The sequence below is a fragment of the Desulforamulus profundi genome (genome assembly GCF_002607855.1).
The window spans coordinates 1-57,671 of record NZ_AWQQ01000007.1 but is presented as its reverse complement, the minus strand read 5'-3'; the positions used below and the strand labels follow the sequence as shown (position 1 = coordinate 57,671).

The window sequence follows — 57,671 nt, the reverse complement described above, 5'->3', positions numbered from 1 at the left end:
CCCGGAGGCCGTTTAAAGACTTGATTTTTTTCTTTGCCTGGGTAAACAGCCTCTCAAAACAAGGCTGTTGCAAATAATCAAGCATTTTCTTCCACCATACCTTCGTCAACAAGCATACGCCGGAACCCGTTCCAGTAATACTGGATCAGGGTCACATACTTGGCATCTTTCGGGCGGTAGATTTCATAAACGGACAGTTTTGGTACCGTATCGTAGCAACCCCACAGCACCTGGCTGGTCATCATGTAGTCAAAATCCAGTTGGGTTAACAGCCCGAACATATCCCGCATGTTTTCATCATCGACGCCGGCGAAGGCTTCGTCCAAAGAAATGATTTTCGGGGCTTCCGGCCGGCAGTCATTATAGCGTGAATAGGTGGCGGCAAACAACGGGATGTACATGGACAGGGCCTTTTCGCCGCCGCTTAAGGCATTAAAACGGCTGTCAGTTAATTCCCGGCGGGGCTGCTCTCCCTTTTCATAATAGAGAGTAAACCGGAACCACTCTCTATAATCCAGCAACCGGTAAATCCACTGCCGCAGGGTATCATGCTGGTCCGCCTCCTGTTTGGCCCAGGTGATGCGGGAGCGGAAGTGTTCAATCATCTGCTCGATTTCCTGATTTCTCAACATTTGAGGGTCTTTCTTCAAAAGATTGACCAGCTGAAGAGTGTCCAGTTCCTTCTCATTCGAGGCTGCCCTGGGTTCCCACTTGAGGTGCAGGCGCAGGCCGCTGGAAGTATCCCGCTGCTCCATCAGCCGGTTCATTTGCTGCACCCATTGCTCTGCCCGCAGGATTTTATAGCGGATGGCTTTCCCCACACTGTGAATGATAATCTGCTCGTACAGTTCCCGGTCCTTCTGGCTTAAAAGCAGGCGCTGCTCTTCCTCTGTGGTTTTCAGTTCGTGCACCAGGGCATGGGGCGGCAGGGGATTATGCCGGTCCCGCATAAACAGCACCAGGTTCCGCTGGTGCTCCTCGTCCAGCACCAACTCGGGTCCGTAGGAGTGCAGGTTGCCGCGGCATTCCTGGAAGGCCAGGAACAGGTCATTGGTAATGCCGTCTTTGCTTTTTTGAATGTACTTCTCATCTCGGTATTTTTGCAGGACCTGCTGGACCACACGGTATAATCCGGGCAGCTGCTCTTCGGAAACTTCGGTTTCCGACCACTCCGCCACCAATCGCCGGTTCCATTCCGCAAGCCAGGCCTCCCTGGCTTGCTTTATGGTAGTTTCTTTTTCTGCCAACAGTTCCTGGGCGCCGGACAGTTTGCTTTCCTCAATGCCCTGCTCTCTCTCCAGCTTACGAATTTCTTTGTCAAGGGAATCCATCCCTTTTTTTAATAAATCCCTTTCATGCTCCAGTTCCCGCAGTTGCCGGTCGATGTCCTCAATACCCAGGTCTTTGAGGGCTTTTTCAAAGGCCGCAATTTGTGCGTTGATGTGCCGGAGGGTTTCCTGCAGGGACTCCAGCTCAACAGTTTCCTCCTCGATCTTTCCTGCCGCCTCCAGCAAGCCCGCCGCAGTTCGGTCTAAGGTTTCCAGGCTTATCCGGTAGCTGGACCAGTGGGAACGCAGTTCGCCCAGAAGCTGGCGGTAGGATTGAAGTTGTTCCCGGGCGAAGGTGAGGCCCCCGGTATGTTTGGGGATTGTCCAACCCTGCATGAACCTGTGCAGTTCCGCTGTGGTCTCCTGGTAAGCCTGGGATGCCTGGCGGAAATGATCCACCTTTTGTCTTTCTTCTTCCAGGGCGGACTCCATTTCCCTCCTGGCCTGGGCCAGTCTGGAGAAGGCTTCTTGCAATTCGTCACCGCCGGGGAAGAGGGATTTTTCCGACGCCAGTCTGTTCAGTGAACCTTCAATCCGGTCTATTTGAAGGGTGCAGCCATCGATGCTTTGCTGCTCTTGTTCCATCAGCGTTTCCAGCCGGGCCATTTCGGCCAGCCGGGTGCGGTGCCTGGTTTCTTTGCCGATAAATTCGGCCCGTTTCTTGGGAGCCGCCTTGCCGCAAAGGGCTCCCAGGCGGAAATAGCCCTGCTCGCTAACAGAGGCACCCGGGTTGTCCGCACCGGAGTCCCCGAGGCTAATGGTACGGAGAATTTCATCAATGCTTTCCGCTTGCAGAGAACTGTCCTCCGGTGGCGTAGGGTACAGGTAATCCGCCAGGGTATAGCCAAAGAATTGAGGGTTGGGGGCGATCCATACCTCTTCTGCCTCAGCACTCAGAATCCCCAGCCCCTGTTGGCTGACCCAGGCGTCCAGCAGTCCGCTTTGCTGCAGGGCCGCTTCCAAGGACGCCTTCAGTTCTTCGGAAACCCCTTCCCGGAACTCGCAGACCGCATAAAGGGGGSCCCACCACCTCGATGACGGCGGGAAAGCTCCCGGGCTTCGGTACGGGGCGGCTCCGGGTCTTTATGGTTTTTCCATTCCTGCCATGCCGCCTGCAATCTTTCCTTTTCTTCCCGGTGGTTGTTTCTTTGCTGCTCCCATTCAACCTTTTGTCTTTGCAAATCCAAATAGCGTCGGTTGGAGGCCTCCAGCAAGGGTTCTTTAACGGATTCGTAGGGGACTTCCGGGAACAGGGAGAGGCGGTGCAGAATTTTTTGCAGTTCATCATCACTGAGATGAAGTTCCTGCAGGCCTTTGCGCCAGGCAAAGATTTGCTCTTGGTAGGATTTTTGCACTAACTCGCAGTTTTCTTCCTCAAAGCGATAAGACTCTTCGGCGGCGTCCCGCCGCTGGCGGGCATTGCCCACTTCCCGCTCCGCCCGGTCTCTCTCATATTTTTTCTGATCCACATGACGGGCTATCTCCAGTGCCCGGCCGATTTGCTTATCCTGTTCTTCCAGATCCTTTTGCCAGGCAGGCCACTGGCTAAATTCCCGGGGAATGTCCCGGTCCCACTGGCGGTGATAGACATCGTGCCGGCTGAAATCAAATTCCCTGGCGGTGTCCTCCATATCACGGAGAGCATCCCGCTGTCTGGCGGCATAATCCTCCACTTCGGCAGCGTACCTCTCTTGATCCCGCAGGTGGTCCTTTTGCTTGCCTTGCCAGTACTGCAAGCTTTTGCCGACCCGGTCTGCCTGACGGTCTGTTCTCTCTTTTTCAGCACGCAGCCGGTTTAGTTCGTGCCGCTTTTCCAACGCTTCGGAGGCCGCAAGCACCTCGTGCCGTGCGTTAACTTCCAGGAGTTTGGCGGATTGTTCTGTGAACCGCTCGTTTCGGTCCTGCAAAGAGAGGGAGAGCTCCTGCAATTTGGCTGCCAGTTCCCGGGTGGCAGTCTGCTGGTTGTCCCACTGCCTTTTGGCCTGCAGAAGTTGGGCGGAGTGGCTGTAAAGCAGGTATTTATTATAACGGTTGTAGACCTGCTGGAGTTTTTCCGCTTCCCGTCGGTGCAGGCTAACTTCCTCCAGGCGGTCATTGATCTGGTCCATATCCTCCATTACTTCCGATAGCGGGCGCAGCTCATCATCCTGCAGGGGAGGCAGGGCGTTACTGAGGATTTCGTAAATGGTGGTTGGTTTAAAATCCTTGGACAACTTGGGGCTGCGTAGTTGAATCAGTAAATCTAGCAGTTCCTGGAAGGACTGTAAATCGCCGTAGCCAAAGAGCAGTTTATTGACCATTTCCATATATTTTCCCTGCTCGGTAACCACCTGCCCGCCTTCACCGATTACATCCTCCAGCTGGGAGCGGGTGAGGGGAATTTTTTGCTCCTGCCCCTGGCTGTAATCTTTTTCATAGAGCAGAATATCTTTACCGATCCGGCGGTTATCTGTGATTGCAAAGCCCCAGAAGCCGGTGGCGGCATTCCGGCGTGCCCGCAGCCCGATGCCAATGGTAAGGTAGCGGTGTTGTTCCGGGTGATAAAATTCCAGATAAAGATAACCGATCCGGTCTTGGATACCGCTGTCCGGCTCCAGCAGCAGGTAATAGTCGATCTTCCGGTCCTTTGAACCAAAGGGGTCCAGGCGGGAGGGGCGCTTGTTACCATCCAGCACCAGCGGCAAAAAACTTTGCATGGTTACGGACTTGCCGGAACCGTTCGCCCCCCGGAGGACCAGGCGGCCGTCACTTAACTGAAACTGCACTTCATCGGTGTAATACCAGAAATTAAAGATACCGGCCAGGTTCATCTGCCAGCGGTTTCGCATTATTCTTCATCCTCACCTGTGAAATAATTTCCGTTCCAGCGGCCCAGGGCCGGGTGGAGTGAAACCATTTGCTCTGAATTTACGGTTGCCAGGCCCCAGCCCGTTAAATGATCAAGCAATTCCCGGGCCAGTTCATTGCTCTTCGCCTGGCGAAGCTGCTGGCTCCAAAGGGATTTGTGTCTTTCCCGCAGGCGCAGCAGGAGCCCTTCCAGCTCCGCCAGTGTCAGCGGGATACAACCGCGTTCATCGGTATAAAGGCCGGTACCCGGCTGGTCCAGCAGGCGACGGATCTCTCCCGCCAGCAGCAAAACCAGATCGGAGATATTTTTGGCTGTAGGAAAGAGGTCCATTTCTGCTGAGTGGTCCGGGTAAAAAAGGATCAGTCCCTCCCGGTAACGCTGGCCTTCCAGGCCGAAACGGGCAGACAGGTGCTCCAGAATGGTGTGCCGCTGGGTCAGCACGTAGTAGCGCTCATCCTGGCTCCAGTCCCAGTCGTGCACCACCGGCTCCTGCAACAGCCTGCGGTAAATTCTGTGACGGCGCCGGCGGAGTTGCCCTTCCTGGTCGTCCGGGTAGGTCAGTTCCCCCAGGGATTCGGGGGTCTGATAGGTGGTTAAATCTTTCGGGAAGTGCCGGAGCACATAGCGGGACAAAACAGAACATTCGTAGAGGACGTTTTTGTCATTGCCCACCCGTGCCCACTCCGCTTCATCCCCGTCCACCGCCACCAGCACCCGCAGTTCCTTTAGTTGTTTGAGTGCGCGGTACATGGACTGCCGGTGGTGGTAGAGGGTAAAGTCCAGCGATGCCCGGGAACCGGCCAGATGATTTTTAATTTCCTCAATCATTTCCGTGAGCAGGAATTGGTCTGTTTCATTCTTGCTTTCCAGGTACCAGAGACAATAGGTAAAAAGGGCATAGTCCAGGGGTTCGCTTAATAACTCCAGCCCCATCCAATCATGGGCCTGGCCGGGGAACTTCTCCAGCCTGGCCAGTTGCCGGGTCAACAGCAGGCTGAAACCGCAATATTCTTGAAACCAATCCCTCAGTTCCTGGTAATGACTGCGAATGCTCTGGTATAGTTCGGGGTCATCCGCCTTGGTTACCCAGGGGCGGTTCAGCAGTGCGATAAAACAATCCTTTTTTTCTTCCCGGTTGTTCCGGATCGTACGGGACATGTGCTTTCCTCGCTTTATAGTTCGTTGCTGTTCGCCAATTGACGGAAGTTTAAGGTATAGTCGGGCATGTCCAGTTCCCCGTCTTCACAATGTAAAACGGTGCGCTGCCGGTTTTCCGGCAGCAGGAGACTGATTTCGATGCCGTCCGGTGTCCGAATTTGCCTGGATTTATTGGCCAGACAGAGGCCAATCCATTTAAGAAGTACTTGCCTGGTTGAGGCAGGAACGGTGTCTAAAGAGGAAATGGTGATCGACCCCTGTTCCAGGAATTTCCCCAGCAACTCTGCCTGCTGCCGCTGGTGGGCCAGGTACTCGGCTTTGGCCTTCTGCTGCCTGGTTTGCTGATTTTTAACCGGGTCGGGGCCGGAACTGCGGCCTTTCTTCCGGCTGCGGGAACGCAGGCCGCGGATGTTGGGGCCCGCCTGCCACATAGACACATCCGGAGACTCGGTATCTTTGTCGTCCTCTCCCTGGAAGTGGCGGCAGCGGTACAGGCCGAAGGCGTAGGCTGCCAGCCGGTGAGCTTCCTCGGCGGAAGCAAGGGAGAAAAACCACTGACCCAGGTAATCCAATTCCCGCCGCCGGCTGATGCCGGAGCGGCGTTTTTCCTGAATGCGCAGGGCCGCCCGCACAATGCGGGCAATGGTGTCTTTGGTGGTCTGCTCCAAATAATATACATCGCTTTTCTCCCCGGATTCACCCAGAAACCAGCGGTTCAGGCTGTGCCACTGGGTCTGCAGCCGGTGCATGTATTCTTCCGGGGTTACCGGCTCATCCAATTGGGGGCGGGCCAGTAAAGCATTTTGTACTTTTTCGAAAAATAAATTGATGAACTCCGGGTTGAATAGGGGGAGGATCCCTTCAATGCGATAGGCATGACGCTGCAAGCCATGTACAAAGCCCTGCAAGTATCCGGCAACAGAATTTTTGTAGGCTAAAAAGGCTTCCGTTTGCATCAGTTCTTCGGTTTTGCTGCTCTGCAGGCTGGCAATATAGTCGGCAGCGTTTTCAGTAAGCTTGGTAAAGGTTTCGTAGAGTTCTTCCCACAGGGCCAGGGCCTCCTGAGGAGTAATGGCCGGAGAGGATTCTTTCATTCTCTGGAGTGACAACGCGATGCTCTCGAAAAGGGAAGGCTCCAGTGAGCCGCCGTAGCCCCGGATGTTCTCCAGGCTGACCACCAAACGTTCAATCTCTACGGAATAGGGAGTCATCATGTAGCGAAATTTTTTGCGCAGGTATTCTTCCACCGTGGTGGAGCGTCCGCCGTCGTGCTGGGGGACAAGGTTTTTCCACTCCACTAACTGGTTAAGGTCCTGCTGGCATTGTTCTATCGTATAGTTTTCCAACAGGCCATAAGTCATGACGCCCCTGTATACTTCTTCGGGCCGCAGCCAGTATTGCAGTCGCCGGTGGTGCTCGTAGAAGCACCTCATAATGCAGCGGTAACGGTCGACATTTTGAGCGTTTAGATAACTTAATTCAACAATTGGCTTTAATAAATTGTTATTCATTGTAATTTAACCTCTAAAATTACACCTGTTTTAACTAGAATTCTATTTAAGTCATAAAAAACCTTTTGTAATGTATTGCTAAGATTATAAAAAACCAAAGCGGTGATACATAGAAATTTTTTAGAATAAAGTGGTATCAGTGCCTTAGTACCTGAAAATCATCTACTGCGAGCCGGTCTTTTTACTAAACACTAATTTCTTATAATCCAGCATTTTGACAATAACTTTACAAAAAATAGTCTTAATCTGGACATAAGTATTGTCACTATTTTGCTATTATCATCGTTAATAATTTACTTTCCGAATCATCTGCCTTTTGAAAATAATTTTTCTTGGAAGGAGAAACAGCCCCCATGAAGCATGAATACAGCATATGCCTTATGTGCACGGTTCGGTGTCCTATTAAGGTGATGGTACAGCATGATGATGTAAAGCTCATTGAAGGCAATCCCTATGTGACAGGCATCGAAGGAAGCATTTGCCCCAAGGGTGCCGCCGGTGTAAGTCTGTTAAATGATAACGAAAGGCTGAAAAAACCCCTGATCAGAACAGGTCCCCGGGGATCCGGCCAGTGGCGGGAAGCTACCTGGGAAGAAGCACTGGACTATGTGGCAGGGAAAATCAGGGAGATCAAAAATAACTACGGCAGCCGGAGCATTGCTCTTACAGAGAGAGCACACCTAAATTCCCACATCAGCAAAACTTTCATGAAAGCCATTGGATCACCTAACTATTTCACCCATGACTCTTGTTGTAAAGGTTCCCTTAATACGGCCTTTCGTTCCCTGCTGGGATATGCCGACGGCAGTATAGGTGTTGATTTAGAAAACGCCAAGCATGTAATACTTTATGGTCGAAACTACTTTGAATCTTTGGAACTTAAGCAAGTGAAACAACTAACCAGGGCGATGGAAAAGGGAACCAGGCTGACTTATATTGACCCCCGGGTAACCGTAACCGCCACAAAGGCGGATCAATATCTCATGATCAGGCCCGGTACCGACCTGGCTCTCAACTATGCCCTGATGAACGTTATCATCAAGGAAGAACTCTACGACAAAGAGTTTGTGGACCGCTGGGTCGAGGGGTTTGCAGCGTTGAAGAAATTCGTTGAACCCTATACACCTCAATGGGCGGAACAGGAAACAGGCATTCCTGCCCGGGAAATTATCAACCTTGCCCGGGAAGCAAATGATGCCAGGCCCGCAGTGATCTTTCACTACGGCTACCGTTCATCCCACTATACCAATGAAATCTACATTCGCAGGTCCCTTATCATCTTAAATGCCTTAATGGGAAGCATTGAAGCCCCTGGCGGAATCTTTATCAAGAAGGGAGCCGGGGATGTGGGCAGAAAGCCCCTGAATAAGCTAACCGGTCAGAACCTGCCGCCGGTAACCGATGAAAGGTGTGACGGAGTGGGTACCCCAAAATTCCCCACCGCCGACCCCAACCACGGTGTGGTGCAGCTTTTGCCCCAGGCCATTTTGTCCGAGGACCCGTATCCCATCAAGGGATTAATTGTTTGGCGCCATGACCCGATGCTTTCCATCCCTGACTATGAAACCAACAGGCGGGCCATGGAAAAATTAGACCTGCTGGTGGCCATTGACATTCAGTTTAGCGAGACTGCATGGCTGGCAGATGTTATCCTGCCGGAAAGCATTTACCTGGAAAGGGGCGACTCCATCCAGGAGTTGGCTGGCTTAAAGCCTGCACTGTTTATCCGCAAGCCGGCGGTGACACCCAGGTATGATACCAGGCCCGGCTGGGAAATTATGAAACACCTGGCGGAACGGCTGGGCATCGGTCAGTACTTTCCTTATAACTCATTGGAGGAGTTATGGTCCTACCAACTGGCGGACACGGGTATTTCCCTGGAAGATTTCAATGCCAAAGGATTTGTATCATTAAGCAAAGAGCCCTTGCGCTGGGATAGGAAGAATGGCATAAAGTTTAAAACTCCTTCGGGCAAGATTGAATTCGTTTCAAGTCTGTTGGAGAAGCACGGGTATTCGTCCTTCCCTCCATATGAGCCGGTCAATCCCCCGGCAGAAGGGACATTCCGACTGATGATCGGTCGCAACGCCGTACACACCCATGTTTCTACCCAGAACAACCCCCTCTTGAACGAGTTAGTGCATGAAAACCTGCTCTGGATCAACACCGGAGAGGCAGAGAAGCTGGGTATTAGAAACGGGCAAATGGTGGAAGTTTGCTCCAGCAGAGGCAAAGAGACCATCCGGGCCTTTACCACCGACCACATCCACCCTGAGGCAGTGTTTATGCTGCACGGCTTTGGTCGCCGGGTACCGGCACAGAGCAGATGTTTTAACCGGGGCGCCAGTGACACGTTGCTGCAGGAGAACATCACCGACCGCATAGGCGGCAGTCCTGCCCTGCAACACGTCTGTGTATCGGTGAGGCCGGTTTCTGAATAATTAATGGGAGGGTCTTTCTAATGAGCAAATACTACCTGTTTCAGGATGAGAAGAAGTGTATTTCCTGCCGCAGCTGCCAGGTTCAGTGCAAGATAAACAAAGGTCTGGGAGTAGGACCTAAGCCCAACCAAGTTATTGAAGTAGGGCCCGTTGAAGAAAACGGACGATATAAAGCGAACTATGTCTTTTTATCCTGTTTCCACTGTGACAACCCCTGGTGTATACCCGCCTGCCCCAACGGAGCCATGCAAAAGCGGGAAAGCGACGGTGTGATTTATATTGAACAGGAACGCTGCGCCGGTTGCAAAAGCTGCATTATGGCCTGCCCCTGGAGCGCTCCCCAGTGGGACAGTAAAAAGGGGAAAGCAGTCAAATGTGACTTCTGTAAGGACCGTCTGGACGCCGGACTGAAACCGGCCTGTGTAACTGCTTGCCCAACGGACTGCCTGGACCTTGTACCAACCGAAAACCTGCCCGATACCAAGCGGGTCAGATTTATCAAGGAGCTAATCTCCGGGGAAGCCTGTTCATAAGGATGTGTTGACAATGGCCAAATGCAAGGTTAAACAAACAATCCAATTGATAAATGATTTTCTCCAGGTAGGGGAATATTGCAGCGTTTGCCGGCGGCATTTTAACCAGATTTTAGAGAAACTTCACAGGGTAGAAAACGGTACAGCAGAACAGGGGGACCTGGACTTCATTGACCGGTTGGCTGGCCAGGTAGGCGTTTTCTGCCAGTGCCGGCAAGGGCAGGCGGTTGCCGGGGATGTTATAAAACATCTGCAGGAAAACCGCGATGAATTCCTGGTGCACATAAAAAATCATGTCTGTCCTGCCGGTGAATGTGCCAGGTTGATACTGGCCCCCTGCCAGGCTGCCTGCCCTGCGGGACTGGATATACCTAATTACGTTGCACTGGTGGGTATGGAGAAATATCGTGACGCCCTGGCACTGATCAGGGAAGACGTGCCCCTGCCCGGCTCCCTGGGGCGCATTTGCGAGCACCCCTGCGAACGGGCCTGCCGGCGTGCCAAGGTGGATAAGGCCATTTCCATTTGCGCCTTAAAAAGGGTGGCCTATGATGAAGCGAAAGAACAGTCCAAAGATTTTACAACCCTGCCTGTCAGAAGGTACCGCCAAAGAGTGGCTGTGGTTGGCGCCGGTCCGGCGGGTTTGTCAGCCGCCTATTTTCTGTCCAAACGAGGCTACGGGGTGACTGTATTTGAAGCCATGCCCGAGCCGGGCGGCATGCTGGCCTATGGCATTCCCCCTACCGGCTGCCCAGGCAGGTTTTGCGGGATGAAATTGCCAGAATTAAGTCTATGGGAGTGGAGATTCGGGTCAACAGTCCGGTGAAAGGCGAACAGGGTATCCGGCAATTACTCAAGGAAGGGTACAGCGCAGTCTTCCTGGGCACCGGCGCGTGGCAGGGCTCCGTTCCCATTGCAGGCGCTGAACAATACCGGGGCGTTTATGACGGTATCACCTTTTTAAAGGAGATTAACCAGGTACTCTTAGACAAAGAAACACCCCCGGACCTGAGCGGCAAGAAAGTGGTGGTGGTGGGTGGCGGTAATGTAGCCATTGACGCTGCCCGGGTTTCCCTACGGCTTGGGGCTGCAGAGGTAAGGATTGTCTACCGGCGCACCAGGGAAGAGATGCCGGCCCTGGTGGAAGAAATTGTGGACGCCGAGCATGAAGGAATCATTTTTGACTTCCTGGTGTCCCCTGTCAGTGTAGCTGGTGAAAATGAACAGGTATCCCACCTGACCTGCTTAAAAAATAAACTTAGTGAACCGGATGCCAGCGGTCGTCGCAAACCGGTTTCTGTTGAGGGCTCGGAATATAACCTGGCGGCAGACCTGGTGGTCTTTGCCACCGGCCAGCAGCCCGACCTTTCCTACCTGGAATTCGAAGGAGTAGAGGTGACCAAAAACCGCATAACTGTAGACCCCCTGACTCTGGAGACCTCTCTGCCGGGTGTCTTTGCGGGCGGGGATGCGGTTACCGGTCCGGCCAGCGCCGTTAAGGCTATGGCCGCAGGCAAGCAAGCTGCTGCCGCTATTGATGCTTACCTGCGGGGAGAGCAGCCGTCGGCATCTATTCAATACCCGTTAAAACGAAAAAGCATCAACCCCATGCCTGTAACGGCGGAACAGAAGTCCCTGACCGGCCAGGTGAAATTACACGACCTGTATATGGAAGACAAACAACATAGCTTTGAGGAAATTATGCAAGCGGTAAGTAAGGAAGCGGCCGCTGCCGAGGCAGCCAGATGCCTGCGCTGCGACATGTGCATCGCCTGCGGCCGGTGTGTAGAGGTCTGCCAACAGCAGGTTGGCGCCGGGGCCCTGCAGTTGGGCTATGTTAGGGAAGAGGAGCCGCTCACCGACTTTTTACGCCCTGGTGAAAAGTGTATCGGTTGCGGCACCTGTTCTATTAATTGTCCCACCGGTGCCATCACCGCGGAAGATAGAAACGGGTTTAGGGAAATGCGCATGTGCGGGGGTCTTATGAGCCGTCTGGAGCTTATAAAATGCCAGGAGTGCGATCAACCAATTACAACCCAAAAACACATTAACTTTATTTTGAATAAAAATGAGAATGATTATAGTGAAGAACATCCCACAAAAAGGGTATGTCCCGAATGTTCCCGGCTTATTTGGTCGAAAAATATTTATGGAATGAGAATTGTATAGCGGTTCTTGGAAACTTGAAGAAAGCCCCGGTTTGAAAGGGGCTTTCTTCAATTCACCAATAAACAATGACCTATCAATCTTCAAATACTGTCATTAATTATAACCGAATATTTTTCTTTATTTTTTATTATTTTTTATTGACATTGGTTCATAATAGCTATAATATGATTTTGAACGGATGTCAATAACTCTTTATAGGCGAGCTGTAAAGCTGTTCTGGTAGTTTTAAAACAGGGGTTTTTGGTTTCTGCCAGTACATAACAAATACTATTCCATTTAAAGGAGGATGGACCATGAGTAACCAAAGTAACCAGTGTTCAAGTTGTGGAGAAATGAAAGAGGGTACCTGCGGCGGAGAGAAATGCAGTCCCCCGCCAAAACTCTATCCCGGTGGGCAGAGCAAGATCGGTCGAGTCATTGCCGTGATGAGTGGTAAAGGCGGTGTGGGCAAATCTTCTGTAACAGCGCTAATGGCCGTTAATTTAAGGAGAATGGGCTATAAAGTTGGCATTCTGGATGCGGACATTACGGGCCCCAGTATTCCGAAGATGTTCGGGGTGAAAAGGATACCCCCCAACCAGGGTCTTTTGCTTCCTGCCACCAGTGGCAGCGGTATTAAAATCATGTCCTTAAACCTGCTGCTGGAAAAGGAGGATGAACCGTTATCTGGCGGGGACCTATTCTTGCCGGTGCTGTTAAGCAGTTCTGGACCGATGTGAACTGGGGTGAACTGGACTATCTCCTGCTTGATATGCCGCCCGGCACCGGAGATGTTCCCCTGACTGTAATGCAGCAAATCCCGGTGGACGGCATTGTGGTGGTCACATCCCCACAGGACCTGGCTGCGATGATCGTTAAGAAAGCCGTTCGGATGGCCGGAATTATGGAGACCCCCTTGCTGGGATATGTACAGAACATGGCTTATGCTACCTGCCCCAGGTGCGGGGAAAGGTTTGAACTTTTTGGCAAGGCCCTGCAAAAGGGGGACACTCTGGATGAATTACCCGTCTTGGAAGTTCTTCCCATTGATCCGGAGTTTACACGTCTGTGCGACAACGGTCTGGTAGAAGAGGCTAAAACACAAGCCTTTGAAGAAATACCGAAACTGCTGAAAGTTAAGAGCCAGGTAAGCTAGTAAGTGAGGGGTTACCGGTGAGGCGGAATAGAAGCTTTTTTGGTAAGCAGCCGATTACCGGTTACAGGAGGGGACGCTGCAGGCAGGTTCTCAAAAGAAAAGGAGAACCGGGAATCGTAGGGCGATGCCTGGGGCTTTTGGGTGGACGGTTGAAAAAACTTTGCCCGGCAAGAGGAACAAGAGGAATAAGGAGTGAGTGAGCAATATGCTAATAGCCGTTTCTGCTTTTGGCAAAAACCCGGACAGTGAGGTTAATCCACGCCTGGGAAGGTGCGAGTACTTTGTTCTTTATGACAGCGGTACAGGTGAATATTCAGCCATTGAAAATACCGGCCGTTTTTCTCCGGGAGCGGCTGGGATTGCTACTGCCAGCTTATTGAACGAACACCGGGTACAGGCGGTGATCACCGGTAATGTTGGCCCTAACGCCTTTACTGCCCTGAAGGCAGCAGGTATAAAGGTATACACAGGAGCTTCCGGCAAGGTAAAAGACATGACGGAGCGCTACAAAAAGGGTCTCCTGACCGAGGCTGCATCAGCCAATGTCGGCCCACACGGTAGTTAGGGAGTGAGCACATGAACATCTCTGTAGCCAGCGGCAAAGGAGGAACCGGCAAAACCCTGGTTGCCACCAGCCTGGCCTTATCTATCCTGAATAAGCACAGGCCTGTTCAACTGCTGGATTGCGACGTGGAAGAACCCAACGTCCACCTTTTCATCGAACAAGAACCTGTTAGTAAACATAATGTCAGCTTACCTATTCCTAAGATCGATTATGATAAATGCCGGTACTGTGGGAGATGTGCGGAGGTTTGTCGTTTTAACGCTATTGCCTTGTTGAAAAATACCCTCGTTATTTTCCCGGATGTCTGTCATAGCTGCAGTGCTTGCTGGCACCTCTGCCCAACCGGAGCCCTGGTGCCTGCCCCCAGAGAAGTGGGAACGGTTCACGTAAGCCAGTCTGGTGATTTGAAATTAGTTACCGGCCGATTAAATCTTGGCGTACACGCCAGTCCCCCGGTTATTAAGGCAGTAAGAAATACGGCGGAGAAGGGTGTTGTTACTGTTATCGACGGTCCGCCCGGCAGTTCCTGCCCGGTGATGGCTGCTGTTGAGGGGACGGACTACTGTATTCTGGTAACTGAGCCCACTCCCTTTGGATTAAATGATCTGTCGCTGGCAGTAGATATGCTTGAGGTTCTTAAAGTCCCCTGCGGTGTAATCATTAATAGAGATGTGCCTGGTAACGATTTGATTGATCATTACTGCCAGGAGAAGGGATTAAACATTTTAATGCGTATCCCTCTGCACACAGAAATTGCCCGGGCGTACGCCAGAGGTATACCCCTTGTCAAAAGTAACCCTGTCTGGGCTGAAAAATTCATTGGTCTGTACCAGCAGGTAGCCAGGGAGGTGTCCGGATGAAAGAGCTAACGGTTATCAGCGGCAAAGGAGGAACTGGCAAGACCAGCATCCTGGGTTCTTTTGCCACCCTCTCAGGCAAAGCTGTCATCTGCGACTGCGACGTGGACGCCGCAAACCTGCACCTGATATTAAAGCCGGATATAAAAGAAACCCATCCTTTTATAGGCGGAATAAAGGCCCACATATCCTCTGACCTGTGCTCGAAGTGCGGTACCTGTGAGGAATTATGCAGGTTTTCTGCCATCAATGACAACCAGGTGAATCCCTATGCCTGTGAAGGCTGCGGCCTGTGCTACCAGGTTTGTCCCTCGGGAGCGGTGCAGCTTAAAGAACATTTATCCGGCCACTGGCATGTGTCGGAAACTCAGTGGGGACCAATGGTGCACGCCAAGCTGGGCATTGCTGAAGGAAATTCCGGACTTCTCGTGAATGTAGTTCGCAAAAAGGCCAGGGAGATTGCTGCTGATAGAAATATGCCTCTCATTATCAGCGACGGACCACCGGGTATTGGCTGCCCCGTTATCTCTTGCCTGGCGGGTACTGATATGGCCCTAATAGTTACGGAGCCTACCCGGTCCGGACTGCATGATATGGAAAGGATTCTCCGGGTGGCTGCCACATTTGGCTGTGTTACTGCCGTTTGTATTAATAAGTATGATTTAGATGAAGAGAACTGCAGGGAGATAGAAACCTCCGCCTGCAAACTCGGGGTTCCGGTGATAGGCAAAATTCCTTATAACCAGGCTCTGTCGCAGTCTCTGTTACGGGGGAGGCCGGTTACCCAAATAGAAGAAAACGAGGCGGCTTCTGTAATTAGGGATCTCTGGCACCAGGTTACCCTTTTGTTAGGAGTATAGTATGAGTATAGTAAGGTTCCGATGCAGCCAGTGTGGAAAAATTGTGGAATACCTGCGCATGTATCATAAAGGTTTAAAACCACTCAGGTGCAGTTGCGGGGGAAACTTACAACCTGCCAATGAAAACAGCAACGATACAAATAAAGGAGGAGTATCAGATGAAAATCGCCATGCCGGCAAAAAGCGGGTGGGTCAATGAACATTTCGGTACTACACAGGAGTTTGCCATTCCCCATGTCGCATTGGTTTAAACCAACTTCTGAAAAAAGAAGAAGACCAAGGTGATCCCCATAAAACGAAAAAAATTTGGTATACCAAAATAAGAGCCGTATTCCCTGAGTTACAGGGACTGCGGCTTATCTGTTTGAAGTACATACCGCCCTGGCAGCCGTTTCAAACGAAAACCTTTAAAACAGAGAAAGAACGATATTTTGCATGATATTTAAGCCATCATGCCAAAAAAGCAGGGGTTTCTCCCGTATAGAGAGGTTGCGGTTATTTTTCATAATTTTTAGTATAAAACCAAATATGGTATACCTGTATACCATGAGGGGGATGGACAATGACAGGAAAATTTGGTCTGATGCCGGTGGAAACCGTTCCTCAACCCCAGGTAAGAGACAAGGTTTATGAACAATTGAGGCAGGCTATCCTGGGGGGCCGTTTAACGCCGGGAGAGCGGTTAATTGAGCGAAAACTTGCGGACTTTCTGGGGGTCAGCCGGACCCCTGTGCGGGAAGCCATTCGAATGCTGGAATTGGAGGGATTGGTGGCCCATCTGCCCGGGGCGGTACGGTGGTAGCGCAGGTTACCGATCTGGAGGTACTGGAGATCTACCGCATCAGAGCTGTGCTGGAGGGTTTGGCAGCCCGGATGGCGGCGGAGAAAATTAAGCCGGAGCAGCTGCAGCAGCTGGTCAGTCTGCTGAAAGATATCGAAGAATACGCCTCCGAGGGGGACCTGGAAAACCTGGAAAAGGCGCATCAGCAGTTTAACGACCTGATTTATAAGGCGGCGGACAGTCAAAGGCTGTATGCCATGATTACCACCCTGGTTGATCATATCAGCAGGTATACCAGGGTTGGCTACTGCCACCCGGGGCGTATTGAGGAAGCCACCCGGGAACACAGGCTTCTGGTGGAGGCCATTAAAATTCGGGACGGCAGCCTGGCGGAACGGGTTGCCAGGGAGCACATCGATAATTCCCGCCGGGCCTATTTCAATGAAGTGGCCCAGAGCCGGGGACTCACCACAGCGACCTGATTTTGAATCATGGGATTTTCCTTTGAGAGGAGAGGGTTTCTTTGACAATATCGGAGATTCTGATTATTTTAGTGGCCGGCATCGCGGCCGGGTTTGTCAATGTGGTAGGGGGCGGCGGTTCCTTAATTGCCATGCCGGTATTAATATTCCTGGGTTTGCCTTCAGCGGTGGCCAATGGAACAAACCGTGTGGCGTTGATGGTGCAAAGCCTGGTGGCCATCGGTTATTTTCGCAATAAAGGATATTTTTACCCCAAATTAAGCATACTGCTGGGGATTCCTGCGGTGATCGGTTCGATTATCGGCGCTCAATTTGCCATCTCCCTTTCAGACGAAATGTTTAACAGGGTTCTGGCTGTTGTCATGCTGGTGGTTTTAGTTTTAATCATCTGGCGGCCGGAGAAAAAGTTTATAAAATCAGAAGAGGCCATGGAGAATCTGAGCAAACCGCGCCTGGCCGTAGCAGCTCTGGTTTTCTTGGGTGTAGGTTTCTACGGAGGGTTTATCCAGGCGGGCGTCGGTTTTGTCATCATTGTCGCCCTGGCGCTGATCACCGGGATGTCCCTGGTTAAGATCAACAGTCTAAAGGTCTGTGTCACCATTATCTACATGCTTTCCTCCCTGATCGTGTTTGTCTGCAGCGGAAAGGTGGATTGGATGCTCGGTCTGGTGCTGGCTGTGGGGAATGCCGTGGGGGCTTACCTGGGAAGCGTCTTTACAGTCTCCAAAGGAGACAAATGGATACGCATCTTCTTAATTGTATCGGTGCTGATTATGGCGGCAAAATTGTTGGAAGTTCATAAATGGCTGGGATTCTAAAATATTAACGTAACACGAGCTTGTGTGGCTTGTGTTTTTTTGTATTAAAAACGTACAGCGGCGAACAATACATTTACAAATGTTTCAGGGAGGTTTGGTGATGGACCTGAGAATCGGACTGTGCGGAGCCCAGGGTACCGGTAAGACAACTTTATCCAGGTTATTGGCCAGGGAACTTGATTTGCCGCTGATTGAGGAACAGGCCCGGGTGGTCGTGAGGGAACTTGGTATAGAAAGACCCGGCAACATCAGAAACAACCCCAGGATGGGGATGCGGTTTCAAGTTCTCTGCCTGCAGAAACAAATTGCTGCGGAAGAGGAACTGGCCGGGGGTTTTGTAAGTGACAGGACTGTAATGGACAGTGCCATTTACTGGATGAAGTGGCACAGTCACAGGGTAGACAGCAGGAGAAACATGGAGATCTACGATAAAATCCAAAAACATTTGGACCGTCGTGGATATGATCTGATCCTTTACCTGCCCGTTGAAATTCCTCTGAAAAACGACGAGTTTCGCTCCACCAATCCGTACTACCAAAGGGAGGTTGACCTGCTGACCCGGTGTTTCCTTGGGTTGGTCAATCGGGACCGCTGCCGGGTGGCTGCTTTGTCCGGGACCGTGGAGGAACGATTAAAAACAGCTGTTTCCCTGGCAAAGTCACTCTGGCGGGAGAAAACGGTGAAGACCCCTCGGGAAATGCCCCGGCCCGGCCAGGTGCCCCGGAGTGAGGGTCGGGCATTCCTATCGTAAACTTTATTGTTAAAATAGGGCCACCTGCCTACCGACAGAGCCCTTTTTATAGGTCCAAAGGCCTGTTGACAACAAAAAGTGCCGTGGATAAAATGTGGATAAATCTGTGGAAAAGCACCCTTTTATGTGGATAAGTCGAATAGTGTAAAACTATGTAGTAAAGATATTTTTGCCGGAATCAAGAAAAAATGGTACTATGAAAGTAATTTGACTTCTTAAAAAAGATTATCTTTGGAGCAGCAAATAATGAGCATGAATCGGGAGTTGAGCGAATGGACAAAGAAAAACGTGAATAAAGGATATTCTTAATTTAATTGATACTGGCGTTCTGCAATTTTAAGCCGGTAAAGCTGCGGGTAAATTTGGTTATACTAAAAATAAAGGAGGTATGCCTTCATGTTTTGCCCCAAGTGTAAAGTAGAAATGCGCCAGGCTGTTAAAGAAGAGGTCGTAATCGATGTATGTCCCCGGTGCCGGGGGATCTGGCTCGACCATGGAGAGTTGGAAAAGATTATGCACGAGGCCAAACATGCCATGATTGAGTATGATGAGCTGCACAAATATTATGATAAATATAAGCACCATGACCATCACCATGGATACAAGCACTACAAGAAAAAACACAGCCTGTTTAGAATCTTGGAAGATATTTTTGATTAACTTTGTTCAGTTATTTAACCACACTTCTAACATAAAAGCCGGATTCCGGCTTTTTTGTTGGTTTATGGCAAAAGTTTAATTAGCCAACCGGGGAGTTGCAACTATCTTCCAATATACCGCAGTATGGACGGATGTCATAAAAAGTTCTTGGGAATAAAGCCAAAAAATTAATCGTTCTACTTATGAAAAAACTGTCTTTTTGACATTGAATAGTACCGGGGGTTTTTGCTTATGCTGTTAAAGAAAAAATGTTGTCGCATATGGAGGGCACGGTGTCTTACAGAGATTTATCCTTGGATCAGTTAAAACAGAGGCTGAAGAAGCCGGGGAAATGCTAAAACAATGTAATGTATGTGCCAGAAACTGTTTAGCCAACCGCCTGGAAGGTGAAAGAAGGGCCTGCCGTGCGGGCCGGTTAGCCGTGGTGGCCAGCTATGGACCCATTACGGAGAGGAGGAGGTGCTGGTAGGGACCCGAGGTTCGGGAACCATCTTCTTCTCTTACTGCAACCTGTCTTGTAAATTCTGTCAGAACTACGATATCAGTCAATGCGGCGAAGGAAGGCAGGTGACCGCAAAGGAACTGGCAGACATCATGCTGGAACTGCAGGACTCCGGCTGTCACAATGTAAACCTTGTTTCCCCCAGCCACTTTGTTCCCCAAATTTTAGAAGCTCTGGTGTCAGCCGTGGAAGACGGGCTTACAGTCCCCCTGGTTTATAATACGGGAGGCTACGATTCACAGGAAACCCTAAGCCTTTTGGACGGGGTTGTGGACATTTACATGCCGGACATTAAATTCGGCAGTGATGAAGCAGGTAAAAAATACACCGGCGTACCGGATTATTTTTCCGTGGTCCGGCGTGCTGTCAAGGAGATGTACCGGCAGGTGGGGGATTTGCAGGTGGACAAGAACGGCATTGCCGTCCGGGGGCTGTTGGTGCGCCACCTGGTCATGCCCCATAACCTGGCGGAAACCGGGGAGATCATGAAATTCCTGGCAAAGGAGATTTCCCCCCGTACATTTGTCAATATCATGGACCAGTACTACCCCGCCCACGAGGCCCGGCGTTATCCGGAGATTGCCAGGCGAACCACAGCGGAGGAATATCGCCGGGCCCTGGAAGAGGCGCGCCGGGCAGGGCTGACACGGATTTATTCCTGATGAAAAACAGGACCCGACCGGTACCGGTTAGATCCTGTTTTTCATTGCGGTGGCGATCATTTTCAGGCAGTCGTCCCCTGCCAGGTGACCGTACGTGTCGTAAGGAGCACACAGGCTCCAGAGTTGATAAATTGTTACTTTGTTAATTCAAGCAGAAAATTATCAGACTGCCCTGAAACTTTTACCTTCCAACTAAGGTTTTCCGCTGCCCGGGTAACATTTTCTACAGCAACTTTATTATCTAACATTACTTTAATTTCCTTTACACCTTGTTCTTGAAGTGCCTGCCTGGTCAGGATCACAGGTTCAGGACACGACAGCCCTCTGGCATCCACAATTTTTTTCATATTTTACTTCACCTCCAACCTGAATCTACAAACGGCAAAGCCTAAGCCAATAGTAAATAGCAGCCCAAGTATAACGGCTAACTGGCCAGCTGCAGGAACTCCTTTAGGACTGGCTGCAAGGCCAAAATTGTGTGCAAAAGCTGCACCGGCGATTAACCCAAGAACGGTTATAACTGCATCTGTGTTTCCCTCAGAGGCTGCAACCAGTTGTCGTAAGGGGCAACCACCTAAAAGTACGGCAGTTAAACCTGCTAATAACATACCAAGGAAGTTCCACAAGCCGTCTGTATGTGCCAAAGGCTGACCTGCAAAACCCAGCTTAAAGGACCCCACCAGCAAATTTCCTACTAAAGCAGCAATAAAAACGGCAATAAACCCGTACATCAAGTGAAAATCTTTAAAAAAGATTATATCGCGGATACCACCGGCCATACATATTCTAGAACGTTGGGCGAAAATACCAACAATTAAACCTGCAACTAGAGATATAAATAAAGGTGCGTGCATTGAACCAGGACCCGTTTTACTTGCAAAAATAAATGAAGGCATCATAATTGCTGCAATTAACAAACCAATAACAAAGGTAGGAAATATATACCCATTTGGGGGGACATTTTATTTGCCCGGCCTAGAGAGAAACCTCTTATTAAGAACATCGTACCAATAATTATACCGACAATAAGTCCAATTAATCCGATACCGGCGTTCAAGTCCCCGCTGGCCAAACGTAAAACGGTACGAACAGGACAACCAAGAAACACTAGCATACCAATCATGCCAACAAATCCAAGGGAAAATCTCAAGAGGGGACTGGAACCTCCCGTGGCCCTAAATTCCTTGGTAGCTAAAGCAGCCGTGGTAGCACCTAAACCTATACCGATGATTTCCGGGCGTATGTATTGTACAACTGCCACATTATGTAGTCCTAAAGCACCAGTGATGTCTCTGAGCATACAGGCGATACAAACACCGTAATTCCCTGGATTACCCATTAACACAAGAAAAACTGCAACCCCCCCCAGAGTAAGTCCGCCAAGTATTACTAAAGCATGTTTTTTCAAAGATTAGTTCCCTCCCTAAAAAACAAATTACCAAAATTTATCTGAGTTTATCTGTTATTTTGTGAATTAACCACCTCCACTTATCAATGTATCGTATCACTTTATGGAGGGGAGAAATCTGAATCGAACCGGACTCCCACTTGTTCTGCAAGTCACTCATGGGTTTGCAGGCCATAGGGGGGACCACCCCCGTTCTCCCCACTGCATAAAATTATCCATGATAATACATTATCCATACACAATAAATCTCCTTTATATATTGTATAACTTTATGTTATAGTTTTCTTGATATTAATAACTTCTTTTATACATATATGACCTTAATACAAATTTGTAACTGTACTGGTTAATGACACAATTAGACACGATACAGGAGATAAACTGGTTAAATGTCAACGGGTAGAGGTATAGTTCTGGAAAAACTTCCATAATGTCATATGGACAATATTATCCAAGAATGTTATCGTAATATAAAATTAAATCAATACATTCTCATAAGGCTAATAGAAGGCCGATTTATTGATTTCAACCGAAAAATAAAAACTTGTATTGAAACGGGTGCTTTACCGAAGCGGTAAAGCTTAAAAGGGAAGCCGGTGAAAGTCCGGCGCGGTCCCGCCACTGTAATGGTTAGGGSCCCACATGATGTCCACTGGGAAACACTCCTGGGAAGGCGTGGGGTTCTGATGATCCAAAGCCAGGAGACCTGCCCGTTCTATGTTACCACAATGCCTACGGCGTATAGGAGGTGGTTTTTTGTGTTTTTGCCGTCTTTACCGGCATCACCATGATACCCCGGTCTATTTGTGGGCCGGGTTTTTTCATTAGTTGCAATTCGTTTTTTAAAAGTGTAAAAGAAAGGTGAGCTTTAAGATAATGAGGAAGAAAAAAGTAAAATTACAATTTCTGTCCCTGTTGATGACAGTTTGTTTTATCCTGAACATTGTAACGTTCGTTAGCTTGCCAGGCCAGGCGGCGGCAAACGAGCAAGCGGCGATCACTGCTGGCGAGATGGTCGGTAAGGGCATAAAATTTATTAATGACAAGTATAAGGCCGGAGAAAAAATTGACGGGTACACCGCCTATGTACTGACTCTGGCCGGTGAGGACCTGTCGACTGAAAAATGGACCAGTAATGGTAAAACCTTAAAGAGTCAAATTGAAAACCTATCCGACCTACTGGGGAACAGTAACAGTTTAATAAACTATATATCTTCTACCCAGAACAATGATGGCAGTTTCGGCCCTTACGCCAATGAGTACGGAACAAAAGTACCCTTACAGGCCCTGGCAGCGGTTAAAGATGACCTTACGGTCGGCACCGATGTTTATAATCAGGTGCAGAATTCCATTAATAACGCTATCAACTACTTTAAGACCAAATACCAAAACGGTAGTATGACCTATGACGTAAACGGTTGGAATTTTGACTACCGGTGTGTGGAAGCACTGGCTAAAGCCGGTGAAGACCTTTCCGTGGGCGGGTGGGTTTATAACGGTACATCCCTTAAAGATACAGTAATAGCTTCCGCCGGTGCCACTGCGGCTAATCCCACAGTAAAAGATGCTGTGTATTTGGCCAAAGAACTAACGGCTCTTTATGCTGTTGACCCAACTTCAACTAATATTAATATCCTGGCTGATGCATAGTATCTAAACAGGCTGTGGATGGCAGTTTTGGAACAAGTATCTATGACCATATTATGGTTTTGACCGCCCTGGGGAAAACGGGCAAGCTTAGCGGTATTGACCAGATAAAGGCTTTTAATTATATTAACAGTTTAAAACAAACCCATAAAAACAGTTGGGGTCAAGATGCCGGGGTGGCCTGGGGATCTCGGTGGACAACCGGCTTTGAGGAATCCGATACCACTGCCCAGGTTATTACTGCGCTAAGTTATTTTTCCGGGGCCAATACTGAAGGTAGTGATGTTTATAAGGTTATCCAGGACGGCCTGACCTATCTTAAAGACGTACAGGATGCCGACACGGCGGCTATTGTACGTACAGAAGGGGACAGCACCTTTGCCACAGCTGAAACACTGATTGCCCTTAAATCAGTGGGAAAAACGTTCAGCCAATATGCCGGGTCCGATTCGGAGTGGGTAAAAAAATCCCGGACCAAAACCATCGCCCAGTGTTTACTGGCACTGAACAATTGGAACGATACAACCCGCCGGGACCGGCTGGCAAATCTGCTCATCGATCGGCAAAAGACTGCAGATCCGGGCAAGGGATCCTTTGAAAACAGTGTTTACAGCGATATGTGGGCTTACATAGCCCTGGGTGAAGCCGGAAAGATTGGTAATCTTAACGTAGATGATGTCAAGACATACATTTTATCCAAGCAGAGTGCAGACGGTTCCTGGGGAGAGAAGTTTGGAGATACCTATTATCCGGACGTTATGTCCACCGCCCAGGCCATCCGGGCGATCACTTACCTGCCGGGCGCTGCTTCCGACCAGCAGGTCCAGGCGGCCATCACCCGTGGGCTGGCTTATCTAAAAGGCCTGCAGCAGGCAGACGGCGGTGTTTACTCCACCTGGGACGACCCGGCAGTGGATAATTCCGAGCTCATCGTCACCCTGCACAGGCTGGGTAAAGACCCGGCCGGTACCGATTGGAAGAGTGCTGGGGGCTTAACTCCGGTAGATTATCTGCTGAACAAGACCATGAACAATGACGGTAGTTTTGGTACATCCAAAAACGTTTTTGGCGCCACAGAGGCATTGGCTGCTTACCGCCTGGTAACCGGTCAGGGCACACCTGGTGGAAATAGCCCGGATCCCCCGGCGCAGGACGAGTATAGCGTCGGCATCGCCGTGGTAGGCAGGAACGGTGAACTGCTCTATGGTCCCGGTAGCGTTACGGTGAGCAAAAACGGCAAGTGGGGTCTTACAGCCCTGGGTGCGCTCCATGCCACCGGGCTGAGCTACACGGACGACGGTGGTTTTGTCAAAAGCATTGCCGGGCAGGCTAACAGCGGGATGAACGGGTGGATGTACAAGGTTAACGGTACTGTACCCATGATGTTAGCCTCCGATAAAGCGGTCAACAAGGAGGACAAAGTGATCTGGTGGTACAGCAAGGACATGAATTCCCCCGGTCCGACATGGGACAGCCTCTTTGAGAATCCCACTGTTACCCAGCCGGGAGCAGTCATTCCGGCGAACCTCCAAGAGCAAAATAAAAACCTTCCTGTTGCTCTGCAGGCTTCAGAGAATGCCCTGACAGCGCTGGAAAAAATCGAGCAGTTACTAGGCCTGAAGGAAAAGACAGTTGAACTGGGTACCCCGGGTGAAGCGGTCAGTACCGTAGCCGTGGTGGGTAACGAGCAACCCCTGGACCTGGTTGCTCTAGCGGCAATGAAAAAGGAACTGGCTCAAAACGTGGTAGAATTAACTCAAAAGGTAACGGCCGATAAGGGAGCAATCATAACTGACGCCAATGCTGAGGTAGCTTTGAGCGTTCCGATCCGGGCGCTCAATAATGACGTGGAAATAACCGTTAAAAAATAGCCGCTGGCAACATCCAGGGCAACGGGACACAACCTACTGCACCCGCGGGGTTCTGCCAGGTATCTGCGACTTACGACTTCGGCCCGGATGGAACTACCTTTGACATACCGGCAACATTAACCCTTAAATTGGCCATTCCGCCCCTGATTAAACCGGATAATCTGACCCTGGCCTGGTACAATAAATCTACCGGTAAGTGGGTAGCTATCCCGGCAGTAGTGGATGTAAACAAGGGATTAATCCTGGCCAAGGTACAACACTTCTCCAATTATGCCGTGTTTGCCAGAGAACCGGCGAAATCCTTTGCAGACATCACCCCTAATTCTTTCGGCTGGGCGAGAAATACCATTGAGACGCTGGCCGGGGCGGGTATTGTCGCCGGTGTAAACGGGACGCACTTCGAACCGGCACGGGCGGTGACCAGGGCGGAATTTACCAGTCTGTTAGTTAAAGCGTTAAGGTTACAGACAAAGACATACACCGGCAATCCACTTAAAGACGTGCGTGCCGATGACTGGTACGCCGGGGCGGTAACTGCGGCTTATGATGCCGGGCTGGTCAAGGGATACGAGGACGGTACTTTCCGCCCGGACAGCACCATCACCCGGGAAGAAGTGGCGGCTATACTGGTAAGGGCCATGAAACTGCAAACCACGGAACAGAAGCTGCCTTTCACCGATCGCTACAAGATTAACTCATGGGCCAGGGCCAGCGTGGCAACTGCATCGACGTACGGCCTGATTAAAGGCTTGCCGGACGGTACCTTCCGACCGGATGTTACCGCCGGTCGGGCCGAATGCGCGGTGATGGTTTACCGGATGCTGACAAACTATTAGCTTTATTTCCTTTCTGTCTTCGTTACCTTGGGCAGGCTACGACCTGCCCAAGGTGAGATATTTGATAAAAGGATACTGATATGCAGGAAAGTTGGGCCTTACTAACCACTTTAATTGCTGTTTTGGCTATTTCTTTATTATTCCTCGGTATGGAGAGAAGTAGACTTTCGGCGCGGGAAGTAGCCGCTATCGCTGTTCTGGCTACTTTGTCGGCGGTAGGCAGGGTAACTACCGGGATCGTGCTTTGCCTGCAACCTACAATGTTCCTGGTTATCATTACGGGGTTTGTTATGGGTACGCGGGCTGGTTTTCTGGTTGGGGCCATAACTCCCCTGGTCTCTAATTTTTTGATCGGCCAGGGCCCCTGGACTCCCTGGCAAATGCTGGCCTGGGGGCTGACCGGAGCTTCTGCGGCCTGGTTGAAATATTTATACCCGCGAGCGGGTGAGAGGGTATTGATTGTCTTTTGCCTTTTCTGGGGGTATTTGTACGGCTGGCTGATGAACATCTGGTTCTGGAGTGTTTTCGTGCATCCCTTAACATGGCAGTCCTTTCTGGTCACCTGTGTGGCCAGCCTGGGTTTTGACTCCGTACGGGCCCTGGGCAACGGTTTGTTCTGTGCTGTCCTGGGGCCAGGAGTTATGAAAATTTTGCTTCGTTATCGAAGGAAGGTACATGTTTCCTGGTTACCACACAAGGAGTGAGCTTATTGAAAAGGAAATTAATCTATATTGTTTTGTTTTTGGCAATATTAGCCGGCATCATGGGGCCGGCCATTTATACGGATAAGATAAGCAGCCACAACCAGGCAGCGGAGCGTTCCGCGAGCGGTGAATCAGTCGGCTCTACGACAGGCGGGCAAACATCCCCGGCTAGCACATCTGCCCAATCAACCGGCCCGCAGGTGGATAACGACCTTGCCGCCAAGGACAAGACTGTCCCGAAAAGTAACCCCTCCTGTACTGCCGGCCAGGATAGCACCATGCCGGAGCAGAAGCCAACCGGCATGTCGTCTGCAAATGTGCAGGAAAACGGGTGTGTGGTGGGTATTGCCGTAGTAGGCATGAATGGTGAACTGCTTTACAGTCCTGGGAACGTTACGGTAACCCACAAGAACGTGTGGGATGTCACGGCGCTGGGCGCATTGGACGCCACCGGATTGCCTTATACCATGTCCACCCGCTGGTCCGGTTTTGTCGAGGCTATTGCCGGGCAGCGCAACAAGGGGCAGTCGGGCTGGATGTACATGGTAAACAATGAAATTCCGATGGTTGCCGCCGATCAAAAACCGGTAAAAAAGGAGATAAAGTGATCTGGTGGTATAGTAAAAGCATGGATGTCCCTTCTCCTAACTGGGACGAGTTGGTCAGACGCAATTAGCTGTAAACTAACAATATTTTATGGCATAAAAATACGGAATCATTTTTACCTAAATCACATATTCAAAAAACTGGTTTACTAAAATATTTGAAAAGGAGAAAAACCGGTGTTGAAAAAAACGTCTATTTGGGGTCTTATCATAATCATGGCTTTTTTGCTTATTTTCCCGGTTCAGGCACCGGCACTGCCGGCATTTGACGTGAAGCCGGCAATGGATCGGGCAGTAAATTATTTACTGGCCTGTGAAAAAGAGCAGGGTAAGCCGCTGACGCCGTGGAGCTACGTGGCCCTGGCGGCTGCCGGGGAAAACCTTGCAGGTACCCGAGCCGGGCAGTCGTGCGGGAAACAACTGGCTACGGCCCGGTCTACTGCCGACTATTGTCTTTTGGTCTTTACCTTACTGGCTGCCGGAGACAATCCGTCCGATTACCGGGGGCAAAACCTGGTGCAAAAAATCCAGGCCGCCCAGCTTTCCGACGGCAAGTTCGCCGATAACATAGACGGCAGCGGGCAGGGGGACAACGGGGAACAAATACTGGTCAACGCGCATATTTGGGCGGTACTGGCCCTGCATGCTGCCGGGGCAGGGATACCGGACGCAGTAAAGGCCAGGCAGTGGCTCATTGATCAGCAGCATGCAGACGGCAGTTTTAACTGGTGCGTTACGGAGAAAACAGCGGATGTCGATTCCACCGGCATGGCATTGATGGCCCTGGGTGCCCTGGGCGAAAGAAAAAACAGCCCGGTGGTACAAAAGGCTGTGGCCTACCTGAAAAGGGTTCAGGAAAGTGACGGTGGGTTTACTTCCTGGGGGGCGGCCAATACGGAGTCATGCAACATGGTTATCGAGGGCCTGACCGGGGTAGGGATCGATCCGGCCGGGGCAGAAATGAGCAAACCCGGCGGCAACCCGGTTACGGCCTTGCTTGGTTTTCAGTTAGCCAACGGTTCCTTTGCACACATCAAGGGTGCCGGGGCCAATGAAATGTCCACCCAGCAGGCGTTGATGGCCTTATCTGATGTATATTACGGAAAGACTCTGTACGATCGGTTAAGGGAAAAAAGTAAGACAATGGTTGGGGGAGCGGCACCTCAGGGCCGGAAGATTCTGTTTAAGGTAGGAGCAAAAGACTATGAAGTGCTGGTTGTTGGACAAAAGCGAATAGAGAAGGCAGATGCCGCACCATTTGTGGAAAGCGGTCGTACATATGTGCCGGTACGTTACCTCGCTTTAGCTTTAGGTATTCCTGAAACAGGTATTTTATGGTCACCTTCCGCTCAAACGGTAACCCTGCTCAATAACGGTATAACCGTAACACTGGCTATCGGTGGGAATATCATGTACGTCAACGATACTGCCCGGCCGCCAATGGACGTTGTTCCGGTGATCAGGGATGGCCGTACCTATCTGCCCGCCCGCTATGTGGCTGAGTCCTTTAACTACCGGGTAGCCTGGGATGAAAAGACGAAAACGGTGAGTATTACCAAGTAGCATTTGTTCCCGTAAGGAGTGTCAAGCGTTGCTGGATAAGTTGTTTTATCAAGAAAAGGGATTGTTCTTGCAGAGCCTGCACCCGCTGGCGGCAATGGTCTACCTGGGTACGCTGCTTGTGCTGTCGATGGCTTTTACCAACCCGCTTTATTTAGTCGGGCTCTTGCTTGTTGTGGCACTGGCTATTTGGGCGGCAGACGGTTTGGAAACCTGGGAAAGTTACTTAAAAATCGGACTGTCCATGATGGTGCTGCTCATGATCATCAACCCGCTGGTGACACATGCCGGGAAGACCATCATCTGGTATGGCCCGCGAGTTCCCATCTTCGGCCGGCTAACTATCTCTTTGGAGGCGATTTGCTACGGGGCTGCCATGAGTGTCAGGCTGCTGGACATCATCAGCGTGTTCTGCCTGTACAATCTAATTGTAAACCCGGATAAGGCTTTGAACCTGTTTTCCCGCTTTGCCGGCAAGTCCGCGCTGGTAATATCCCTGACCACCAGGATGTTTCCGGCTATGGTCAGAGAACTCGAGACCATCCGGGGTGTGCAACAGATGCGTGGCGTAGATTTTAACAAGGGATCGGTGAAAGAAAAAGTCAAAAAGTATTCGTCTTTAATTAACATATTGCTTTTGTCCTCCCTGGAAGAATCCCTGGAAATTGCGGAGTCCATGCAGGCGCGGGCCTTCGGCAGCGGACCACGTTCGTGTTACACCCGGAATTTGTGGCGGCCGCGGGATGTGCTGTGCCTGTCTGGCAGTGCGTGTGCGCTTGGAGTGGGCATTTGGGGTTTGCTGCACGGTTTTGGCGCTTACACTTATTACCCGTTAATGGGTTACTTAATCAATGGGACAGGAACAGTTGTGGTTTTACTCATTGTGCTTTTTGGTTTATCCATCCCAGTGATCTTGAGTTGGTGGTGGCAGTATTGTCATTATTTAAAATCGAAAATTTGATTTATTATTATCCGGATAGCGAAAGACCGGCCTTAAACGGGGTTAACCTGGGTATAGAAGAAGGGGAGTTTCTCCTGGTGGCCGGCGCATCCGGTTCGGGCAAGTCTTCCCTGGCACGGGTACTGGCAGGGCTGCTTCCGGATTTTTACGGTGGTCGGTTTGGCGGACATGTTTACTTTAAGGGACGTGAGATGCGCAGTATCGACCGGCGCAAACTGGCGCGGAACGTGGGCATGGTCTTTCAGGACCCGGAGAAGCAACTGGTAATGACCGGCGTGGAAGCCGAGATCGCCTTCGGCCTGGAGAACCTGGGGCTGTCCCAGGCGGAGATGTTCCGCCGGGTGGCCGAAGTGATCAGTTTCCTGGACCTGACAACGTTAAGTCAGGAGTTCACCGCCAACCTGTCGGGCGGGCAGAAACAAAAGCTGACACTGGCCGCCGTGCTGGCCATGCAGCCACAGGTGTTGATCCTGGACGAGCCCACGTCGCAGTTAGACCCGGTAGCGGCAGAGGATTTTTTTAACCTGGTCAAGCGGCTGAACGAAGAGATGGGGTTTACTATCGTCTTAATCGAGCAAAGGTTGGAAAGGTGCTTTCACCTGGCTGACCGGGTGGCGCTCATGGAAGGTGGCCGGGTCGTGCAGGACGGCGCCCCGGAGCAGGTGGTCCGCTGGGCGGTAAAAAGAGGTGTGCCCTTTATTCCACCGGTAGCCAGGTTCTTTTCCATGCTGGGGTTCCCCGCCGTTCCGGTAACCATAAAAGAGGGTAGAAAACAATTAAGACTATCTTTAAGGACAGGGTCTTTTTCTAACAGGTCAAATTTTCCACTGCAGGAAAAGGGAAATGCCGGTACAGAGCCTGTACAAACTCCCTTGGTCGAAATGAAAAATTTATGGTTTACCTATGCCAATGGTAAAGAAGCATTACAAAACATAAACTTTAAAATTAGCGTCGGAGAATTTGTGGCTATCTTAGGGGAAAACGGCGCCGGCAAATCTACGTTATTGAAAAATATGGTCGGGCTTTTGCAGCCAGGACGCGGCAAGGTGCTGTTAAGAGGCGACGATTTAAGTAAAAATAAGGAACAGCATTTGGGGCGCCGGGTGGCCTACCTTTCCCAGAACCCTAACGACTACCTTTTCCAGGATACCGTAGAAGACGAACTACTGTTTACTCTGAAAAACTTCGGCATGGAGGATGACGGCATTGTTGATGAATTACTGGAAGGACTGCATATAGGTTGCTACCGGCAGGCAAACCCCCGTGACCTGAGCAGTGGGGAACGGCAGCGGGTAGCCCTGGCTTCGGTGCTGGTGACCAGGCCCGAGCTTCTGGTGCTGGACGAACCGACCCGGGGAGTGGATTATCGCCTGAAGGCCGAACTGGGTAGTTTTTTGGCCGGGCAGGCTGCGGCAGGGGTAAGCGTAGTTTTGGTTACCCACGACGTAGAATTTGCCGCCGAATACGCCTCGCGGGTGATCATGATGTTTGCCGGCAGGATAGTCAGCGATGGCACCAGGTATGAAACTTTAGGGAAGTCGGTATTTTACTCTACTCAGATCGGTAAGTTATGCAGAGGCTTTAGTGACGATGTACTGACATTTCACGAGGCCATGGAAAAGATTGGACCGCTGCTTCAGGAAAGACAAATTGCCCGGGCGGGCAATTTAAATGAGGGATTGGTATGAGCACAGGCATTTACAATAATAAGACGAATCCCATGCTCAAAATCCCCCCACCCTTTTTTTACTCATTATCCTGGGGTTACTGTTTGCCGGCATAAAACAGAATAATTTTGTAGCCAGGCAGGGTTGGGGGTTGCTTTCGGCAGAAATAATGATCGCGACATTAGCTTTTTTTACTGGGGATTTGAACAGGGTAAAATCTCGTCCCGGGAAATAGCCCTTATTGCCGTTCTGGCCACCGTTGCCGCCTTGGGACGCATTCCGTTTGCCGGGTTGCCCAACGTGCAGCCGACTACTTTTATGGTGATCATTTCCGGTTATGTGTTTGGCTCGCGGGCCGGGTTCATGGTTGGATCGACGGCGGCCCTGGTCTCCAACTTTTTCTTAGGGCAGGGTCCGTGGACGCCCTGGCAGATGTTTGCCTGGGGGCTGGCCGGTACCTCAGCCGGTTTAATCAAAATGGTTTATCCCAACATTGGACCCAAATCTATGTTGGTTTTTAACTTTATCTGGGGCTATCTTTTCGGCTGGATTATGAATGTGTGGTTTTGGACGGCTTTCATTCAACCTTTGAACTGGCAGTCGTTTATTGCTACCTGTGCCGCCAGTTTCTGGTTTGACACCTTCCATGCCGTTGGGAATACCATCTTTTATCTTCTTTTTGGTGCTGGTTTTATTAAAATTTTGCAACGCTTTCGGAGGAAGCTGGAATGGGGTCAGGCTTGACTTTTTGATTTATTGCATATTAATTCTTTCATCTTCTGAAAGCCTCTGGTTATTCTTGCTGGGTCGATTTGCAGCCTCTTCGCTAGATACTTCGTGATAATACTCCCTGGCTAATTGCTTCGTAAATAAGCATATTTCTAGCTGTTACAATCTTTCTTTCCCGGCATCGACCTAGGAGTTTTTCTTTTTCAACATCAAAGTCAGTCATAATCTTTGCAACGATTTCATCCCAAGTTAGCCGGTTTATTGTGTTGAATTCCTTTTTGTCGTCCCCTCTCCCGACGTAGGTTTCATCAGGCAAACTTACTTCGGGTGGTACTTGTGGAGCATGAATATCTCTAAACATGTCTAAATATTGTCTATAGGCGTAACTACGGTTCGAATGTAGAATGTTTAAGATAAAGTCGATATCTACCAACGAACTATTTCCGGCGACGTATTCTTTATGGCTACTCCATGGGTAATATAGTCCTTCCAGAAGCCTGGCTCGTATAGGGTTTTGATGTATATAAACAACCAGTGTTGCTAGGTAACGATCATTGTCACATAAAAACGCCTTATATCTCTGTTGAAAAACATGTCCTACATGTTTGTATTTCCGATTAAAATATTGTGTGTAACATTGTTGAATCCCCTGCATGATCTTCGATAAGGGGGTCTGGTCAACACGGATAAGTATATGCAGATGGTTTTCCATGAGCACATAGGCCAAAATTTCATAATTATACCTTCGCTTATACCTTGCAACAAATTCAAGGTATTTCTCTTTATCACACGGATCTAGAAAGATGATCTCTCGGTTATTCCCTCGTGCAATAACATGATAAATTGCACCTGCATAATGAACCTCGGTTTCCTTGCCATAAAGAACTCCTTGATGGAATAGTTTTCCTAGTGCAATTGTATAGTGAGATTAAAAATAAGTCAATAAGTAAATAAGTCAAGCCTGACCCCGCGACCCGAAAATGCTTCGTGTACTGTATTCATGCGCCGAACCTATTGTACTGCTGAAATTCATTTGCTATAATCAACTCAACTTCTATAATCTATACTGAATCACCAGTATACAAAAATAATAATTTAGAGGATAACTGATGGGCTATTCCAAGGGTCAGATGGAAGATGAGATTACAAAGGCAATGATTCTATGGGAGAAAGAATATAAGGGCAGGGGACCTACTGAGGCAAAGACAGATATTATCCGCAACATGGTGATAGTCACCCTCAAAGGGGTATTGTCTCAGGCTGAGCTGGTCCTGGCCCAGAACAGAGAAGGGAGGGTCTTGATCAAAAAGTTGCGGCAGCAATTAGTTGAACAAGGACGTCCTGAGATTGAGGAAATAGTCTCCCGTATAACCCTTCGGAAAGTGGTCAGCCTTCATACTGATATCAGCACCAAAACTGGAGAACGGGTTTTTATTTTCATAATGGACCAGGAAATAAGGCCTTGGTAGACCTAATATAACTAAAATTAAGTTGGAAAACTTTTTAAAGGGTATATACTATCAGTTAAAATGAAGTCCAACACCAAATGCTTTAATGCATTGGTGTTGGATTTTTTTGTTTGAAAACCATGTACACCAAAAAGGGAGGTTATAACTTATGAAACCACTCGTAGCCGTGATTATGGGAAGCCAATCCGATTGGGCGGTGATGCGTGAAGCTTGCCGGGTACTTGAAGAGTTGGGGATTTCTTATGAAAAAAAGATAGTTTCTGCCCATCGCACTCCCGATTGGTTATTTAGTTTTGCTGAAAACGCACCGAAGCAGGGGATCAAGCTTATTATTGCCGGGGCCGGGGGAGCGGCCCATTTGCCGGGCATGGTTGCCGCCAAGACCCTGCTGCCCGTTATCGGCGTGCCGGTGCCGACCACGCATCTCCAGGGCATGGATTCCCTGCTGTCCATTGTGCAAATGCCGGCCGGGGTACCGGTAGCCACCGTGGCCATTGGTGCCGCCGGGGCGAAAAACGCCGCACTTTTAGCAGCGCAAATCATTGCTTTGCATGACGAAGAGCTGGCCGGGAAGCTGGCGGACCGCCGGGACAAGGCAGCGCGGCAGGTCCTGGAAACTGAGGAGTGGTCTTGAGATGCCGGGCAGGATAATACTTCCAGGGTCCACTATCGGTATCCTGGGGGGTGGTCAATTAGGGAGAATGACAGCCATTGAAGGCAGAAAAATGGGTTACGGTATTATCTGCCTGGATCCCACCCCTGGTTGTCCCTGCGGCCAGGTGGCTGATGACCAGATTGTGGCCCCTTTAGATGATCTGGCAGCGGCGGTAAGGCTGGCGGAAAGAGCGGATGTGCTGATATATGAATTTGAAAATATTGATGTCCGGGTGGTGGAAGAACTGGCCAGACATTATTATCTCCCGCAGCAAAGCCGTATTCTGGCCATTACCCAAAACCGCATTGAAGAAAAGATGCAATTGAAAAAAGCTGGTTTCCCCGTTGTATCCTTCCGGACAGTCAAAAATCCGGCCGAACTGGAACAGGGGATAGCGGAACTGGGTTATCCCTGCTTGCTGAAAACTGCCCGGGGAGGATATGACGGTAAAGGGCAGTTGGCACTAGGTGATCCCGAAAACTTAAAAATTGCCGTAGAAATGTTGCAGTCCGCCAACCGGGAATGGGTTTTGGAGAAAAAGATTGTCTTTACCCATGAGGTTTCCGTTATCGTGGCCAGAAAGGCAACCGGTGAAATGGCGGTCTATCCAGTGGCGGAAAATATCCACCGGGAAAATATACTTCATATGACGGTGGTGCCGGCCCGGGTGCCCCTTCAGGTGGAAATGGATGCTATCGCCCTGGCAAAGGAGATCGCTCAGAGTTTCCAGGTGGTAGGCCTGTTGGCGGTAGAGTTTTTCGTCACCCCCGATGGTTTGCTGATTAATGAGCTGGCACCACGGCCTCATAATTCAGGACACTTCACCTGGGATGCCTGCTGGACCTCCCAGTTTGAACAACTAATCCGGGCAGTCTGTGGTCTTCCTCTAGGGTCCACCCAATTATTGACTCCTGTGGTGATGGTGAATATATTGGGAGCCGACCTGCCTCGGGTTCTAAAAGAAGTCCCCAATTTTCCGGAAATTGGAAAATTCATTTATACGGGAAACGCGGCAACCTGGAGGCAAGGCGGAAAATGGGTCACCTGACCATTAAGACAGGCCAACCGGGCCAAGAAGTTACCCGGATAAAAACAATCTTCCAGGAATGATTGTATATGTTTTTGAGAAAATGCGAGGAGAATGAGATAAAGTATGGGAAACATGTTAGAGCTGGCAGCAACAAACCTGACATCACCGGTAGTGCTTTTCTTTGGCTTAGGTGTACTGATAACTTTGGTTAAGGCTAAAGTGGAGTTTCCAACCGCTGTCAGCGATTTTATTACTATTTATCTTTTAACGGCTATTGGATTTAAAGGAGGCGCAGCATTGCACAGGCTGGGATGAGTTCAATCTTCTTGACTATCCTGGGCGCTGTTTTCCTGGGTTTAATTATTCCTGTTTATTCTTTTTATATTCTTTGGCGTATCGGTAAGTTAAAGTCCGATGACGCAGCAGCTATTGCCGGTCACTATGGTTCAATCAGTGTGGTTACGTTTATGGCTGCTGCGGCCTTTCTAAACAATATGCATGTGGAATATGAGGGTTATATCAACGGCCTGCCAGCATTAATGGAAACGCCGGCTATCATTGTGGCATTAATTTTGGCTTTCTGGGCTAAACAAAACAGCGTGAATAATTCTTCGCAGAAAGATATTTCTCTCGGCCAGGTGGCAAAAAATGTAGTATTAAGCAAAAGTGTTATTTTGCTGTTGGGAGCAATGGCGGTGGGTTACCTGAGCGGGCCTAAGGGAATGGAGACAGTAAAGGTTTTTTATAAAGATATCTTCATGGGGATTTTAAGTCTGTTTATGCTGGAAATGGGAATGATTGCGGCAAGCAAATTATGGGAACTAAAAAAGCAGGGGTGTTTCTGATATCATTCGGCATTTTAATGCCCCCGGTTAATGCTTTGATGGGGATACTAACAGGGGTTTTTGCCGGCTTGAGTGTGGGAGGCGCAACTCTGCTGGGGGTACTTGCTGCAAGTTGTTCTTATATTGTCGCCCCGGCGGCCATGCGCGTTTCTCTGCCTAAAGCCAACCCGGCCCTGTATTTAGGGGCTTCCCTGGGGGTTACGCTACCTTTCAACTTAATTGTGGGTATTCCCATTTATTACAAAATGGCTGTTTACTTTACCAAGGTACTTGGGTGATTATATCAGTAAAGGGGGTTGATAATAATGTCAAAAAAACCAGGAGGATACATGGGTTACCCAGGGATGTTGAGCCATCAAGGGAATTAGTCTGTAAGGGATATTCAAAGGAGGGGGTGGATAATGAAATTCTTTAATAAGAAACGGGTCAGCGTCATTGTAGAGAAGGCATGGAAAGACAAGGTTATTAAATTGTTTGAAGACTCAGGAGTAAGTGGATTTACAGTATATAAAGAAATATATGGTAAAGGGAAACACGGTGTTAAAGGTGCCCATGGCAGTTTGAATGAAATTTCCGGGAACGTGGAAATTGTCAGTATCACCGGTCCGGAGGTTGCAGAGCGCATTCTTCAAGGGCTGGAAACTATGATTGACAGGGGTATTATCTTGATAGTACATGTTACAGATGTAACTGTGCTCAGAAATGACCAATTTAAATAAGGTCGATGACCTCGTTTTATGAGAATCAGATAATGTACCAGGAGGGATGTAAATGTCATTAAGTGCATACCGGGTTCTGGCTGGACCTGAAGGTTACCTGCCGCCGGCAGCCGCTTCAATGGGGGTGATGCTTCCCGAGAAAGGGGAGTCACTGGTGGAGGGCAGGGTAGTACCAGAGGAGGAAGCACTACAGAAGATAGCGGAAAAGCTTTTAGCTGCCAAAAATCCGACGTTTTTCCCCGGCCCCCTTATTCTGTGGGACTGGAAAGCTGGGGTAGCAGAGAAAGCTGCGGCTATCAAAGAGCTGGCAGAAACCGTGGGAGCTAAGATAATCCCTATGCCGGATTACCGACCTAAGTATCCCATGATTAATCCAGCCGTAGAGATCAATCCCAATCATCCTAACTTAACCATCTGGCACAACAAAATAGATGTCTGTATTTTTGTTGGTGTCCACTGCCATTATGCCAATGTGGCCTTGAAAATAATTAGAGGCGGTACAGACTGTTTCACTATTGCCTTGTGCGGAGAAGCAGGCCATGAAGATGCCATGATTACTCTGCGGGATGTCAACCTAGCTAAAATTAAGCGACTTAATGAGGTTATTAAAGCGGCGAAGGAGGGAATGAAGTGATCACGCAAAGGATAGTAGAGCCTGAATACCTTTTTTTGAGGCAGCCAGAGAGAAAAAATTCATTACAGGTAGCGAAGCCGTTAAGGAAGCCATTAAGAGAGCTAATGTAGATATGGCTGTTTCTTATCCCATTACACCCCAGTCTGAAAGCATGCATTTGGTTGGCGATATTTTTGCGGAAGGGTACTTAAGGGAGTATTTCCGGGGTGAAAACGAGTTTGCTGTAATGTCGGCGGTAGCCGGTGCTTCCATGGGCGGGGTACGGGTATTTACTGCCACGGGTGGTCCGGGGACTTTGCGGGCTTTTGAAACTTTTCCCACCTGGGCCGGGGCCAGACTGCCTATTGTTTGCGCTTTTATGACTAGAGGGGTGAACTCCCCCCTCACCATTCAACCTGATACGATTGAAATGGCCTTTATGCTTGACACCGGGATTGTGATGCTCCATGCTGAAACAGCTCAGGATCTTTATGACATGATTTTAAAGGCCTTTATTATTGCTGAACAAACTGATGTCCATATCCCGGTAGGGGTTTTTGTGGATGGTTTTTTGTGACTCACTCTAGGGATAATGTAGAAATAGCTGCGGAAGATATTAAACTGCCTCCATATAATCCGTATAACTCCCCGGTGCCGGTGATGGATATGGAAAATGTTCCAATTAGGCAGATGCGGGATCCTTTTGTAATGAAAAGTAACTTTATAAGCTATGCCGCTCATGCTTCCTGGCAGCAGGAAATACTGGCAGCGGCAGAAAGAGCAAGGAAGTACATCCATAAGTATTTAGGTGGCTTGGTGGAAACAGACAACGAAGGGGCCGAAATTCTTGTTGTAGCTTCTGGGACAGCTGTTTCCCAGAGCCGGGAGGCCGTTGCCCTGGCGCGTCAGGAAGGCATAGATGCCGGACTAATCCGTATAAAAAGCCTGCGTCCATTTCCAACTGAAGAAATCAAAGAAATGACTAAAAAAGCCAAAGCCGTCATAATTCCCGAATTTAACAGGGTGGGCTGCTGTGCCGGGAGGTTAAATCAGTGATGGTTGCACCGGAAAAAGTGCTGGGTGGGCCCAGGGTTTACGGTGGTATGACCATGCCCCCTGAATTGATTTTGGCTGAAATCAGGAGGTGTTCTGCGTGAATAAAACCTGTTCAGAATTTCGCCCGGTTTTGAAGATATCATGCCTACGGAATACAGAGAACTGGTGGAGCGCGGGCCTTTCGGCAAAGGGCTAGGCGTTTCTGACTTGGGGACCTTCAAAGAACTGCTGGAGGAGCATCCGCTCTGCGCTGGTTGCGGTCTAGCTCTTTCGCTGCGCTTGATTCTGGCTTCACTGCCGAATCCAGAAGACACAATAATTGTGGGATCTACCGGATGCAGCGCACTGGCTTTTCCCCAAGTGGCATTGCATAATATTCATTCCCTGTTTGGCAATCAGAATGCCGTGGCAACAGGATTAAAGCGGGCCTTAAAATTAAGGTTTCCCGATAAAATAAAAGACGTTGTAGTTATTGCTGGCGATGGTGCCACCGCCGACATAGGTCTGGATATGGTAATGCAGTCTTGGTTCAGGCGAGAAAACATTACTACCATTATGCTGGATAATGAAGCCTATGCTAACACCGGTGGCCAAGAAAGCGGTATGTCTCAGGAAGGAACCGTCCTTAATATGGCCCCAAAGGGTAAAAAATTTCCGAAAATTTCATTGACCGAAATTGCCAGGGAGTCTGGTTGCGCTTATGTGGCCTCCGGTTCGCCTGTGCATCCCAAAAAACTCGAAAAGATTGTTCGCCGGGCTATTCTGGTAGCCAGAGAGACAGGCCCCGCCTATGTACAGGTGTTCTGTCCCTGCCCTACAAACTACAAATTTAAACCAGCAGAAGTGCAAAAAAGAATCAAGGAGCGGATTAAGGCTGGTACCTACCGCATCGTAGAGTATATTGCACCGGAGGCGCAGGAACTAATTAACCAATTGGAGGGGGGAAAACTGATGAGCAATAAAATATGCATCAGGATGTCCGGTTTAGGTGGCCAGGGTGTGGTAACTGCCGCTCATATTCTAGGCTCGGCTGCCACCCGGGATGGCAAGCAAAGCACAGTCAACCCATTTTTTGGTGCAGAAAAAAGGCTGGCGCCGGCTGAGAGTTATGTGAGAATTTCACAAGAGCGGATTTATGAGAGAGGAGAAATCCTTTATCCAAACATTATTATGATTTTCCATCCACATGTAATTACTCTGGGAAAATGCTATACCATGCCGTTTTTTGACGGACTGCAGCCAGAGGGTAAAGTGCTTATTAACTCAGACGGACCATTAGATCTTAGTCAAGAAGAGCTGGGTATTTTAGCTAAGTTAAAGGCCAAAATATACTATATTCCAGCCACACGGGTTGCCAGCGAGATTGGGGGGACGGAACTATCCACCAATATGGCCATGTTGGGCGGATTAATGGGCATTGCTGAGCTGGTTTCTAAAGAGTCTCTTAAGGAGGCTTTGTTGGAGAGATTTGGCGGCGGTAAGTTTGTAGCATCTGGAACAACTGCTGCACTGGACGATGTCTTGAAAAGCAAATATGCTAAATTAGCCGGGCTGATAGAAAAAAACATGGAAGTAATGGAAAAATCCGCTGATGCTGTTGTGGAGTTTTTATTTGACAACAAAGCTAAAGAATTGGGGGGAACAATTGTGTATGTTGCAGCTAAAGTAACAGAGGAAAAATGCATTGGATGCAAATTGTGCGTGTTAACCTGCCCCGACCCGAATGTTATTAGGGTATTAATGCCAGATAAAAAAGTGCAAGTTGATGAAAACCGCTGCAAAGGCTGCGGGCTGTGTGTAGAAATTTGCTCCAAAGGGGCTCTGGCCATCGTCGGTAATTAGGAGAGCCACCATGGCTGACGGCAGTTGTTTCTTTAAAGGGCGGCGGATCGTGCTCATTACCAAGCACGGGAAGGAGCGAGTAATCAAACCCACTCTGGAAAAGGCCACAGGCTGTCAGGTGCTTCTTGATACAAGCTTTGATACCGATCAACTGGGTACTTTTACCCGGGAAATTGCCCGACCGGGAACCCAGTTGGAAGCGGCTAGGCGCAAGGCCCAAAAAGGGATGGAGTTAACCGGCCTAGACATCGGTCTGGCCAGTGAGGGAAGTTTTGGCCCCCATCCCTTAATTCCTTTTTTGCCATGGAATGTGGAAATAGTCTTGCTGGTGGATGATAGGGAAAAACTAGAAATTTACGGCATGTGCGCCAACAGTGAAACCAACTTTACTCAGACTTTAGTTGCCGACTTGCGGGAAGCTGAGGACTTCGCACGTAAGATCGGGTTTCCGGAGCACTGGCTGGTGTTGCGGCCGGATAATGAGCGGCATCAATCTGTGGTTAAAGGCATTAATAAGTGGGAACATTTAAAAGACGCGGTTAAGTGGGGTTTTGCTAAATCGGCGGCCGGAAAAGTTTTTCTGGAGACCGATATGCGGGCTCACGCAAACCCGACCAGGATGCGAAATATTCAAAAAGCTGCAGAAGATCTGGCGAAAAAGATAAAACAGCAATGTCCCCGGTGCGGAACACCCGGTTTTTCAGTGACCGTCAGGAAAAAGGGTTTGCCCTGTGAATGGTGTGGTCGGCCTACGGAAGAAACAAAGGCCAGAGTTTTTACCTGCGGCAGGTGCGGTTTTTCCAAAGAGAAAAGAATGCCCCGGAGCAAAAAAGCGCCGGCGGGGCGATGTCAATACTGCAATCCTTAATCCCGGCGCAGCATTTATTGAGTCAAGGAGAACGGAGAAATGAGCAAGGAACAGCGGGTGGTTGACCCGGCCTGTCTTTTTTTTGAAGCTGCAAGGGCATCGGCTTTCATAACAGGCAGCGAGGCGGTGGCGGAAGCTGTTAAGCGTCCAATAATAATTACTCATTTTATACCGCAACAACCCCAGACATCGATCTTTTCTTCCACAATGCGGCGTACGGCATCCTTCATGCCGGACAATGCGCAGGTAATTTCGGTCATTCCCGGGTCTGTGGCAAGGGCCTTCTTGATGGCTTCGATAGCGGCATGCGACAGTTCCGAGTAAAAATTGACCTTGCTGATCCCACCGGCAATCAACAGACTGAATTCTTCATCCGTAAGTCCAGAGCCACCGTGTAAAACCAGGGGAACAGAAACTTTCTTACGTATCTCCTTAAGGCGCGGTATATCGAGTCGGAGACGCCCCTTGAACAGTCCGTGAACGGTTCCGACGGACACGGCTAAAAAGTCCACTTTTGTTTTTTCTACGAAATCGGCAGCCAAATCAGGATCGGTGTACACTGTGGCAGTAGCCCCCACGTTGCTTCCGGTTGCGTCCTTGCCGTGGCTATAGAACTCTCGCCCAGCAACAAAACCCAGTTCCGCCTCTACCGAAACCCCTGCGGCGTGGGCAATCCGTACCACTTGACGGGTCAGGTAGACGTTCTCCTCGTAAGAAGGTAGATCCATCGATCATGATGCTGGTGAAACCATAGCGAATAGCCCTGACCACCGTATCCAGATCCTTGCCGTGATCCAGGTGAACAGACACCGGAACCGATGCTCGATCGGCAGCCCGCAACAGGGTTCCTGCGAAGGTTTCCATATCAACGTAATCAAGGTGGTTCTGGGCCAGACTCAGAATGACAGGTGCTCGCCGCGACTCCGCTCCCGCCAACACCCCCTCCAGGAATTCCAAGTTTACAACGTCGAAAGCTCCAACGGCATAGCCCCTGTCACTGGCTTCTCTCAGTATTTCGGTAGTTTTAACCAGGCCCATCGTAAACCTCCTAAAAAACCATACGGTAATCGGTTGTTATCCGGTGCACGGCCATAGGCCGAAACACTTCGTCGGCAAAACGCACATGAATGGGGTGATCGCGATAAAAGTCGATCACCTCCTCGTCAGCAAAGTCAATAATCAAAAGATACCGATAGGACGCATTTTCTGCCACGGCAACACCAAAGGACACACCGGTCACCCCGGGAATTCGCATCAGTTCTTCCCGTGCCTGGGCTGCCATGGCTAAACAACTCTCCTTTGAAACCTCCGCCGACACATTGAAAACAATCAGGTGTTTAACCATTGCCGCACCACTCAATCCTTCTTTAAATCTTTTTAATTAGGTTTAAATCATATCTAAATAATTTCTGCAAAGGCTCCACTGTATTTACACCACTGCTTAAATGTCATTTTCCAACATCAGTTTCTTGAAAGCCACTGCCGGCGGGGGAAGTGCCCTGTTATGCAAATGTACTATGTGCCAGTAGCGATGCAGCGGAAAACCTTCAACATCCAGGATTACGAGACTACCACACCGGTGTTCAAGAGTGATGGCCTGACGCGAGATAATTGCTATCCCAAGTCCGTTGGCAACTGCCTGTTTTATAGCACTGTTGCTGCCCAGTTCCATGCCTACCTGTATCTGTATCCCCTGCAATGTAAAGAAACGTTCTGCGGTTGCCCGGGTTCCTGAACCGGGCTCCCGCATGAGAAACGTTTCCTCCGTCAGTTCTTGTACGGAAATGTTTTTTCGAGTCGCCAGCCGATGACCCGGCGGAGCGATAATTACCAGTTCATTGCTAAGAAAAGGGACCACCTGCAAAGATGCCTCATTGTCCGGAACTTGGCCGATGATAGCCAGGTCAGTCTCTCGCAACAAAAGCCGTTTAAGGACTGTAGAGCGGTTATTTACCTCCAGTGAAATGGTCACCTTGGGATAAGTTCGGCGAAAAAGACCAAGGTAGCCAGGGACCACATACACCCCGGCCGTGGTATCTGCGGCCACACGCAACGTACCATTTTCACCGGCTTTGAGAGCTTCCATGGCCTGGATCGTTTCCCGCAGTAAAGCAAGATGCGCTCGCAGTAATCATTGAGGCAATGCCCGGCTTCGGTCAGAAAGACCTGGCGACCCACTTTCTCGAAAAGCGGTGTCCCCACCGTCTTCTCCAATTGTTTTACATAAATACTGATGGCAGGTTGGCTGATTATCAGTTCATCGGCGGCACGGGAGAAACTGCTGTGTTTAGCAACCGTCCGAAAAATCTGCAATTGATGCAAGTTTAGCTTATTTTCCATGCGGCTCATGTAATCTGCTCCTCCTGCTTTACACTATGGGGAACTAAGCAATGTCTGCATCAATAGGAACATCCTCTGCCTCAATGCGTGCCAGGTCTTTTTTTAGAACAACACCGGCATTGGCAAACAGCCGGTTGGCCTGTCTTAGCTTAATTAGGTCTATGGCATTTCGTACCGTGCGAGCGTTTGCAAAATTAGGTAGTGCCAGCTGCTTTTCAATTAACGTTCGGAACGCCTGACTGGCAGCATTGTCCAAATAATACCCCTGCTGGGCCAGCATTATTCCCCCAATCTGCAGCAACTCATCCAGAAGGTAGTCCGGGAAGTCAATATGATGGGTGACCCGCGACCGCATGCCGGGATTCATGCGGTAGAATTCATCCATACGTTCTTTGTATCCGGCAAAAATAACAACCAGATCATCCTTTTGGTTTTCCATGACTTGCAAAAGAATTTCAATGGTTTCCTGGCCGTAGTCCCGCTCGTTGTCCTTGCGAAAAAGATAATATGCTTCATCGATGAAAAGAACCCCGCCCATAGCTTTTTTCAAAACTTCCTTGGTTTTCGGAGCGGTATGGCCTACATACTGACCCACCAGATCATCGCGTTGAGCCACCACCAGATGGTTGCGGCGGATGTAGCCCATGCAGTGAAGAATTTGCGCCATTTTCATGGCGACGGTGGTCTTGCCTGTGCCGGGCCGGCCAGTAAAGGACATGTGAAGTACCGGTCGGTCGGCCTTAAGTCCCCAGTCCCGCCTTAAACGGTCGACCATTAAGAATGCTGCTATCTCCTTGATTCTGGCCTTCACTTTCTGCAGGCCGACCAATTGACGATCCAGTTCGTCCAGTATTTCCTGAACTTTGGTTTCACGAAATGTCTGATCTAAATCGATTTGTACATTTTCCTGCCCGTCACACTCGATCAAGGATTCGCACGCCGGGTTGGCCACGCAGATCACCTCCTTTGCAAATCCTAATTCCAAGGTTGATGCCATCTTAACCAAGCTCTATGTCTACTGCATATCGGCAGGATAATATGCAATGAAACTTACCACCTGTCCCTGTCGGTCGGCATCGTAACCATTGATTTTAATATAGCAGTCAGGGAAAGCTTTCTTGCAAGACTGAAACTCGTACATGATGGCAGCGGCGTCTTTAAGATCAAACATGGGCAGACCCCACATCCGCCAATAGTTGTTCCGAGGGTGCGGCTCATCGGTGTATTCGACCGAGAGGCAATATCCCTGATTCAACACCCATTGAATTTGTTCCCTAACCTGATCTTCGTTAAGAGGCGGCATAAACGCAAAGGCACCCTGCTTCACTGTACCCATAAATAAACCCTCCGTTTAATGTATTTTTACTCATTAAATCTCTTATGATGTTGGTGTAACAACTACATCCGGTGTATCCGTTGATGCATAATCAAATGTGACATCTTTCCAGGTATCCAGAGCAGCTCGGAGCTCGGGCGATTTTTTTGCAGCCTCACGCAAAATGTCTTCTCCTTCTGCCAGTATATCCCGGCCGGCATTCCTGGCATAAACCACCGCTTCCACCGCCACCCTGTTGGCAGTGGCGCCGGCCGCAACACCCATGGGGTGCCCGATAGTACCGCCACCGAACTGCAAGACCACATCATCGCCGAAAATGTCCAGCAGTTGGGGCACCTGGGCCGCGTGAATACCACCGGAAGCCACCGGCATCACATTGGCAAGAGACGTCCACTCCTGGTCAAAATAAATACCGCGGCTGAGATCCTTGGAAATGTATTTATCCCGCAAAATCTTGCAGTAACCCTCCACCATGGAACGGTTGCCTTCCAGCTTGCCAAGGACAGTACCGGTATGCAGGTGATCGCCCCCGGCCATCCTTAACCATTTGGCTAAGACGCGAAAGTTAATACCATGGTTTTTCTGCCGTGTCATGGTTGCGTGCATCGCCCTGTGACAATGGAGTAAAAGACCGTTTTGCCGACTCCACTTAGACAGCGAAGTGAAAGCCGTCCAGCCGACAGTCAGAAAATCTACCATTATGATGGGCATACCGATTTCTTTGGCAAATTCTGCTCGCCTGAACATCTCTTCCACATCGGGAGCGGTAACGTTCAGATAGTGTCCCTTGCGCTCACCCGTCTCGGCCTCAGCCTTTTTCACCGCTTCGATACAATAGAGGTAGCGTTCGCGCCAGCGCAGGAAAGGCTGGCTGTTGGTATTTTCATCGTCCTTAGTAAAGTCCAGGCCACCTCGCAGCCCTTCGTAGACAACGCGCCCGTAGTTTTTACCCGACAATCCCAGCTTTGGCTTGACCGTACAGCCGAGAAGGGGCCGACCGTAGTTGTTTAACATGTCTCGCTCCACCTGGATACCGTGCGGCGGGCCCTGAAACGTCTTGAGATAGTGGGGAGGGATGCGCAGGTCTTCCAATCGCAGAGCTTTCAGGGGCTTAAAACCGAACACGTTACCGACAATAGAAGAAGTCATGTTGGCGATAGAGCCTTCCTCGAAAAGATCTAAATCGTATGCAATATAACACATGTGTTGGTTCGGTTCACCAGGTACCGGCTCAATGTGGTAACACTTAGCTTTGTAACGTTCCAGATTGGTCAGCCGGTCAGTCCAACATACGGTCCATGTGGCAGTGGATGACTCACCTGCCACAGCTGCCGCCGCTTCTTCAATCGGCACCCCTTCCTGCGGCGTCACCCGGAAGGCAGCCAGGATGTCTGAATCCTTCGGGGTGTAATTAAGGTCTAAATAACCCATCTGCCGATATTCCATCACCCCGGCACTGAACTGCTGTTTTGCCTCTGACATTTCTAAATACCTCCTCATTGTGTTTGTACACCAATATCCACTCATCGGTGTATCTCTAAAATAACAAGTAAAGTGACCTGTGTCTAATACAAGTTATTATAAGAATCTATAAATAAATGTTTATAAGTCATCATGTTTAAAAAACATTTTACTTCTTCAGGTAAAAATTCCTCAGGACATTCTTAATATCGGTTTCCATGACCACAAAAGCCGCCTCCTGCTTAGATTCTTAAAGCATGAGACGGCTTTTCTGCATTTATTGTCGGTTTTCCTGCAGTTTAGCATGATTTTTCGCCCACCGACAATGACATTGATTCCTTTACCGCCAATCTACGTGGGTGGTAACAACATACTCCTTTTCTTGTCAAACGAAAGTACGAACACGAAAAAAGCGTACCCGACTTTTACTTAGATCTTTTATCTAACTGGATTATAACACATTTTACAACAACAGAGCTATTTGTCTGCACTTCTCATGAAGGGTAAAAGTGTTACATGGGTCCAAAGAGAGGACTCAGCCAAACGTCCTGGCAAGGACACCGTCTACCGTTTCCTCAATCCAGAAACTGGCTAGCCTTGCTGTCCGCCGATATTGAATTTTCCGATGAAAAGATTTTAGGCATTTATAGTAAACGCTGGGACATCGAAATCTTTTTTCAAGATGTCCCAGTCATCTTGAACGCTAATCCCTGTTGCCAGGACACCGTACGGGCATGCCCAGATAATAACCCTGTCCGTATCGAATGCCGGCGCGGCGCAAAATTTCAGCTGTTTCACGGTTCTCTACGAACTCGGCCACTACTTCTATCGAAAGCTTTTGCAAAAGTTTTGCCATGTTTTCTACAATCATCCTGGAGCGTCCACTCCTGGTGATCTCACGCACCAGGGAACCCTCAATCTTGGCAAAGTAACAGTCAAAGTAACGAAGATAAATAAATGAGGAAAAACCGCTTCCAAAGTCGTCGACTGCCAGGCGCACCCCAAGATCTGTCAGCTCCTTGGCGAAAGCCTGCACAGCATTCATATCCAGCACGGCTTCTCGCTCGGTAATTTCGGCCACAACTTCTTCCGGACGGATGTCGTAGCGGTTGAACAGGTCAGCCATGAACCGTGGAGTTTCTCTGTTCTCCAACTCGCGCATAGAGAAGTTAATAAAGAAAATCTTGTCCTTCGCCCAAGAGCTCTTTTTTTCCCGCATGGCCTGCTCTATGACTATACTACCAATATCCTTCATAAGGCCGGATTGCTCGGCCGCCTCTACAAAAAGCCCGGCAGAAAGAAACTTTTCCCCTCTCCTCACACGAGCAAGCACTTCGTAACCTAAAGGCTTGCCCGTCTCTAAATCTACAATCGGCTGATAAAAGGGGACGATGCTCTCCTTCGAACGCAGAGCTTCCCGCAAGAGAAGAATTCTCTCGTGGACCACAGTAGGATTAGTACTCTCATCGAGCGCATCAATGAGCTGTACCCGGTTCCTCCCTTTCCTCTTGGCCGTTACCTGAGCAACCTCGGCAGCTAACATAAGGTCGGCTTGCGCCTGCCCATGGTGGGGGTACGAAGCCACGCCAATGCTGCTTGTAATGAAAATACCCTCCTCCCCCAAAGGACGAATTTTCAGCTCGCTAATGCCCTGGCACAGCACCTGCGCCTTTGCCAGGGCTTCAGCAGGACCCGCATCCAACAGTATAACCCCAAACTCGTTACCGCCTATGCGTGCAATGGCAAAGGCATTGGGGAACGACTCCTGCAGGAAGTCAGCCACAACCTTAAGTACAATATCCCCTACGATATAACCGTAAACGTCGTTAATCAGCTTAAAATTATCAATGTCTAGCCAGTATAAAGAAAACTCTCGTTTCGTGCGCCGCGAAAACTCGAGTGCCTGCTGCAACTCTTCTTCGAACTTGCGGCGGCTCAAAAGGCCTGTAAGAACATCTACTTCCGAAAACATCCGCATCTGGCGCGCTACTTCTCCCTGGTATCCCAGGAGTAGCAGGTCGAGGTCAAGAAGCAACGATGTCCCGCCGTACTTCACTCTTTGCAATTCTCTCTCCAGGAATTGGATAACCGGGACTAGTTCGTCGCAGCAACGCCCGAAAAAGAACCCATAGGCTGTTACCAGCTGCTCCAGCGACACTTCTGCAGCGCCCAGCTTTCTTCCGAGGTCTATACGCCGCTGCAAGAGTTCCTTGTCATGGTTTCCAGCAAACAACGCCAATAAGTCGCTCGCTGCCCCGCGCAGTTCCGCCTCGTTTGCCTCTTGCCCTACCAGATCCAACAAAGATCGCAGCCGGCCAGCGTATGCTTGCGCCACCCTTCCGGTAAGCTCTACATCATCCAAGGGCAATTGCCCGGCCTGGGAGGTTAGTTCTTTAATAAGCTCCAGCAATCCCTTTGAAAACCTCACGTACGCTCACTCCCCATCATCGCCCTTGGCAAAGACCACTCTGTTTTTGCCCAATTTTTTTGCTTGATACATTGCTTCATCCGCTTGCCGGATTAACTCGTCTGGATCGACAGAGCCACGGCCGGCATACCCGGCAATTCCTATACTTACCGTAAGACCATCCACACCCGGCAGTATCTTTTCCGCTGCTATTTGGGACAGAATTCGTTCCAGGGGAATCATGGCCTTGGCAAAATCTGTCGCCGGAAGGACAATTACAAATTCTTCACCGCCAAACCGAACGGCCAAGTCATCATTCCGCAAAATTCTTTTGATAAGACCAGCAACAAAACAAAGTGCTTCGTCGCCGGCCTGGTGGCCGAACCGGTCATTTATTCGCTTAAAATCATCCAAATCGAGCATGGCAACAACAAGCGGCTTGCCCTGCTCTTGAGCTTCTTCGAGCATCCGGGGAAGCAAACGATAAAGGGCTAGCCGGTTATAAAGCCCCGTAAGGTGATCGTGCTCAACCCTTTCCTTTAGCTGGAGGAGGAACGTATCAATAACTATCAGAATCTGGGCCAAAAACTCGGTCGCACGGGCTATGTATATCCACTGCACATTGTCGCTGTCCCGCTTAATTCCCATGACTTCGCGCAGAGCCCGTGTATGCACGTCCAAGATGCTGGCGGCCTGCACCTCGCTCCCGTCCAGGCAGCGCGGCAGATCCTGGTACGCTTCCAGAAGCACCCCTTCCGTAGCCCCTTCAAACATATAACGCTCAAGATAACTGCGGTAAGTTGAATAGAATTCCCCCGACAACTATTCATACCTCCTCCCTAGCAGCACGCTGGCATCGTCTTCAGCAATGCCATATCTCTCTACCACACGGCATGCCGCTTCATCCCCTGCCCCTTCCCAGAGCCATTGCAAACCTACGGGCGAAAAGCTACGCTTGATCCCGTCGGTACAAGCCAGAAGAAGAGCAGGCCCCGGCAGCTCCAGCCGGCGGATGGCAGGTTTCAGCATTCTCTTGCCTGCAATGCCCGGCTGCCCCACCAGGACATCCGTACCTTTTCGCGTCAGCACCCACCCTCTGATGTTTCCGACCAAGATGTATTCTATCGCTTTCCTGTCAAGCAGGGCCAGGAAAAGAGCGCATCCCCGCGTATGTGCAGCCGCTTCTTCCAGAACGGAGTATGTCTGCTGCAAAACACCCGTGGCCCGCTGCATCGCCTGCGCCAGGACCACCGCCCCGCGGTGTGCTCCCTCCCCATGGCCCAGCACATCTGCTACAACTACGAGTGCGTGGTACCCAATTCTTTAGTATAACAAAGGTCGCCGTTTACCTTCTCCCGCCAGTGGGGACGCGAATATGCCGACACTTCCCACCCGGAGCCTTCCCGTGCCTGCTCGCCGGCTTCCGGTTTTTCAACTTGTAAACTCAAAACTTGCGCCTCCTCTTTTCCACCCTCACCACGGTGCCCGTGCCGACTTCGGAGGCAATCTCACAAAAATCCATAAGGCGCCTTATTCCCGACAAGCCTATACCCAGACTGCGCTCATGTGTCGTATAGCCTTTTGTCAGAACCCTTTCTACGCTCTCGATGCCCGGACCACGATCAGCCGCCACCACCTGTATGGCAGGCCCACCGCTCTCCTCGGGCCGTTTACGGATCATTATTTTACCAGGTTGTGCATAGCGATAGATATTGCGTGCAAGTTCAGAAACCGCAGTGGCTACTTTGGTTACATCAGCGAGAGAAAAACCAAGCTCTTGGGCAAGTTGCTTGGCCATCTGTCTGGCTATGGCAATATCTTCTTCCCGGGAGATGCGCACCACCACGTCAAAGTCGTTTTCCGAAATATCCAGCAACTCCCTTAGTTTCCCGTCCAAGACCCACTACTCCTCTCTCAGGGCGAATATACCAGACCCATAGCGTGCTCGAGGTCACGAGCAACCAAAAAACCTTGCAGTTCTATCCCCATTTGCGCCAGGGTTAGGGCCACAGGAGGCTGAATACCGCAGATCACCGTGCGGCAACCCATCAGGTGGGCCATGGCGGCAGTCTCCGTAAGAGTATAGGATATATAGCTGTCGATTACCTCCACCATCCGTACGTCCAGAATAACCGCCCGTACCCGGTGCTCCTGAATTTCCTCCAAAAGCTGTGCTTGCAGCTGCTCCACAGTCTTATCGTCCAGGTCTATCTGTATGGGCACCAACAAAGAATCACCAATCCTTATGGTTGGGACCACCTTTTCTTTAAATGCCATCGTGTTCTCCACCTTCACCTTCACCCGGGAAATTACTGCCCCGCGCCCATAAGATTTTCCTCTGCCGGCTCCTGTCTTCCTCGATCATGGCTATAGACTGGCGCAGAGCATCTTCAAGGTCACGCGCTATCGTCACCATGCGGAAATCGATCCCCAGCTTAACCAGGGTGTGGGCGATTTCGGGCTTAAGGCCGGTTAGGATAACATCCGTTCCCAGTAGCTTCACTGCGCTAAACGTTTCGATAAGAAAACCACCCGCTGCCGTGTCAATCGTGGGGACCCCGGTGACGTCCACAACTACCACTTTGGCCCGCGTGGCACTGACGCGATCCAAAAGCCTTTCTGCCATACCCTGCGCCCGGTCACTATCCAGGCCGCCAATCAGCGGCACCAGCAGTATCTCCCTCCAAATGCGGATTATCGGCGTTGCCAGCTCCGAAAGCATGCGCTCAAGCTCGCGAACAGCCTGCTCGCTGTCATGGCGCAGTTCACCACAAAGCTCTAGAACCAGCGGCAAAAGCTCGGCTGCCGGAAAAGTTGGAACACGCTCGATAACAAGTTTTAGCTTTGCCCCCAGCGCCGTTTCTCCCAGTTCATGAAGCAACCCAAACAAGGGTTCCCGTATCGCCTCACGCAAATTATTTCCGGTGGCACCCGAAACAACTCCCGGCAAAAGTTCGCGCCATAGTTTCTCTTCATGCTTACTACCAGCCTCCAGCTCCTCAACAAGCATTTCTACCAGGTTATTATTCACTTTAACATGCTCCTTTCAATTAAAAGTACGTGCGTGTAAAAAACATAACCGTCCGTCCTTGCGGATCTTTAGGAGCGGGCCGCTTCATCCCGCTCTAAAACCTTTTTCATTGCTTCTATCACCGCCGGGTCAAACTGCTTCCCGGAACAACGCCTTAGTTCCTCTATTACCCACTTTTGGTAAAACGCCCTGCGATAAGGCCTGTCCGACTTCATGGCTCATAAGAGTCCACCACCTTGAATGAAATATTGTTACGTTGGGTCCAGGCAAAAGCGGTTTTTCCCTTGTCTCTTCGCCTGATAACAGGCTGATCCGCCCTTTCAAGCAAGGAATCAACAAAATCGTTGTTTTTCGCCAAGGCTATCCCCAGGCTTGCGGTAACCTGGCGGTGAGGGAAAGGAAAAGCCTCTATAGATTTCCGTATTCTTTCCGCCACTGCTACAGCACCTTCCTCTTTTGTCCCTGGAAGAATGATTACAAATTCCTCGCCCCCGTAACGGCCCGCAATATCCACGAGCCTGATGGAGTTTCTTATTATCTCTGCCGTCTTCTGCAGCACCACATCGCCGGCCACGTAGCCATAGGTATCATTGTAAGCCTTGAAGTTGTCTACGTCCACGAAAATAACCGACAAAGGGATACCGTACCTGACCGTCCTCTCGAGTTCGGTAAACAGCATGTTCCGCAGGGAACGCTTATTAAAGAAACCGGTCAAGAAGTCGGTTTCGGCTTCTCTTTCCAGGCGGTGTATAAGCTTCGCGTTAGCCAGGGCTACCGCGGCGAAGTTCGCATATATCTGCAGGTTTTTGCTACCGTTGTCATCCAGGGAAACAGGGGCCACTATACCTAACAGCCCGACGGCACCCAAAGCACTCCAGAGGGGATAAACCATGATTTCATTCCCGGGAGCAACCTCTAAACCGGTGAGACCCGGTAGCGTCATTAATTCCTCAATACGCAGAGATGACGGCTCAACTTTTGAAAATACCTGCTCAATCAACGGCTGGACCATCGGCCATTCGGTCCCGGTCAATAGGTGGCTGTGTTCACCTTTGGCTTGCGCTATTCTGATTTTGTCACCTTCTCGAAGGCCTACAAAGCATAAATCAACCTTGTAGATTATAATCAGCGAATTCGCTATAAGGTCCAGAACCTTGTCCAGCTCGACGATGGAGGTCATCAGGCGGCTGATCTCATAGATGCTGTTCAGCTCAAGCCTCCGTAATCCTAACAGGTTTTTTTCCAGGATAGCCTTAAGAACCTCATTAATCGTCTGGTAAATGCTATGTGCTTTCGTAACAAAGATATTTTCTTCCTCACGTCCCACCTGGGTTATAAGCTTGGTAGGAGTGATAATAAGGAACCCTATCTTTTGGGCGTAGGAGCCAGGCGGTACGCACAAAGTTTAATCCCGTAAGGGCAGGTAAGCATGTCTTTATCTTCTAATGAACCGAGGGCAGACTTATAAAAACTGATACACTTTTCGTCGCGGAGCACCCTCCTTTATTTACCTCCCGGCATAATTCAACGGGCAGACTAAATTTGGAAAAAAAACCACCATTTGTATCTAAGATATAAATATTTGCATCCATGACATTGGCCAGCGTATCCTGAAAGTCCTGCCAGTATTTTACCGATATATTGAGGAGAAGGTTTGTTGGCATCTAGGAGCACCTCATTTTAACATATCTGCTCTGTCTAATTTACCGAGAATACTTATTCCGTTTGGCGTTATCTCAAATTCCCTCAGGTCCTTGTTATGGTCGCTTCCACGGGTTTTCATGATGCCAAGGACTTTTTTGATGTGGGAATTATCCTCTACATACCGCAGTATGATTATATTATCGATTATTAAGGATATTTGTGTTTTGGATACTATGAGGGATGAAAAGGGGTCGTCGTTGACCGCCGTAAATATGGTGTTAATATGCCGTCTCCTGAGCTGCTGTCCCAGCGCCCAGAGATAATCCTTGTACTTTTGTAGATCAGAAACGCTGTTTTCAAAAGAAGAGATGCTGTCGATGACAAACCTCTCCACCTTTTTTTCCCTGATCATGTCCAGTATCTCAAAAGCGTGTTTATCTACATCCAGTTCTACGGGAGAAATAAACTTGATATCAAGTCGATCCTCTGCCAGATGTCTATCTATCTCCCACCCCAGATGACGGGCAGTATTCAGAATTTGAGCTACAGGCTCTTCAAATGAAAGGAATATTCCTTTTTCGCCTTTTTCAGCCCCTTCCAGCAGGAACTTAAGGGCAAATATCGTCTTGCCCGCACCTGTGCCACCGGAGATGAGTGTAATAGTACCTTCTAATAACCCGTCAGACAACATTTCGTCTAAATTCGGTATCCCGAATCCCTTGCGCCCCTGCTTGACCTCGTACCGGAGTTCTTTACCCTCCGGTCTCATCCTCGGGTACACTTCTATTCCCGCAGGGCTGATTTGAAATAAATGTTCCCCCTGTTCAAAACTGGTCCCCCTCATTTTCCGAATACGTATAAACCTTTTTTGAAAACGCTTTTCTCCCTGCCCGTAAAGGTGAAAAATCCCGTCAGCAATGGCAAACTCGCTTAAGAGCGTCAGCTCCTGTTCTTCGTACTCGCCGACGAGAAATACGGTGATTTCCCATATTGATAGAGCGGCAGCCAGGTCAAAAACAAAAGCCTTAAAAGTTTTTTCGTCCGGGAAGAGGTCTCTTATGGCCTTGAAGCTGTCAATTACAACTATGTTCGGCAGATGTTTTTTGATCATTCCAGTCAGGTATTCCAGAGCATTGTCCGTGCCCTGTTTGCGCAGAACATCTCCCAAATCCCCGTAAATAACCTTGTCACCCAGCAAATCATCTGAAAAAAACTCAAACCCCTGCAGATGCCTTACCATTTTGAACTGTGATTCCGATATAGTGGTCAGGTATAGACTTTTAAGGCCGCTCCTGGCGCTGTTAAATATGATGTTTTGGACAAATATCGTCTTTCCGCTGCCCGGAGCGCCGGAAACAATGTTTAATGAATAAACAGGTATGCCGCCACCAAGAATAGAGTCAAAATTTTTGATGCCTGTTATCAATTTATCCATCTATCATTCCTCCCTGGTAGAAAAAGGTATGCCGGTAGCTTCTTCTTTCAGCTTGTTTTTTATTTCTTCCGCTCTTTCATGGCCAAGAAGTTTGGCCAAAATTGCTACATACCTGGTGATAAACTTCATGAACATGTCTTCAACAGGCAGGTCAGAGTTTTCCTCTAAACAGGCTGCTATCTTTGCGCACGAGATCCCATTTTGGTCGTACTGCAGGAGTTCTATTTCCTTATGCTCCAGCGAAACTTCCCACACAACCCTTTCTAGAAGAAGATTCACAGAAACCATTCCAAGGTACTTCGCCGACGTAATCCATATCTCCCTCAGCAAAGTTTCATACTGCTCGATCCGCTCCTTTTTGAATTCGCTCATAACAATCCTCCTCAGATAAAAACATAGATTCACACTAACTCTTTTTCTTTTTCCCTTCTGACTCCCAAGCGGCTGCGGGAAAATCAGGAGATAATCACTGCATCCTGGAAGCTCACGCCTCAACAGGTTAACACAACAAGCCGCCTACTCCATGTAAAGGTCTGACGCAAGCGGTCAAAACCCGCCTGGTATTATCCAGGTTGATCTTAATAATGATACACCCTGCTCAAACTGGAAGGAAAGAAAAAATTAACGACGCCACCGGTCATCATCGCTACGATGGGGACGGATTATCTGCGAGAGCACTTCTACAAAAAGTCCCATTAGGGCATCCACTTAGGGTATCTACCCCCTCCCCGGAAATTTCTTTCATTTCATCTTCCGGAATTCGAAGGAAAGCCTCCACCACACACGGGTCAAACTGCCGGCCCGCCCATCGCCTTAGTTCCTCCCGCGCCTGCCGTTGAGTAAGCGCCTGCCGGTAGGACCTGGCGGACGTCATGGCATCGTAAGTATCGGCCACGCGGATAATACGCGCCAGCAGCGGAATCTCTTCCCCAGCCAGGCCGGCAGGATAACCACCGCCGCCATAATCCTCGTGATGGTGCCGTACGGCTGTAATGACCGCCGCCGGAAATCTGGCCGGCTCCAGAATCCTGGCCCCCACAACAGGGTGGCTCTGCATCTCCTTTCTTTCCTCCTCAGTGAGAGGTCCCGGTTTGAGAAGAATGTCTTCCCGCAAGCCAATCTTGCCCAAATCGTGTAAAAGCCCGGCCAGGTAGACTTGTTCCTTTTCTTCGGCGCCAAGCCCCAGGGCGCGGGCACACGCCCGCGCCCAATTCGCCACCCGCCCGGAATGACCCCGCGTGTAAACGTCCTTGGCCTCCAATGCCGCCGCCAAAGCCTGCACGGCACTCAAATAATAATCCCGCAGCGACGAGTAAAGCCGGGCGTTCTCCAGTGCCAGCCCGGTCTGACTTGCGATGGTCGCCAGGTAACCGACTTCTTCTTCCTTCCAACGATGCGGTATGGGGGAATAAACTGACAATGTGCCCAGAATCTTTCCACTCGCCCGCACCGGCACCACGGCAACGGACCGCATTTCGGCCGCGTAGATGTGGGGGTGCGTGCCGGGTCCGCTGGCGGCCAGATCTCCCGCGACGACAGGTTTTCCCGTCTCGAGTACCTGACCCAGCGGGGTACCCTCCGGCCGGACACGACCTGCAGTTCTGCGCTCATGCCCAGGCCGGCCTTCAGCACCAGTTCGCCCGTCTCCTCATCAAGCAGCCTCAGCACACACCACTTCGCACCCAGGACCTCCTTCAGGCTTTGCAGTGCACATCCTATGAGCACGTCCGCTTCTAAACTGGAAGATACCAGTTGCCCGACCTCAATAAGTTGTTTGAGCATCGCCGCGTTTTCCTCCAGATCCCGGAAAAGACGAGCGTTCTCCAGGGCCAGGGCAAGGCTTGTACCAAGGACGCTTAAAAAGCGAGCTTCGTCTTCGCCGAACTCTGCACCCTCAGGTTTGCCGGACAGTGTCAACACCCCTGTTATTTTATCCCCGACCTTGAGGGGCATGGAAAGGGCTGGCCGCTTCTCCTCCACTGTGTTGCCTTCCGGGTGGCTGTCAAATCGCAACTCACTTGCTTTGCGCGTTACCGCTTCAATGACCTCTTTTTCGGGAACCACCCGGAACTCTTTGCTCGATTCCGCAGTAGCAGCAACTTCAGTTGATTCGGGGGTTCCCCCGGCAAGCATGACCACCGACCCGCTGGTGGCACCGGTCAGCCCGAGGACGAGTTCCAGGGCCTTTTGGGCTACTTCTGATACACGAAGGCTTGACGAAACAACCTGGCTGAACTCGAACAAAGCCGCAAGCTTTTCAGTCTTTTCCAGCAACTCTTGCTTTGAATACAAAAGCCGGGAAAGAGTATCCGTGAAGGTATGAAAAGGTTCGACTGCCTCCCGGAGGCGCTCTTCCGGCCATACCGGTACCATCCGGGCAGCTTCCATAAGTTCCTTTCCATTAAGGCTCAATTCTCTTGCCAGTTCCGGCACAATCTCGAGACGCAGCGGTTCCAGGCTTACGTTCTCCCCTATCACCACGGCTGCAGTCTCGTTTTTTATTTTGATCGGGAGAGCAATAAGTACCAGACCGGCATGGCACAACCGCAACGCGGGTTGCCCGGATTTGGCAACGGCCTTTGCCGTTTCAATCCGGGAACTCTTACAACGCGCATGACCCGGGTCCGTATTATTGATTATGGCACAGAAAGGGCAAAGATTACTTATCCTCACTAGCGTTGCATAAATAAATTTCCAAAATGTCAATATCTAAAATTCTAGAAAAAAACCAATAAATCATTGTTTTTCCAGCAATATCCTGTAAAAATGATTAAAATCTCCTTATAATTGAGGTATAACAGGTAGTCCTGTCCATAATCTCAAAAATAAGGAGACATCGCATGGACAAGGATACCAATAAATCCACATATA

General features: G+C 49.8%; 59 protein-coding genes, 7 pseudogenes and 1 riboswitch (1 of these 67 running past the window's edge). Of the genes and pseudogenes, 35 read left to right on the top strand and 31 right to left on the bottom strand.

Annotation, left to right across the window (positions count from 1 at the left end):
- The 5 genes in view from P378_RS01090 to P378_RS01075 are tightly spaced (at most 14 nt apart) and all read right to left on the bottom strand, a layout consistent with a single transcriptional unit that may run on beyond the window.
- Positions 1-85 carry the beginning of a TIGR02679 family protein gene (locus P378_RS01090; protein ID WP_099081974.1) on the bottom strand. Its footprint begins 1,247 nt before the window's first position, so 85 of the gene's 1,332 nt are visible here — the first part of the coding sequence; it begins with the start codon at positions 83-85; the stop codon falls past the left edge of the window.
- Positions 78-2,303: a TIGR02680 family protein gene (locus P378_RS20445; protein ID WP_238472716.1), complete on the bottom strand. Its 2,226-nt coding sequence runs from the start codon at positions 2,301-2,303 to the stop codon at positions 78-80. Before P378_RS20445 ends, P378_RS01090 begins: the two co-directional genes overlap by 8 nt.
- A complete protein-coding gene (locus P378_RS20440) occupies positions 2,300-4,156 on the bottom strand; it encodes a hypothetical protein (RefSeq protein ID WP_238472706.1) in 1,857 nt (618 codons plus the stop codon). The genes P378_RS20445 and P378_RS20440 overlap by 4 nt, the downstream gene beginning before the upstream one ends.
- Positions 4,156-5,334 carry a TIGR02678 family protein gene (locus P378_RS01080; protein WP_099081973.1) on the bottom strand — a complete coding sequence of 393 codons (1,179 nt, stop codon included), beginning with the start codon at positions 5,332-5,334 and terminating at the stop codon, positions 4,156-4,158. Before P378_RS01080 ends, P378_RS20440 begins: the two co-directional genes overlap by 1 nt.
- A 14-nt stretch (positions 5,335-5,348) precedes the next feature.
- A complete protein-coding gene (locus P378_RS01075; RefSeq protein WP_099081972.1) occupies positions 5,349-6,845 on the bottom strand; it encodes a TIGR02677 family protein in 1,497 nt (498 codons plus the stop codon).
- A gap of 353 nt (positions 6,846-7,198) precedes the next feature.
- Here P378_RS01075 and P378_RS01070 point away from each other — a divergent pair, with 353 nt between their 5' ends.
- The 15 genes and pseudogenes from P378_RS01070 to P378_RS01015 all read left to right on the top strand — a co-directional run bounded on the left by P378_RS01070 (position 7,199) and on the right by P378_RS01015 (position 20,061).
- The gene (locus P378_RS01070; protein WP_099081971.1) at positions 7,199-9,286 is read left to right on the top strand and encodes a molybdopterin-dependent oxidoreductase; all 2,088 of its coding nucleotides are present in this window, start codon (positions 7,199-7,201) and stop codon (positions 9,284-9,286) included.
- Positions 9,287-9,306: 20 nt separating this feature from the next.
- Complete coding sequence (locus tag P378_RS01065; RefSeq protein ID WP_099081970.1) at positions 9,307-9,819, top strand: 4Fe-4S dicluster domain-containing protein; 513 nt, start codon at positions 9,307-9,309, stop codon at positions 9,817-9,819.
- A gap of 13 nt (positions 9,820-9,832) precedes the next feature.
- Complete coding sequence (locus tag P378_RS22650) at positions 9,833-10,645, top strand: FAD-dependent oxidoreductase (RefSeq protein WP_180260917.1); 813 nt, start codon at positions 9,833-9,835, stop codon at positions 10,643-10,645.
- Entirely contained in the window at positions 10,582-11,988 is a 1,407-nt protein-coding gene (locus P378_RS01060) for an FAD-dependent oxidoreductase (RefSeq protein ID WP_180260916.1), read from the top strand. The genes P378_RS22650 and P378_RS01060 overlap by 64 nt, the downstream gene beginning before the upstream one ends.
- A gap of 293 nt (positions 11,989-12,281) precedes the next feature.
- Positions 12,282-13,123, top strand: a pseudogene (locus tag P378_RS01055) (Mrp/NBP35 family ATP-binding protein).
- Between the two features lie 205 nt (positions 13,124-13,328).
- Entirely contained in the window at positions 13,329-13,688 is a 360-nt protein-coding gene (locus tag P378_RS01050) for a NifB/NifX family molybdenum-iron cluster-binding protein (protein WP_099081969.1), read from the top strand.
- Between the two features lie 11 nt (positions 13,689-13,699).
- Entirely contained in the window at positions 13,700-14,548 is an 849-nt protein-coding gene (locus P378_RS01045) for a P-loop NTPase (protein ID WP_099081968.1), read from the top strand.
- Positions 14,545-15,405, top strand: coding sequence for an ATP-binding protein (locus P378_RS01040; RefSeq protein ID WP_099081967.1), 861 nt, complete (start codon positions 14,545-14,547; stop codon positions 15,403-15,405). The genes P378_RS01045 and P378_RS01040 overlap by 4 nt, the downstream gene beginning before the upstream one ends.
- Before the next feature lie 562 nt (positions 15,406-15,967).
- Positions 15,968-16,207, top strand: coding sequence for a GntR family transcriptional regulator (locus P378_RS20425; RefSeq protein WP_238472705.1), 240 nt, complete (start codon positions 15,968-15,970; stop codon positions 16,205-16,207).
- Complete coding sequence (locus P378_RS01035) at positions 16,201-16,668, top strand: GntR family transcriptional regulator (RefSeq protein ID WP_238472704.1); 468 nt, start codon at positions 16,201-16,203, stop codon at positions 16,666-16,668. The genes P378_RS20425 and P378_RS01035 overlap by 7 nt, the downstream gene beginning before the upstream one ends.
- A 41-nt stretch (positions 16,669-16,709) precedes the next feature.
- On the top strand, positions 16,710-17,486 hold the full coding sequence (locus P378_RS01030; protein WP_099081966.1) for a sulfite exporter TauE/SafE family protein: 777 nt from the start codon (positions 16,710-16,712) through the stop codon (positions 17,484-17,486).
- A 100-nt stretch (positions 17,487-17,586) separates the two neighbouring features.
- Positions 17,587-18,237 carry an ATP/GTP-binding protein gene (locus P378_RS01025; RefSeq protein ID WP_180260915.1) on the top strand — a complete coding sequence of 217 codons (651 nt, stop codon included), beginning with the start codon at positions 17,587-17,589 and terminating at the stop codon, positions 18,235-18,237.
- A gap of 396 nt (positions 18,238-18,633) precedes the next feature.
- Positions 18,634-18,897 carry a TFIIB-type zinc ribbon-containing protein gene (locus P378_RS01020; RefSeq protein WP_099081964.1) on the top strand — a complete coding sequence of 88 codons (264 nt, stop codon included), beginning with the start codon at positions 18,634-18,636 and terminating at the stop codon, positions 18,895-18,897.
- 331 nt (positions 18,898-19,228) lie between these two features.
- Positions 19,229-19,366 carry a hypothetical protein gene (locus P378_RS20420; protein WP_238472703.1) on the top strand — a complete coding sequence of 46 codons (138 nt, stop codon included), beginning with the start codon at positions 19,229-19,231 and terminating at the stop codon, positions 19,364-19,366.
- Complete coding sequence (locus P378_RS01015; RefSeq protein ID WP_238472702.1) at positions 19,357-20,061, top strand: radical SAM protein; 705 nt, start codon at positions 19,357-19,359, stop codon at positions 20,059-20,061. The genes P378_RS20420 and P378_RS01015 overlap by 10 nt, the downstream gene beginning before the upstream one ends.
- A gap of 134 nt (positions 20,062-20,195) precedes the next feature.
- Here P378_RS01015 and P378_RS01010 read toward each other — a convergent pair whose 3' ends face one another.
- Together P378_RS01010 and yedE are read right to left on the bottom strand one after the other, a co-directional pair.
- Entirely contained in the window at positions 20,196-20,408 is a 213-nt protein-coding gene (locus tag P378_RS01010) for a sulfurtransferase TusA family protein (protein ID WP_099081963.1), read from the bottom strand.
- 3 nt (positions 20,409-20,411) lie between these two features.
- Positions 20,412-21,400, bottom strand: a pseudogene (yedE, locus tag P378_RS01005) (YedE family putative selenium transporter).
- Positions 21,401-22,008: 608 nt separating this feature from the next.
- Positions 22,009-22,197, top strand: a riboswitch (cobalamin riboswitch).
- A gap of 148 nt (positions 22,198-22,345) precedes the next feature.
- On the opposite strand from yedE, the gene P378_RS20415 reads away from it, so the two are divergent.
- From P378_RS20415 to P378_RS00970, 9 genes are all read left to right on the top strand, one after another.
- Positions 22,346-23,119 (top strand): hypothetical protein, encoded by a 774-nt coding sequence (locus P378_RS20415; protein ID WP_238472701.1) that lies wholly within the window; start codon positions 22,346-22,348, stop codon positions 23,117-23,119.
- Positions 23,120-23,133: 14 nt separating this feature from the next.
- Positions 23,134-24,987: a DUF4430 domain-containing protein gene (locus P378_RS20410; protein ID WP_238472700.1), complete on the top strand. Its 1,854-nt coding sequence runs from the start codon at positions 23,134-23,136 to the stop codon at positions 24,985-24,987.
- 128 nt (positions 24,988-25,115) lie between these two features.
- On the top strand, positions 25,116-25,823 hold the full coding sequence (locus P378_RS20405) for an S-layer homology domain-containing protein (RefSeq protein WP_238472699.1): 708 nt from the start codon (positions 25,116-25,118) through the stop codon (positions 25,821-25,823).
- A gap of 80 nt (positions 25,824-25,903) precedes the next feature.
- Positions 25,904-26,527, top strand: a complete 624-nt coding sequence (locus tag P378_RS00995; RefSeq protein WP_180260914.1) for an ECF transporter S component — start codon at positions 25,904-25,906, stop codon at positions 26,525-26,527.
- A gap of 5 nt (positions 26,528-26,532) precedes the next feature.
- Entirely contained in the window at positions 26,533-27,135 is a 603-nt protein-coding gene (locus tag P378_RS00990; protein WP_099081962.1) for a DUF4430 domain-containing protein, read from the top strand.
- Positions 27,136-27,309: 174 nt separating this feature from the next.
- Positions 27,310-28,695 (top strand): stalk domain-containing protein, encoded by a 1,386-nt coding sequence (locus P378_RS00985; protein WP_238472698.1) that lies wholly within the window; start codon positions 27,310-27,312, stop codon positions 28,693-28,695.
- 28 nt (positions 28,696-28,723) lie between these two features.
- Entirely contained in the window at positions 28,724-29,653 is a 930-nt protein-coding gene (locus P378_RS00980) for an energy-coupling factor transporter transmembrane component T (RefSeq protein ID WP_099081961.1), read from the top strand.
- Positions 29,626-31,341, top strand: coding sequence for an ABC transporter ATP-binding protein (locus tag P378_RS00975; protein WP_099081960.1), 1,716 nt, complete (start codon positions 29,626-29,628; stop codon positions 31,339-31,341). Before P378_RS00980 ends, P378_RS00975 begins: the two co-directional genes overlap by 28 nt.
- Before the next feature lie 123 nt (positions 31,342-31,464).
- Positions 31,465-32,064 carry an ECF transporter S component gene (locus P378_RS00970; RefSeq protein ID WP_238472697.1) on the top strand — a complete coding sequence of 200 codons (600 nt, stop codon included), beginning with the start codon at positions 31,465-31,467 and terminating at the stop codon, positions 32,062-32,064.
- A gap of 82 nt (positions 32,065-32,146) precedes the next feature.
- On the opposite strand, the gene P378_RS20400 is transcribed toward P378_RS00970, so the two are convergent.
- Together P378_RS20400 and P378_RS23865 are read right to left on the bottom strand one after the other, a co-directional pair.
- Positions 32,147-32,482: a hypothetical protein gene (locus tag P378_RS20400; RefSeq protein WP_238472696.1), complete on the bottom strand. Its 336-nt coding sequence runs from the start codon at positions 32,480-32,482 to the stop codon at positions 32,147-32,149.
- Positions 32,483-32,620: 138 nt separating this feature from the next.
- Positions 32,621-32,854 (bottom strand): annotated as a pseudogene (locus P378_RS23865) (transposase); the annotation flags it as partial.
- A 304-nt stretch (positions 32,855-33,158) separates the two neighbouring features.
- Between P378_RS23865 and P378_RS00960 the strand changes: the two are divergent.
- From P378_RS00960 to P378_RS00910, 11 genes and pseudogenes are all read left to right on the top strand, one after another.
- Complete coding sequence (locus P378_RS00960) at positions 33,159-33,518, top strand: Na-translocating system protein MpsC family protein (protein ID WP_099081958.1); 360 nt, start codon at positions 33,159-33,161, stop codon at positions 33,516-33,518.
- 148 nt (positions 33,519-33,666) lie between these two features.
- Positions 33,667-34,152, top strand: coding sequence for a 5-(carboxyamino)imidazole ribonucleotide mutase (purE, locus tag P378_RS00955; RefSeq protein WP_099081957.1), 486 nt, complete (start codon positions 33,667-33,669; stop codon positions 34,150-34,152).
- A pseudogene (gene purK, locus P378_RS00950) lies at positions 34,070-35,170 on the top strand (5-(carboxyamino)imidazole ribonucleotide synthase); the annotation flags it as partial. The gene purE and the pseudogene purK, both read left to right, overlap by 83 nt.
- Positions 35,074-35,283, top strand: a complete 210-nt coding sequence (locus P378_RS23860) for a hypothetical protein (protein WP_476588308.1) — start codon at positions 35,074-35,076, stop codon at positions 35,281-35,283. The pseudogene purK and the gene P378_RS23860, both read left to right, overlap by 97 nt.
- A 43-nt stretch (positions 35,284-35,326) precedes the next feature.
- Positions 35,327-36,326, top strand: a pseudogene (locus tag P378_RS23855) (sodium-dependent bicarbonate transport family permease).
- Positions 36,327-36,449: 123 nt separating this feature from the next.
- Positions 36,450-36,767 (top strand): DUF190 domain-containing protein, encoded by a 318-nt coding sequence (locus tag P378_RS00930; RefSeq protein WP_099081953.1) that lies wholly within the window; start codon positions 36,450-36,452, stop codon positions 36,765-36,767.
- A gap of 52 nt (positions 36,768-36,819) precedes the next feature.
- On the top strand, positions 36,820-37,401 hold the full coding sequence (locus P378_RS00925; protein ID WP_099081952.1) for a carbon monoxide dehydrogenase beta subunit family protein: 582 nt from the start codon (positions 36,820-36,822) through the stop codon (positions 37,399-37,401).
- Positions 37,402-37,513: 112 nt separating this feature from the next.
- Entirely contained in the window at positions 37,514-37,957 is a 444-nt protein-coding gene (locus P378_RS20395; protein ID WP_238472694.1) for a hypothetical protein, read from the top strand.
- The gene (locus P378_RS20390; RefSeq protein ID WP_238472693.1) at positions 37,954-38,436 is read left to right on the top strand and encodes a transketolase C-terminal domain-containing protein; all 483 of its coding nucleotides are present in this window, start codon (positions 37,954-37,956) and stop codon (positions 38,434-38,436) included. Before P378_RS20395 ends, P378_RS20390 begins: the two co-directional genes overlap by 4 nt.
- Positions 38,437-38,577: 141 nt before the next feature.
- Positions 38,578-40,278, top strand: coding sequence for a 2-oxoacid:acceptor oxidoreductase family protein (locus P378_RS20385; protein WP_099081951.1), 1,701 nt, complete (start codon positions 38,578-38,580; stop codon positions 40,276-40,278).
- A gap of 10 nt (positions 40,279-40,288) precedes the next feature.
- Positions 40,289-41,146 (top strand): DUF6671 family protein, encoded by an 858-nt coding sequence (locus P378_RS00910; RefSeq protein ID WP_099081950.1) that lies wholly within the window; start codon positions 40,289-40,291, stop codon positions 41,144-41,146.
- Positions 41,147-41,307: 161 nt separating this feature from the next.
- Here P378_RS00910 and P378_RS00905 read toward each other — a convergent pair whose 3' ends face one another.
- The 22 genes and pseudogenes from P378_RS00905 to P378_RS20365 form a co-directional block, all read right to left on the bottom strand.
- A complete protein-coding gene (locus P378_RS00905) occupies positions 41,308-41,829 on the bottom strand; it encodes a class II fructose-bisphosphate aldolase (protein ID WP_274378612.1) in 522 nt (173 codons plus the stop codon).
- Positions 41,753-42,184, bottom strand: coding sequence for a class II fructose-bisphosphate aldolase (locus P378_RS22645; RefSeq protein ID WP_099081948.1), 432 nt, complete (start codon positions 42,182-42,184; stop codon positions 41,753-41,755). The genes P378_RS00905 and P378_RS22645 overlap by 77 nt, the downstream gene beginning before the upstream one ends.
- A 10-nt stretch (positions 42,185-42,194) precedes the next feature.
- Positions 42,195-42,491: a Dabb family protein gene (locus tag P378_RS00895; RefSeq protein ID WP_099081947.1), complete on the bottom strand. Its 297-nt coding sequence runs from the start codon at positions 42,489-42,491 to the stop codon at positions 42,195-42,197.
- Positions 42,492-42,587: 96 nt separating this feature from the next.
- Complete coding sequence (locus P378_RS00890; protein WP_238472714.1) at positions 42,588-43,193, bottom strand: LysR substrate-binding domain-containing protein; 606 nt, start codon at positions 43,191-43,193, stop codon at positions 42,588-42,590.
- Positions 43,115-43,495: a LysR family transcriptional regulator gene (locus P378_RS20380; protein ID WP_238472692.1), complete on the bottom strand. Its 381-nt coding sequence runs from the start codon at positions 43,493-43,495 to the stop codon at positions 43,115-43,117. The genes P378_RS00890 and P378_RS20380 overlap by 79 nt, the downstream gene beginning before the upstream one ends.
- A gap of 34 nt (positions 43,496-43,529) precedes the next feature.
- Entirely contained in the window at positions 43,530-44,438 is a 909-nt protein-coding gene (locus P378_RS00885; RefSeq protein ID WP_238472691.1) for an AAA family ATPase, read from the bottom strand.
- A gap of 63 nt (positions 44,439-44,501) precedes the next feature.
- Complete coding sequence (locus tag P378_RS00880; protein WP_099081946.1) at positions 44,502-44,822, bottom strand: RuBisCO small subunit-like domain-containing protein; 321 nt, start codon at positions 44,820-44,822, stop codon at positions 44,502-44,504.
- A gap of 42 nt (positions 44,823-44,864) precedes the next feature.
- Positions 44,865-46,304 (bottom strand): ribulose-bisphosphate carboxylase large subunit, encoded by a 1,440-nt coding sequence (locus P378_RS00875; protein WP_099081945.1) that lies wholly within the window; start codon positions 46,302-46,304, stop codon positions 44,865-44,867.
- A gap of 682 nt (positions 46,305-46,986) precedes the next feature.
- Positions 46,987-48,711: a putative bifunctional diguanylate cyclase/phosphodiesterase gene (locus P378_RS00870; RefSeq protein WP_099081944.1), complete on the bottom strand. Its 1,725-nt coding sequence runs from the start codon at positions 48,709-48,711 to the stop codon at positions 46,987-46,989.
- Between the two features lie 6 nt (positions 48,712-48,717).
- Entirely contained in the window at positions 48,718-49,512 is a 795-nt protein-coding gene (locus P378_RS00865) for a GGDEF domain-containing protein (protein ID WP_099081943.1), read from the bottom strand.
- A complete protein-coding gene (locus tag P378_RS00860) occupies positions 49,513-49,977 on the bottom strand; it encodes a hypothetical protein (RefSeq protein ID WP_099081942.1) in 465 nt (154 codons plus the stop codon). It lies immediately after the preceding gene.
- A gap of 11 nt (positions 49,978-49,988) precedes the next feature.
- Positions 49,989-50,138: a hypothetical protein gene (locus tag P378_RS19205; protein ID WP_180260911.1), complete on the bottom strand. Its 150-nt coding sequence runs from the start codon at positions 50,136-50,138 to the stop codon at positions 49,989-49,991.
- Complete coding sequence (locus tag P378_RS00855; protein WP_207653961.1) at positions 50,135-50,587, bottom strand: anti-sigma regulatory factor; 453 nt, start codon at positions 50,585-50,587, stop codon at positions 50,135-50,137. Before P378_RS00855 ends, P378_RS19205 begins: the two co-directional genes overlap by 4 nt.
- A 17-nt stretch (positions 50,588-50,604) precedes the next feature.
- Positions 50,605-50,967 carry an STAS domain-containing protein gene (locus tag P378_RS00850; protein WP_099081941.1) on the bottom strand — a complete coding sequence of 121 codons (363 nt, stop codon included), beginning with the start codon at positions 50,965-50,967 and terminating at the stop codon, positions 50,605-50,607.
- Complete coding sequence (locus tag P378_RS00845) at positions 50,957-51,721, bottom strand: STAS domain-containing protein (RefSeq protein WP_099081940.1); 765 nt, start codon at positions 51,719-51,721, stop codon at positions 50,957-50,959. Before P378_RS00845 ends, P378_RS00850 begins: the two co-directional genes overlap by 11 nt.
- A gap of 68 nt (positions 51,722-51,789) precedes the next feature.
- Positions 51,790-51,936: a hypothetical protein gene (locus P378_RS18805; RefSeq protein ID WP_238472690.1), complete on the bottom strand. Its 147-nt coding sequence runs from the start codon at positions 51,934-51,936 to the stop codon at positions 51,790-51,792.
- Positions 51,933-53,123 carry a GGDEF domain-containing protein gene (locus P378_RS00840; protein ID WP_238472689.1) on the bottom strand — a complete coding sequence of 397 codons (1,191 nt, stop codon included), beginning with the start codon at positions 53,121-53,123 and terminating at the stop codon, positions 51,933-51,935. Before P378_RS00840 ends, P378_RS18805 begins: the two co-directional genes overlap by 4 nt.
- A 273-nt stretch (positions 53,124-53,396) precedes the next feature.
- Entirely contained in the window at positions 53,397-54,800 is a 1,404-nt protein-coding gene (locus tag P378_RS00835) for an ATPase domain-containing protein (RefSeq protein WP_099081939.1), read from the bottom strand.
- 3 nt (positions 54,801-54,803) lie between these two features.
- Positions 54,804-55,172: a hypothetical protein gene (locus P378_RS00830; RefSeq protein ID WP_099081938.1), complete on the bottom strand. Its 369-nt coding sequence runs from the start codon at positions 55,170-55,172 to the stop codon at positions 54,804-54,806.
- A gap of 274 nt (positions 55,173-55,446) precedes the next feature.
- Positions 55,447-56,082, bottom strand: coding sequence for an HD-GYP domain-containing protein (locus P378_RS20375; protein ID WP_238472713.1), 636 nt, complete (start codon positions 56,080-56,082; stop codon positions 55,447-55,449).
- A 105-nt stretch (positions 56,083-56,187) separates the two neighbouring features.
- Positions 56,188-56,367 (bottom strand): annotated as a pseudogene (locus P378_RS20370) (GAF domain-containing protein); the annotation flags it as partial.
- Positions 56,368-56,678: 311 nt separating this feature from the next.
- A pseudogene (locus P378_RS20365) lies at positions 56,679-57,473 on the bottom strand (PocR ligand-binding domain-containing protein); the annotation flags it as partial.
- Positions 57,474-57,671 lie beyond the last annotated feature (198 nt).

Excerpts from the sequence above, each read along its gene's own strand:
- P378_RS00850 (WP_099081941.1), bottom strand. The coding sequence starts at position 50,967 with ATGGCATTTAAAGAAAAGGTGGTCCCAACCATAAGGATTGGTGATTCT.
- P378_RS20415 (WP_238472701.1), top strand. The coding sequence starts at position 22,346 with ATGAGGAAGAAAAAAGTAAAATTACAATTTCTGTCCCTGTTGATGACA.
- P378_RS01045 (WP_099081968.1), top strand. The coding sequence starts at position 13,700 with ATGAACATCTCTGTAGCCAGCGGCAAAGGAGGAACCGGCAAAACCCTG.
- P378_RS00995 (WP_180260914.1), top strand. The coding sequence starts at position 25,904 with ATGCAGGAAAGTTGGGCCTTACTAACCACTTTAATTGCTGTTTTGGCT.
- P378_RS00830 (WP_099081938.1), bottom strand. The coding sequence starts at position 55,172 with ATGAGCGAATTCAAAAAGGAGCGGATCGAGCAGTATGAAACTTTGCTG.
- purE (WP_099081957.1), top strand. The coding sequence starts at position 33,667 with ATGAAACCACTCGTAGCCGTGATTATGGGAAGCCAATCCGATTGGGCG.
- P378_RS00960 (WP_099081958.1), top strand. The coding sequence starts at position 33,159 with ATGGGCTATTCCAAGGGTCAGATGGAAGATGAGATTACAAAGGCAATG.
- P378_RS00880 (WP_099081946.1), bottom strand. The coding sequence starts at position 44,822 with ATGGGTACAGTGAAGCAGGGTGCCTTTGCGTTTATGCCGCCTCTTAAC.
- P378_RS20385 (WP_099081951.1), top strand. The coding sequence starts at position 38,578 with ATGCCTACGGAATACAGAGAACTGGTGGAGCGCGGGCCTTTCGGCAAA.
- P378_RS22645 (WP_099081948.1), bottom strand. The coding sequence starts at position 42,184 with ATGGGCCTGGTTAAAACTACCGAAATACTGAGAGAAGCCAGTGACAGG.
- P378_RS00930 (WP_099081953.1), top strand. The coding sequence starts at position 36,450 with ATGAAATTCTTTAATAAGAAACGGGTCAGCGTCATTGTAGAGAAGGCA.
- P378_RS00875 (WP_099081945.1), bottom strand. The coding sequence starts at position 46,304 with ATGTCAGAGGCAAAACAGCAGTTCAGTGCCGGGGTGATGGAATATCGG.
- P378_RS20425 (WP_238472705.1), top strand. The coding sequence starts at position 15,968 with ATGACAGGAAAATTTGGTCTGATGCCGGTGGAAACCGTTCCTCAACCC.
- P378_RS01010 (WP_099081963.1), bottom strand. The coding sequence starts at position 20,408 with ATGAAAAAAATTGTGGATGCCAGAGGGCTGTCGTGTCCTGAACCTGTG.
- P378_RS00925 (WP_099081952.1), top strand. The coding sequence starts at position 36,820 with ATGTCATTAAGTGCATACCGGGTTCTGGCTGGACCTGAAGGTTACCTG.
- P378_RS20420 (WP_238472703.1), top strand. The coding sequence starts at position 19,229 with ATGCTAAAACAATGTAATGTATGTGCCAGAAACTGTTTAGCCAACCGC.
- P378_RS20380 (WP_238472692.1), bottom strand. The coding sequence starts at position 43,495 with ATGAGCCGCATGGAAAATAAGCTAAACTTGCATCAATTGCAGATTTTT.
- P378_RS18805 (WP_238472690.1), bottom strand. The coding sequence starts at position 51,936 with ATGAAGTCGGACAGGCCTTATCGCAGGGCGTTTTACCAAAAGTGGGTA.
- P378_RS01080 (WP_099081973.1), bottom strand. The coding sequence starts at position 5,334 with ATGTCCCGTACGATCCGGAACAACCGGGAAGAAAAAAAGGATTGTTTT.
- P378_RS01065 (WP_099081970.1), top strand. The coding sequence starts at position 9,307 with ATGAGCAAATACTACCTGTTTCAGGATGAGAAGAAGTGTATTTCCTGC.
- P378_RS00895 (WP_099081947.1), bottom strand. The coding sequence starts at position 42,491 with ATGGTTAAACACCTGATTGTTTTCAATGTGTCGGCGGAGGTTTCAAAG.
- P378_RS01020 (WP_099081964.1), top strand. The coding sequence starts at position 18,634 with ATGTTTTGCCCCAAGTGTAAAGTAGAAATGCGCCAGGCTGTTAAAGAA.
- P378_RS01050 (WP_099081969.1), top strand. The coding sequence starts at position 13,329 with ATGCTAATAGCCGTTTCTGCTTTTGGCAAAAACCCGGACAGTGAGGTT.
- P378_RS20395 (WP_238472694.1), top strand. The coding sequence starts at position 37,514 with ATGGCTGTTTCTTATCCCATTACACCCCAGTCTGAAAGCATGCATTTG.
- P378_RS01040 (WP_099081967.1), top strand. The coding sequence starts at position 14,545 with ATGAAAGAGCTAACGGTTATCAGCGGCAAAGGAGGAACTGGCAAGACC.
- P378_RS01025 (WP_180260915.1), top strand. The coding sequence starts at position 17,587 with ATGGACCTGAGAATCGGACTGTGCGGAGCCCAGGGTACCGGTAAGACA.
- P378_RS00910 (WP_099081950.1), top strand. The coding sequence starts at position 40,289 with ATGGCTGACGGCAGTTGTTTCTTTAAAGGGCGGCGGATCGTGCTCATT.
- P378_RS22650 (WP_180260917.1), top strand. The coding sequence starts at position 9,833 with ATGGCCAAATGCAAGGTTAAACAAACAATCCAATTGATAAATGATTTT.
- P378_RS01070 (WP_099081971.1), top strand. The coding sequence starts at position 7,199 with ATGAAGCATGAATACAGCATATGCCTTATGTGCACGGTTCGGTGTCCT.
- P378_RS00835 (WP_099081939.1), bottom strand. The coding sequence starts at position 54,800 with ATGGATAAATTGATAACAGGCATCAAAAATTTTGACTCTATTCTTGGT.
- P378_RS01075 (WP_099081972.1), bottom strand. The coding sequence starts at position 6,845 with ATGAATAACAATTTATTAAAGCCAATTGTTGAATTAAGTTATCTAAAC.